The 57,671-nt window shown below is 41.1% G+C and carries 53 protein-coding genes (2 of these 53 only partly in view); 52 read left to right on the forward strand and 1 reads right to left on the reverse strand.

What is annotated here, in order from left to right; translation table 11 throughout:
• Positions 1-1,131: the 5' portion of an MATE family efflux transporter gene (locus PGQ33_RS06975; RefSeq protein WP_270205514.1), read on the reverse strand. 228 nt of this gene lie to the left of the window's left edge; 1,131 of the gene's 1,359 nt are visible here — the first part of the coding sequence; its start codon is at positions 1,129-1,131; the stop codon falls past the left edge of the window.
• Positions 1,132-1,307: 176 nt separating this feature from the next.
• Here PGQ33_RS06975 and PGQ33_RS06980 point away from each other — a divergent pair, with 176 nt between their 5' ends.
• The 52 genes from PGQ33_RS06980 to PGQ33_RS07235 all read left to right on the forward strand — a co-directional run.
• Entirely contained in the window at positions 1,308-2,045 is a 738-nt protein-coding gene (locus PGQ33_RS06980) for a peptidylprolyl isomerase (protein WP_270205515.1), read from the forward strand.
• Positions 2,046-2,271: 226 nt separating this feature from the next.
• The gene (locus PGQ33_RS06985) at positions 2,272-3,111 is read left to right on the forward strand and encodes a C39 family peptidase (protein WP_118198570.1); all 840 of its coding nucleotides are present in this window, start codon (positions 2,272-2,274) and stop codon (positions 3,109-3,111) included.
• Positions 3,112-3,343: 232 nt separating this feature from the next.
• The gene (locus tag PGQ33_RS06990; RefSeq protein WP_195250478.1) at positions 3,344-4,252 is read left to right on the forward strand and encodes a trans-4-hydroxy-L-proline dehydratase activase; all 909 of its coding nucleotides are present in this window, start codon (positions 3,344-3,346) and stop codon (positions 4,250-4,252) included.
• A gap of 4 nt (positions 4,253-4,256) precedes the next feature.
• Entirely contained in the window at positions 4,257-6,629 is a 2,373-nt protein-coding gene (hypD, locus tag PGQ33_RS06995) for a trans-4-hydroxy-L-proline dehydratase (RefSeq protein WP_117835654.1), read from the forward strand.
• A 217-nt stretch (positions 6,630-6,846) separates the two neighbouring features.
• On the forward strand, positions 6,847-8,088 hold the full coding sequence (locus tag PGQ33_RS07000) for a M20 family metallo-hydrolase (protein ID WP_270205516.1): 1,242 nt from the start codon (positions 6,847-6,849) through the stop codon (positions 8,086-8,088).
• Between the two features lie 193 nt (positions 8,089-8,281).
• Complete coding sequence (locus PGQ33_RS07005; RefSeq protein WP_243187846.1) at positions 8,282-8,485, forward strand: hypothetical protein; 204 nt, start codon at positions 8,282-8,284, stop codon at positions 8,483-8,485.
• 33 nt (positions 8,486-8,518) lie between these two features.
• Positions 8,519-8,935 carry a Fur family transcriptional regulator gene (locus tag PGQ33_RS07010; RefSeq protein ID WP_270205517.1) on the forward strand — a complete coding sequence of 139 codons (417 nt, stop codon included), beginning with the start codon at positions 8,519-8,521 and terminating at the stop codon, positions 8,933-8,935.
• Positions 8,936-8,977: 42 nt separating this feature from the next.
• Entirely contained in the window at positions 8,978-9,277 is a 300-nt protein-coding gene (locus tag PGQ33_RS07015) for a hypothetical protein (protein ID WP_270205518.1), read from the forward strand.
• A gap of 95 nt (positions 9,278-9,372) precedes the next feature.
• The gene (locus tag PGQ33_RS07020) at positions 9,373-10,365 is read left to right on the forward strand and encodes a metal ABC transporter substrate-binding protein (protein ID WP_270205519.1); all 993 of its coding nucleotides are present in this window, start codon (positions 9,373-9,375) and stop codon (positions 10,363-10,365) included.
• A gap of 8 nt (positions 10,366-10,373) precedes the next feature.
• On the forward strand, positions 10,374-11,084 hold the full coding sequence (locus tag PGQ33_RS07025; RefSeq protein WP_270205520.1) for a metal ABC transporter ATP-binding protein: 711 nt from the start codon (positions 10,374-10,376) through the stop codon (positions 11,082-11,084).
• Positions 11,081-11,920, forward strand: a complete 840-nt coding sequence (locus PGQ33_RS07030; RefSeq protein WP_117556992.1) for a metal ABC transporter permease — start codon at positions 11,081-11,083, stop codon at positions 11,918-11,920. The genes PGQ33_RS07025 and PGQ33_RS07030 overlap by 4 nt, the downstream gene beginning before the upstream one ends.
• A gap of 1 nt (position 11,921) precedes the next feature.
• Positions 11,922-12,497, forward strand: coding sequence for a hypothetical protein (locus PGQ33_RS07035; protein WP_270205521.1), 576 nt, complete (start codon positions 11,922-11,924; stop codon positions 12,495-12,497).
• Between the two features lie 54 nt (positions 12,498-12,551).
• Entirely contained in the window at positions 12,552-13,634 is a 1,083-nt protein-coding gene (locus tag PGQ33_RS07040; protein WP_270205522.1) for a YibE/F family protein, read from the forward strand.
• Positions 13,628-14,398 (forward strand): YibE/F family protein, encoded by a 771-nt coding sequence (locus PGQ33_RS07045; protein ID WP_270205523.1) that lies wholly within the window; start codon positions 13,628-13,630, stop codon positions 14,396-14,398. The genes PGQ33_RS07040 and PGQ33_RS07045 overlap by 7 nt, the downstream gene beginning before the upstream one ends.
• Positions 14,399-14,523: 125 nt before the next feature.
• Positions 14,524-14,991 (forward strand): MarR family winged helix-turn-helix transcriptional regulator, encoded by a 468-nt coding sequence (locus PGQ33_RS07050; protein ID WP_022220303.1) that lies wholly within the window; start codon positions 14,524-14,526, stop codon positions 14,989-14,991.
• Positions 14,988-16,739, forward strand: coding sequence for an ABC transporter ATP-binding protein (locus PGQ33_RS07055; RefSeq protein WP_117835661.1), 1,752 nt, complete (start codon positions 14,988-14,990; stop codon positions 16,737-16,739). Before PGQ33_RS07050 ends, PGQ33_RS07055 begins: the two co-directional genes overlap by 4 nt.
• Positions 16,739-18,634: an ABC transporter ATP-binding protein gene (locus PGQ33_RS07060; RefSeq protein ID WP_270205524.1), complete on the forward strand. Its 1,896-nt coding sequence runs from the start codon at positions 16,739-16,741 to the stop codon at positions 18,632-18,634. The genes PGQ33_RS07055 and PGQ33_RS07060 overlap by 1 nt, the downstream gene beginning before the upstream one ends.
• 310 nt (positions 18,635-18,944) lie before the next feature.
• Positions 18,945-19,820 carry a YitT family protein gene (locus PGQ33_RS07065; RefSeq protein ID WP_117835665.1) on the forward strand — a complete coding sequence of 292 codons (876 nt, stop codon included), beginning with the start codon at positions 18,945-18,947 and terminating at the stop codon, positions 19,818-19,820.
• An 80-nt stretch (positions 19,821-19,900) separates the two neighbouring features.
• Complete coding sequence (locus tag PGQ33_RS07070) at positions 19,901-20,164, forward strand: type II toxin-antitoxin system prevent-host-death family antitoxin (protein ID WP_117835667.1); 264 nt, start codon at positions 19,901-19,903, stop codon at positions 20,162-20,164.
• A gap of 13 nt (positions 20,165-20,177) precedes the next feature.
• Entirely contained in the window at positions 20,178-20,459 is a 282-nt protein-coding gene (locus PGQ33_RS07075) for a type II toxin-antitoxin system RelE/ParE family toxin (RefSeq protein ID WP_243000045.1), read from the forward strand.
• 233 nt (positions 20,460-20,692) lie between these two features.
• Positions 20,693-21,112, forward strand: coding sequence for a winged helix-turn-helix domain-containing protein (locus tag PGQ33_RS07080; protein WP_117824309.1), 420 nt, complete (start codon positions 20,693-20,695; stop codon positions 21,110-21,112).
• Positions 21,113-21,448: 336 nt separating this feature from the next.
• Positions 21,449-21,577, forward strand: coding sequence for a hypothetical protein (locus tag PGQ33_RS07085; RefSeq protein WP_270205525.1), 129 nt, complete (start codon positions 21,449-21,451; stop codon positions 21,575-21,577).
• Positions 21,574-21,879, forward strand: coding sequence for a RhuM family protein (rhuM, locus tag PGQ33_RS07090; protein ID WP_270205526.1), 306 nt, complete (start codon positions 21,574-21,576; stop codon positions 21,877-21,879). Before PGQ33_RS07085 ends, rhuM (PGQ33_RS07090) begins: the two co-directional genes overlap by 4 nt.
• Positions 21,880-21,889: 10 nt before the next feature.
• Positions 21,890-22,141, forward strand: a complete 252-nt coding sequence (gene rhuM, locus PGQ33_RS07095; protein ID WP_243006461.1) for a RhuM family protein — start codon at positions 21,890-21,892, stop codon at positions 22,139-22,141.
• Between the two features lie 55 nt (positions 22,142-22,196).
• Positions 22,197-23,600 (forward strand): hypothetical protein, encoded by a 1,404-nt coding sequence (locus PGQ33_RS07100; protein ID WP_270205527.1) that lies wholly within the window; start codon positions 22,197-22,199, stop codon positions 23,598-23,600.
• Positions 23,601-23,640: 40 nt separating this feature from the next.
• Positions 23,641-25,626 (forward strand): excinuclease ABC subunit UvrB, encoded by a 1,986-nt coding sequence (gene uvrB / locus PGQ33_RS07105; protein WP_270205528.1) that lies wholly within the window; start codon positions 23,641-23,643, stop codon positions 25,624-25,626.
• A 27-nt stretch (positions 25,627-25,653) separates the two neighbouring features.
• Positions 25,654-28,494 (forward strand): excinuclease ABC subunit UvrA, encoded by a 2,841-nt coding sequence (uvrA, locus tag PGQ33_RS07110; RefSeq protein WP_270205529.1) that lies wholly within the window; start codon positions 25,654-25,656, stop codon positions 28,492-28,494.
• 96 nt (positions 28,495-28,590) lie between these two features.
• The gene (locus tag PGQ33_RS07115) at positions 28,591-29,580 is read left to right on the forward strand and encodes a rod shape-determining protein (protein WP_055157310.1); all 990 of its coding nucleotides are present in this window, start codon (positions 28,591-28,593) and stop codon (positions 29,578-29,580) included.
• Positions 29,581-29,641: 61 nt separating this feature from the next.
• Positions 29,642-31,864 carry an SF1B family DNA helicase RecD2 gene (gene recD2, locus PGQ33_RS07120; RefSeq protein WP_270205530.1) on the forward strand — a complete coding sequence of 741 codons (2,223 nt, stop codon included), beginning with the start codon at positions 29,642-29,644 and terminating at the stop codon, positions 31,862-31,864.
• 38 nt (positions 31,865-31,902) lie between these two features.
• Entirely contained in the window at positions 31,903-32,643 is a 741-nt protein-coding gene (locus tag PGQ33_RS07125) for a ComF family protein (RefSeq protein WP_117823981.1), read from the forward strand.
• 54 nt (positions 32,644-32,697) lie between these two features.
• Positions 32,698-33,093 carry a hypothetical protein gene (locus PGQ33_RS07130; protein ID WP_055157315.1) on the forward strand — a complete coding sequence of 132 codons (396 nt, stop codon included), beginning with the start codon at positions 32,698-32,700 and terminating at the stop codon, positions 33,091-33,093.
• On the forward strand, positions 33,093-34,259 hold the full coding sequence (locus PGQ33_RS07135) for a hypothetical protein (protein WP_270205531.1): 1,167 nt from the start codon (positions 33,093-33,095) through the stop codon (positions 34,257-34,259). The genes PGQ33_RS07130 and PGQ33_RS07135 overlap by 1 nt, the downstream gene beginning before the upstream one ends.
• 55 nt (positions 34,260-34,314) lie before the next feature.
• The gene (cdaA, locus tag PGQ33_RS07140; protein WP_175305997.1) at positions 34,315-35,202 is read left to right on the forward strand and encodes a diadenylate cyclase CdaA; all 888 of its coding nucleotides are present in this window, start codon (positions 34,315-34,317) and stop codon (positions 35,200-35,202) included.
• Positions 35,203-35,260: 58 nt separating this feature from the next.
• Positions 35,261-36,460, forward strand: coding sequence for a CdaR family protein (locus tag PGQ33_RS07145; RefSeq protein WP_270205532.1), 1,200 nt, complete (start codon positions 35,261-35,263; stop codon positions 36,458-36,460).
• Positions 36,450-36,713: an HPr family phosphocarrier protein gene (locus tag PGQ33_RS07150; protein ID WP_270205533.1), complete on the forward strand. Its 264-nt coding sequence runs from the start codon at positions 36,450-36,452 to the stop codon at positions 36,711-36,713. The genes PGQ33_RS07145 and PGQ33_RS07150 overlap by 11 nt, the downstream gene beginning before the upstream one ends.
• Before the next feature lie 7 nt (positions 36,714-36,720).
• The gene (locus tag PGQ33_RS07155; RefSeq protein ID WP_270205534.1) at positions 36,721-37,902 is read left to right on the forward strand and encodes a MerR family transcriptional regulator; all 1,182 of its coding nucleotides are present in this window, start codon (positions 36,721-36,723) and stop codon (positions 37,900-37,902) included.
• A gap of 537 nt (positions 37,903-38,439) precedes the next feature.
• A complete protein-coding gene (gene rfbA / locus PGQ33_RS07160; RefSeq protein WP_055156554.1) occupies positions 38,440-39,336 on the forward strand; it encodes a glucose-1-phosphate thymidylyltransferase RfbA in 897 nt (298 codons plus the stop codon).
• Between the two features lie 19 nt (positions 39,337-39,355).
• Positions 39,356-40,375: a dTDP-glucose 4,6-dehydratase gene (gene rfbB / locus PGQ33_RS07165; RefSeq protein ID WP_055156571.1), complete on the forward strand. Its 1,020-nt coding sequence runs from the start codon at positions 39,356-39,358 to the stop codon at positions 40,373-40,375.
• A gap of 22 nt (positions 40,376-40,397) precedes the next feature.
• A complete protein-coding gene (gene rfbD / locus PGQ33_RS07170; RefSeq protein WP_117556372.1) occupies positions 40,398-41,339 on the forward strand; it encodes a dTDP-4-dehydrorhamnose reductase in 942 nt (313 codons plus the stop codon).
• Positions 41,340-41,355: 16 nt separating this feature from the next.
• On the forward strand, positions 41,356-41,967 hold the full coding sequence (rfbC, locus tag PGQ33_RS07175) for a dTDP-4-dehydrorhamnose 3,5-epimerase (RefSeq protein WP_270205535.1): 612 nt from the start codon (positions 41,356-41,358) through the stop codon (positions 41,965-41,967).
• Between the two features lie 154 nt (positions 41,968-42,121).
• Positions 42,122-43,033: a nucleotidyltransferase family protein gene (locus PGQ33_RS07180; RefSeq protein ID WP_117556370.1), complete on the forward strand. Its 912-nt coding sequence runs from the start codon at positions 42,122-42,124 to the stop codon at positions 43,031-43,033.
• Positions 43,034-43,051: 18 nt separating this feature from the next.
• The gene (locus PGQ33_RS07185) at positions 43,052-43,996 is read left to right on the forward strand and encodes a glycosyltransferase family 2 protein (RefSeq protein ID WP_117556368.1); all 945 of its coding nucleotides are present in this window, start codon (positions 43,052-43,054) and stop codon (positions 43,994-43,996) included.
• Between the two features lie 7 nt (positions 43,997-44,003).
• Complete coding sequence (locus PGQ33_RS07190; RefSeq protein WP_270205536.1) at positions 44,004-44,420, forward strand: GtrA family protein; 417 nt, start codon at positions 44,004-44,006, stop codon at positions 44,418-44,420.
• Positions 44,421-44,425: 5 nt separating this feature from the next.
• On the forward strand, positions 44,426-45,220 hold the full coding sequence (locus tag PGQ33_RS07195; protein ID WP_055156542.1) for a glycosyltransferase: 795 nt from the start codon (positions 44,426-44,428) through the stop codon (positions 45,218-45,220).
• A gap of 32 nt (positions 45,221-45,252) precedes the next feature.
• Positions 45,253-47,598 (forward strand): GH25 family lysozyme, encoded by a 2,346-nt coding sequence (locus tag PGQ33_RS07200; RefSeq protein ID WP_270205537.1) that lies wholly within the window; start codon positions 45,253-45,255, stop codon positions 47,596-47,598.
• Positions 47,599-47,757: 159 nt separating this feature from the next.
• Positions 47,758-51,093: a glucosaminidase domain-containing protein gene (locus tag PGQ33_RS07205; protein WP_270205538.1), complete on the forward strand. Its 3,336-nt coding sequence runs from the start codon at positions 47,758-47,760 to the stop codon at positions 51,091-51,093.
• 138 nt (positions 51,094-51,231) lie between these two features.
• Entirely contained in the window at positions 51,232-52,809 is a 1,578-nt protein-coding gene (locus PGQ33_RS07210; RefSeq protein WP_270205539.1) for a hypothetical protein, read from the forward strand.
• Between the two features lie 66 nt (positions 52,810-52,875).
• Entirely contained in the window at positions 52,876-54,831 is a 1,956-nt protein-coding gene (locus PGQ33_RS07215) for a polysaccharide biosynthesis protein (RefSeq protein WP_270205540.1), read from the forward strand.
• A 172-nt stretch (positions 54,832-55,003) separates the two neighbouring features.
• Positions 55,004-56,008, forward strand: a complete 1,005-nt coding sequence (locus PGQ33_RS07220; protein WP_270205541.1) for a glycosyltransferase family 2 protein — start codon at positions 55,004-55,006, stop codon at positions 56,006-56,008.
• Between the two features lie 14 nt (positions 56,009-56,022).
• Positions 56,023-56,811 (forward strand): ABC transporter permease, encoded by a 789-nt coding sequence (locus tag PGQ33_RS07225; RefSeq protein ID WP_270205542.1) that lies wholly within the window; start codon positions 56,023-56,025, stop codon positions 56,809-56,811.
• Between the two features lie 11 nt (positions 56,812-56,822).
• Positions 56,823-57,563, forward strand: coding sequence for an ABC transporter ATP-binding protein (locus PGQ33_RS07230; protein WP_022220078.1), 741 nt, complete (start codon positions 56,823-56,825; stop codon positions 57,561-57,563).
• Positions 57,564-57,575: 12 nt separating this feature from the next.
• Positions 57,576-57,671, forward strand: the 5' portion of a protein-coding gene (locus PGQ33_RS07235) for a glycosyltransferase (RefSeq protein ID WP_022220077.1). The gene runs 1,710 nt beyond the window's last position; the window shows 96 of its 1,806 coding nt (coding positions 1-96); the start codon lies at positions 57,576-57,578; its stop codon lies off the right edge, out of view.

Genomic DNA, 57,671 nt, shown 5'->3' on the forward strand with positions numbered 1-57,671 from the left:
TTCAATAAATACATAAATAGTGTAGCACGGTGCCATAAAACGCAGCATATCAATACCGATATTGATTACATTTTGATCTGTCGTAAAAATTGAGAACAGTGGGCGGCAGAAGATGGCTAAAAACAGTACGATCCCTCCGCACACAGCCACTGCCATGGCAAGGCAGATACGTACACTTTTGAAAATACGGTCTTTTTTTCCTGCTCCGTAATTCTGACCGGCAAAGGTTGTGATCGCAATTCCGAATGCTCCGTTGACTGTCCAGAAAAGCGCATCCAGTTTACCAAAAGAAGCCCATGCAGCGGCAGTATCGGTTCCGAAACCATTGATCGCTGCCTGAATAATGATATTGGTAATACTGTACATAAATGCCTGCAGTGCACTTGGAATACCGATGCGGAATTCCATACGCAGCTTCAAAAGGTCTATGTGCAGTTTGCTCAGATAAAGCTTGCAGTCATCATATTTTTTCATCAGTGCATTGGTAACAAGGATTGCACTTACTGCCTGTGAAATAATGGTCGCGATAGCGGCTCCGACAATTCCCATATCAAATACGATTACCAGTACCAGATCGAGGATGATGTTTAGAAAACAACAGACGATCAGGTAATATAGTGGTCTGCGAGAATCACCGATGGAGCGCATGATGGCTGAGCCTATATTAAAGATCAAGGTACCGGAAATACCTAAAAAGTAAATCCGCAGATAAAGAATAGAATCTGCAAGTGTATCTGCAGGCGTATCGATGAGCTTCAAAAGAAATGGTGTTAAGGCCCATCCGAGTATTGTAAATACAATACTGAGAATAACGGAAAAAGCATAGGCGGTATGCAGACTCTTTTGCAGATTCCGCTCATCCTTTGCACCATAAAACTGGGAAACAATTACAGATGCACCGCTTGCAAGTCCCGTAAAACATCCGATGATCAGATTGGAAAGAACGGCAGAAGATCCCCCGACTGCGGCAAGTGCGCCCTTTCCGACAAAACGACCGACGATGACAGCATCTACGGTGTTATAAAGCTGTTGAAACAAAGTTCCAACTACAATAGGAAAGAAAAAAATCAATAATTGCTTCCAGATAACTCCTTCGGTAATCTGATTGGTTTTTGTACTTTCGTTTGACATGTTAATAACCTCCAATGAAAAAACTAAAAAAACATACCTAAACGAAGTATAACATGAAGTCGGAAGAAAAGATATCAGATGAAGAGAAGTTTCATAGAAATAAAACCAACTTTGACTAACACCGTATGAAATGGTACAATTGAAACACTACGAGAAAAAAGGAGTACAAAGGAATTATGGAAAAAACAGTTGAAGCAGTAATCTGCGGACATGAAATTACATCAGCAGAGGTAGATGCATTTATCGCAAGCCTTCCGAGAGAACAGCAGGTATACGCATCCCATCCGGATTTCCGCAAACAGTGTGTCGATCAGCTGATCGCAGTTTATGCACTTGCAAAATATGGTGAAGAAGAAAAATTAGACGAGACAGAAAAGTTCAAAGCAATTCTGGAAAATGCAAGAAAAGATATCCTTGCACAAATGGCGATCGGCAAGATTTTTGAGAAAATCACAATTTCAGATGAAGAGATCAGAGAATATTTTGAAGCAAACAAAGCAAGATTTGCAAAAGGAGCATCTGTTCATGCAAAACATATTCTGGTTGATTCCGAAGAAAAATGTAACGAACTTCTTGAATCCATCGTAAGTGGAGGAAAAGCATTTGAGGATGTTGCAAAAGAATCTTCTACCTGCCCGTCAGGAGCAAACGGTGGAGACCTTGGCGAATTTGGAAAAGGACAGATGGTCAAAGAATTCGAGGATGCCGCATTTGCAGCAGAGATCGGACACGTGGTTGGACCGGTCAAGACACAGTTCGGATACCATCTGATCAAAGTGGAAGATAAGAAAGAAGCCGAAGATGCGAAGCTTGATGATGTAAAAGAGCAGATTAAGAGTGAGATCATGCAGAAAAAGCAGCAGAAGGCTTATACCGCGAAGGTGGAAGAACTGAAGAAGAAATATATGGCATAGTATTTGCCAGGATTTCATTCGATTGATAAAAAACAGCAGGACAGATTAATTTTTATCGGATCTGCACCCATTGCGCAGGCAATCCTTCTATCTGGAATCACTTGTGCTGCCAACTCTCATTTATGAAATATTTGTGAAAACTCCCCCGCAGATTTGACGAAACACGAAAAAAGTTGTAGTATATATGACGGAATTGTTACAGAAGTGTTAAGAAACGGAGGTACGAATGCAGATTCGCAGTGCAGCAAAATGGATCGCAGCGGCAGCAGGGATACTGGTTGGCGCCGTTATCGTAGGATTTACATTAAAAGATACTACATATATAGAAGCAAAATTAGAACAGATCAAAGGAGCAAGACAGTCTGTTACAGCAGTGGAGAAAACGACAGCAAAGACGCAGAAGATAAAAAATGCGGAAATGGTGAAAAAGACACCCCTTCCGGAGAGTAGCAGTATTTCTGATTTTGCATTTACAGGACAGATGCCGGAGCTTCCTACCGGATGTGAGATCACATCTCTTACAATGGCTTTGAATTATTATGGATATTCTGCAGATAAGATGGCAATGGCACTCAAATATTTACCGACAGTTGGATGGACCAACACTTATTACGGAGACAATGAAACTTTATATGGAAATGATATTTACAATTATTTTATAGGAAATCCACAGTCAGAGACGGATGGATTAAGCTGCGGAGCGGGAGCAATCGTGACGGCAGCAGATGGCTATCTTGCAGATAATGGAAATGCAATGAAAGCAGAGGACGAGACAGGATCAGAGCCGGAACAGCTGTATCGTTTTGTAAGTGAAGGAACCCCCGTGGTTGTATGGGGAACAATTGGTATGGAAGAACGTCAGATAATGGAAAGCTGGAATACGGAAGATGGAAGAGAAGCCAGCTGGGCGATGAACGATCATTGTGTTGTACTGATCGGATACAGTGCAGACAGTGTGACTGTTGCAGACCCGATCGAAGGGATTGTGAGCTATGACAGAGCACAGTTTGAATCGGCTTTTCGTTCCAGAGGTAATCAGTGTGTGATTTTGAAGAATGTACAATAGAGAAGTGAGAGGTACTTTGCAGATAAAAACAGTCTGTGAAGTATCTCTTCTTTTATATATATGTGATGAGCTGAGTGCAGAGTTTCGTCTACTTAAGGAAAGAAGATCAGGATTGTAAAAATATTTGAGAAGAAGTTTGCCAAAGGATTGACAATTTTTTGTTTTTTTGGTATCTTTAGACTATGGTACAAACGTTAGTCTAAAGAGAAAAATGACAAGAAGGAGAGCTACCATGAATTTAGTAACGAATATTCAGAAGTATTCGATCCATGACGGAGATGGAATCCGTACTACTGTATTTTTTAAAGGATGTCCATTAAAGTGCGAGTGGTGTCACAACCCTGAGACACAGCGTTTTGAGAGAGAGCTTCAGTGTGATAAAGAAAAGTGCGTCGGATGTGGAACCTGTGCGAAGGTCTGTCCGAACGGTGCCATCACTATGGTAGATGGAAAGCCGGAGCTTGACAAAGAGAAATGCCAGCTTTGCGGAAAATGTGATAATTTCTGTCCGCAAGGCATTCGGGAGATTGTCGGGCAGGAGTATCCGGTAAAGGAACTGGTAAAAGAGCTGATGAAAGACCGGATGTTTTATGAACAGTCCGGCGGTGGAGTCACACTTTCCGGCGGGGAAGTGATGGTGATGTCAACGGATTATATTTTACAGATCGCGAAAGCACTTAAAAAAGAAGAAATTTCGCTTACCATTGACACCTGCGGATATGTTTCGTATGATAAATTTGAAGCAATTTTACCGTATGTAGATACGTTTTTATATGACGTAAAAGTGATGGATCCGGAATTACATAAAAAGTATATCGGAGTTGACAATAAGCTGATCCTGGATAACCTGGTGAAGCTTTCGGATGCAGGGGCAAGGATTTACATCCGAATCCCGACGATCAAAGAAGTGAACGGCAATGTGCAGAACATGGAAGATACCATTCATTTTCTGAAGAAACACGGCATTCATCCGGCACAGGTTAATCTGCTACCTTACCATAACACAGGAAGCAGTAAATATCCGAAGCTGGGTATGGAATACAAGGGAACTGATTTACATGCACCGGAAAAAGAAGAGATGGAAAGTTTTGTAAAGCTTTTTCAGGATGCAGGGTATACCAACACAAAAATAGGAGGATAAGAAAATGGCAAGAGGCATGAATGAAAGAATTCAGAAGCTGAGAGAACTGAGTGTTACAACACCGGTTCACATTGATCTCGAAAGAGCAAGAATCGAGACAGATTTTTACAGAAAAAATGATGGGAAATATTCGATTCCGGTTATGAGAGCCATGGTATTAAAAGAATATTTTTCAAAGAAGACACTTTATCTGGGAGACGGTGAGCTGATCGTTGGTGAAAAAGGAAAAGATCCACAGGCTTCTCCTACATTCCCGGAACTTTGCTGCCACAGCAAAGAAGATATGGTAGTTATGAGTGAACGTGACCTCGTATCTTTCCATACAACAGAAGAAGATCGTGAGATCCAGGAGAAGGAAATCATTCCTTACTGGTCAGGACGAAGCATGAGAGAGAAGATCCTTGCAGCTATGACTCCGGAATGGAATGACTGCTATTCAGCAGGTATGTTCACAGAGTTTATGGAGCAGAGAGGACCTGGACATACATGCGGTGGTGAACAGAACTTTAAAGTTGGATATCTGGAATACAAAGAAAAGATCAAAAAGACTATGGATGCGCTGGATTTCATGAATGATCCGGAAGCTACCGATAAAATGGAAGAACTCAAAGCGATGGATATTGCATGTGATGCGGTTATCATTCTTGGAGAAAGATATCACAAGCTTGCCCTTGAAATGGCAGAAAAAGAAGCAGATCCTACACGTAAGAAAGAATTAGAGCAGATCGCAGCCAACCTGGAAGTTGTTCCGGCTCACAAACCGCAGACCTTCTGGCAGGCAATCCAGTTATACTGGTTTACACATCTTGCGGTTACAACAGAACTGAACCCATGGGATGCATTCAGTCCGGGACGTCTGGATCAGCATCTGATTTCTTATTATGAAGCAGATACAGAAGCAGGAATCCTTGATGACGAGAAAGCAAAAGAACTGCTTGAATGCTTATGGATCAAATTCTACAACCAGCCGGCACCGGTTAAGGTTGGTATTACCTTAAAAGAAAGTGCTACTTATGTAGACTTTGCGAATATCAATACAGGTGGAGTTACACCAGATGGTAAAGACGGTGTAAACGCAGTCAGCTACCTGATCCTTGACTGTATGGATGAGATGAAGCTTGTACAGCCGAACTCTAATGTAACCATCAGCAAGAAAACACCGGCACGTTTCCTTAAGAGAGCATGCGAGATCTCAAGAAAAGGATGGGGACAGCCAGCATTCTACAATACAGAAGCCCAGATCATGGAACTTGTCAATGCAGGTAAATCTCTGGAAGATGCCCGTCGTGGTGGATCTTCAGGTTGTGTAGAGACAGGTGCATGGGGAAGTGAAGCATATATCCTGACCGGTTATATGAATATTCCGAAGATCTTCCAGCTGACTCTTTACAATGGATATGATGCAATGTCAGGAAAACAGCTTGGACTGAAGCTTGGATATGCAAAAGACTTCAAGACATTTGATGAGCTCTGGGATGCATTTAAGAAACAGATGAAGCATTTCATCGATATCAAGATCCGTGGAAACAACGTAATCGAGAGATTATATGCAGAAAATATGCCGGCACCGTGTCTTTCCGTTGTAACAAACGACTGCATCAGTAATGCAAAAGATTACAATGCAGGTGGAGCAAGATACAACACGAACTACATTCAGGGTGTTGGTATTGGAACCGTTACAGACTGTATTGCAGCTGTTAAATACAATGTATTTGACAAGAAGAACTTCACAATGGAAGAACTGATCGAAGCAATGGATCACAACTTTGAAGGATACGATGCAATCTACCGTATGGTTCATGACAAGACACCAAAATATGGTAACGATGATGACTACGCAGATGATCTGATGCAGGACGTATTTTATCTGTATCATGACCTGATCACAGGACGTCCGACTATGAGAGGCGGAAAGTACGGAGTCGATATGCTTCCTACAACCTGCCATGTTTACTTCGGAGATGTGATCGGAGCAACAGCTAACGGACGTAAAGCACATATCCCGGTTTCAGAAGGTATTTCACCGGAGAAATCCGCAGATGTGAACGGACCGACAGCAGTTATCAAATCATGTGCTAAGATGGATCATCTTGCTACAGCAGGAACACTTCTGAATCAGAAGTTCACACCGGACGTCGTAGCAGGAGAGAAAGGTCTTGACAATATGGCAAGTCTGATCCGCAGCTACTTTGCAATGGATGGACATCATGTACAGTTCAACGTTATCGACAGAAAGACTCTGCAGGAAGCGCAGAAGCATCCGGAAGATTACAGAGATTTGATCGTGCGTGTTGCAGGATACAGTGATTTCTTCCGTAACTTAAGCAAACCGCTTCAGGATGAGATCATCAACCGTACAGAGCAGTCATTCGAATAGAAAATAACCAGAGAAATTGAAAAAGGTTAAATAAAGGAAGAAGCAGGAGCGCCGCAATGCAGAGAGTAATCTGTGTGCGGTGCTTCTGTTATTTTTTGAACCGGGAAGAAAAATTTTGGTAAGAATATCGTGGATTCTGAGAGCTATTTGATGTACTATCAAGATAGAAAAGAGAGTGGGAGCAGAATGAAAATTACAGTAGGAAGGAGTAATGGATATGCAGATCAAGCAGGAGCGATTAAAGGAAAGGATAGAGCGGATCAATGAGATGAGCCGGGATGAGACAGGCGGTTATACACGTCTGGCGTTCGGCGAAAAAGAGACGAAAGCGCGGATGATGGCAAAAGAGATGATGCTGGAAGCAGGACTGGAGGTAGAAATCGATGCAGCTGGAAATCTTATGGGACGCCTGTATCCGGATAACTGGAATGAAAAGGAGCTGCATGGTGTGATCGCAACAGGTTCCCACATCGATACGGTACGAAATGGAGGAAAATTTGACGGATTACTCGGAAGCATAGCAGGGATTGAAGTGGCACAGTGCCTGAAAGAAAATCATGTAAAATTAAAAAGCCCGTTTGAAGTAATTCTTTTTACAGATGAAGAAGGTGCCAGATTTAATGCAGGTATGGTCGGAAGTAAGGTAATTGCCGGTCTTGGAATGGAACGACCGCTTAGTGAATATACAGACAATGAGGGCATCAGTGAAGAGGCGGCAATGCAAAAGTGCGGATATCATCCGGAAAAACTGGAAGAGGCAGTGCACGCAGATAAATATGAAAAATTTGTTGAACTTCATATTGAACAGGGAATTGTGCTGGAACAGGAAAGCAGGCAGATAGGGATTGTAACCGGGATCAAAGGTCCATACTGGATTGAAGGAAGCTTTGAGGGGGAAGCAAATCATGCAGGCGGCACACCGATGAATATGCGGAAAGATGCAATGACGGCTGCTGCAAATTATATTGCAGAAGTAGAAAAAATAGCATCCCGTCTGGGAGATATGTTTGTGGCAACAGTAGGAACACTCAAAGTACATCCGGGTGGAATCAATACGATTCCGGGAAGAGTAGACTATACGATCGACATCAGAGATACAGATATGGAGCGCAGGGCACAGGGAATCCGGGAAATAAAAGAAGCGGCAGTGAAAATTTCGGACAGATTTCATGTAGAGAGTACCCAGAAGTGTTTGAAAGATGCAAAGGCAGAGATGATGAATGAAGCAATCGTAGACACAATTGAAGATGTGTGCAAAAAGCGGGGATATACATATATGCGTATGCCAAGTGGTCCGTTTCATGATACCTTATCGATGGCACATATCTGCGATGTGGGAATGATTTTCGTGCCAAGTATCGGAGGCGTAAGTCATTCACCATATGAAGATACGGCATGGGAAGACATATTTGCAGGAGCGCAGGTGCTGGCAGATACTATGGAAAATCTTGTCGGTTAAGCTATCTGATCAGAGAAGCGAATCCGGAGGATAAAAGAAGCCAGCTCCTTTATGCAACAAAACGCTTAATGATGATGGAATCGGCATAGACTTAGAAATCAAAGATTTGGTTGCCTGCTCTGATGCTGTTAAGTATAAGAACATCAATAAGAGTCAGAAAGTAAAATCCAAGTACGAAGGGGGGAAGGACACATTGTCGTATGCAGAGTCAGGTGGTGGACAAGGCAGCAAAGGTGCACGGAACAACCAGGGTGGTCAGAAGAAAAAGAAGATAACAGAAAGAAAAATTTCCCGTATAGACGAAAGTTTATGTGGGAAATTTTATTGTAAAATGAAAAACAAAAATGAAAAACATTTTCAAATTCCATTGACATACAAAAATAATGTGATAAAATGAAAACGATTTCCAAATTGAAGGGAGAAGGTCAGTATGACAAAAGCACCATATAAAACAAAACAAATGACTGAGATTCTTACCTTTCTGAAATCGGTACAGGGAAGACATGTTACTGTGAATGAAATCTGTGATTTTTTCAGGGAAAAAGGGATTTCCGTCGGAACTACGACCATTTACCGCCAGCTTGAGAAGATGGTGAAAGAGGGACTGGTTGCAAAATATGTGATAGACGGTTCGAGCAGTGCCTGTTTTGAATATATCGGAGATCATGGGGAAGAACATGAAAACTGCTATCATTGTAAATGTGAGAAATGTGGAAAGCTGATCCATTTACAGTGCAATGAGGTAGAAATCTTAAAACAGCATATGCAGCAGCATCATGATTTTCAGATGGATCCGCATCGTACCGTGTTTTACGGAATCTGCGGTGAATGCAGTAAGAAAGAATAGATAAAATTTATTAACAGATGAAATCTGGGAAAGGAGAAGGAGATGGATACAGGAAAGAAAAAAAGTATGGCAGCGGTTATATGTATTTTTCTTATATTTGTAACCTTTGCTTCTCTTTTTTTTGTTGCCAGAGAGGAAAATCATAACTGTACGGGAAAGGACTGCCCAATCTGTGCCTGCGTTCATCAGGCAAAGCAGGTCCTTCGGAATCTGGGAACAACACCTGCAGTAGGATTTTTCGCCAGTCCGGTGATCTTTATCGCAGAAACTGTTGCTTTACCGGGGCTCTGGATCATTTTGTCCATTTCGTTAGTTCATCAAAAGGTAAGATTAAATGATTGAATAAAACTTTTTATAAAGCAGAAAGGGTATGAAAAGTCATACCTTTCCTTTGGTGTACCATTTTTTAATAAGTGTAGATAATGGAGGTTTTATTCATGAAAAAGTATATAGCAATTCTACTGGTCGCTGCGATGGCGACTCTGGGCATTTCTGCCTGCCGGAAGGAAAATTCCAATAAAGAAACAAAAGTTCAGAAAGATTCTGATATTAAAGTTGTGACAACCATTTTCCCGGAATATGACTGGGTACGTCAGATTGCGGGAGAAGAAGCGGATCAGATGGATATCACCATGCTTCTTGACAATGGTGTGGATCTGCACAGTTATCAGCCGACTGCAGAGGACATCATGAAAGTATCGGATTGTGATCTGTTCGTATATGTCGGCGGCGAATCGGATGCATGGGTGGATGATGCGTTAAAACAGGCGAAGAATAAAGATATGCAGGTGGTCAATCTGCTCGATGTACTTGGAAACAATGCGAAAGAGGAAGAAGTGATCGAAGGAATGGAGCCTGAAGAAGAGAAAGAAGGCGGAGAGGAAGAAGAACCGGAATATGATGAGCATGTATGGCTGTCTGTAAAAAATGCAGAAGTGCTGAGTAAGGCAATTGCAGACGCGCTGGAAAAAGCAGATCCGGATCATAAGGATATTTATCAGGAGAATGCATCTGCATACAGTGAAAAGCTGAAAGACCTGGATGCTAAGTACCAGGAAGTTGTTGATGGCGCGTCACAGAAAACACTGCTGTTTGGTGATCGTTTTCCATTCCGTTATCTGGTAGATGATTATGGATTAAACTATTATGCTGCATTTGTCGGATGCTCGGCAGAAAGTGAAGCAAGCTTTGATACAATTTCATTCCTGGCGAATAAAGTAGATGAGTTGGGACTAAAGGATATCATGGCGATTGAAAATTCCAATCAGAAAATTGCAAAGACGATCATTGAGAACACCAAAGAGAAAAATCAGAAGATCCTGACACTGGATACTATGCAGTCTACAACATCGGATGATGTGAAGAATGGCACAACCTACCTGTCAGTGATGGAAAAGAATCTTGAAGTATTAAAAGAAGCTTTGCAGTAGGAGGGAATATGGCACAAATTATATGTCGGGATCTGGCAATCGGATATGAAGGAAAAACAGTCGTGCAGAATATAAACCTTTCGGTAAAGAAAGGGGATTATCTGTGTGTGATCGGGGAAAATGGGGCTGGGAAATCTACTTTTATGAAGACTTTACTGGGACTTTTACCACCGGTGAGCGGGAAAATAGAATTCTATGATGGACTGAAGAAGAATGAAATCGGATATTTGCCACAGCAGACAGAGGTGCAAAAAGATTTTCCGGCATCCGTGAGAGAAATTGTTCTCTCCGGATGTCAGAATCACCTTGGCTTCTGGCCGTTTTACCGTACAAAAGAGAAAAAATACGCAGAAGAGATGATGAAAAAACTGCAGATCACTCATCTGTCAAAACGTTGCTACAGAGAATTGTCCGGAGGGCAACAGCAGAGAGTTCTGCTTGCAAGAGCACTTTGTGCGACCAGGAAAATTCTGCTTCTGGATGAACCGGTTTCCGGGCTGGATCCACAAATGACAGAAGAAATGTATCGGTTAATTGAGAAGATCAACCGGGAAGACAAGATAACGATCATTATGATATCACATGATATCCGTGGGGCAATGGAATATGCAAGTCATATCCTGCAGATTGGTCAGGAAGTTATTTTTGAATCGAAAGAAAATTATCTGCGAGCGCATACAAAGAGAAGAACTCTGGAAAATACAGGAGGGAAAAAATGATAGAAAAGCTGATATTTTATATGGGATATCCTTTTGTGCGGTATGCATTGATCGTTGGCGTACTGATCGCACTTTGTTCCTCCTTGCTTGGAGTGACACTGGTATTGAAAAGATTTTCGTTTATCGGAGACGGCTTATCCCATGTTGCATTTGGAGCGATGGCGGTGGCATCGGTTTTAAATATTACAAACAATATGCTGTTTATCCTTCCGGTAACGGTCGTATGTGCGATTTTATTATTACGGACAGGACAAAATACAAAAATAAAAGGAGATGCGGCGATTGCAATGATCTCAGTTGGAGCACTTGCAATCGGTTATCTGCTTATGAATGTATTTGCGACAGGTCCTAATCTTTCAGGAGATGTATGTACTACATTATTTGGATCTACTTCTATTTTGACATTGAAGATTGAACAGGTGTGGCTGTGTGTGGTATTGTCGGTTGTGGTTGTTGTGTTATTTATCGTATTTTATCATAAAATTTTCTGCGTAACCTTTGATGAAACGTTCGCAAAGGCAACAGGCATCCGGGCAGACCGTTATAATTTGCTGATCGCCGTGATCACAGCGCTGATCATCGTACTTGCAATGAACCTGGTAGGCTCGTTACTGATCTCGGCACTGGTCATCTTTCCAGCACTATCCGCGATGCGTATCTTTAAAACATTTTTCAGTGTAACGGTATGTTCGGTTGTATTATCTGTGTGCTGTGCGATCAGTGGGATGCTTTTGTCAATCCTGGCAGGAACACCGGTTGGTTCAACGATCGTGGCAGCCGATATTGTGGCCTTTTTGATCTGCTGCATGATCGAAAAAATCGCGGGAGGGAAATAAAGTGAAAAAATTACAGAAATGGCTGATATTGTTTGTGGGAATTCTTTTGATAACCGGATGCAGAGATAATGCAAGCAGCAACAAGAAAGTGAATAACGGGAAATCTGTTAATGATGTATTAGAGAAACAGACAAAAGCGGAAGAACAGAAGGAACAGACAGAGGAAAAGGACAAGAAAAAAGAAAGTACAGACACTTCAGAAAATACGGAGACAGAAGATGTAGATTATGATCTTACAGAAATGAACAGTGATATGGTTTACGCGACAGTTTACCAGATGATGATGGAACCGGAGCAGTATGAAGGAAAAACAATCCGGATCGACGGGAATTATTATATAAGTAAGGATGAAGCGACAGGGAATACCTATCATTTTTGCGTGATCAAAGATGCGCTGGCGTGCTGCGCGCAGGGACTGGAATTTGTCCGGAAAAATGAGGAAGAATTGTCGGATGAAGATTATCCGGAACAGGAAACAGAAATTATCGTTCAGGGAACGTTCGAGACATATAAAGAACCAAATGATGAGACTTTGTATTGCAGGATCACAGATGCGGATATGCAGATAAAAGAATAAGAAGAGAAAAGATGAATCATGAAGGAATACGGGAAAAAGATTAGCAGATATTTGATGAAAAACCAAAAAGGAAGATTTTATTGTGTGGCAGGTGTGTTGTATCTGCTGGCAATTTTGTTTGTCATGAATGATGCCTGGCTGTATCAGACACCGATCGTGAAAGTGACAAAAGTGGTGACAATTGTAGAAGGGAAAAGCAAAAGTACACGTGGAACAGAAGAAACGAAATATAAGCAGAGTCTTTATGGTAAGATCCTAAACGGAGAAGACAAAGGAAAAGAAGTCCGGATTGCCAATGAATACACAACAACAGAAATGGCTGACCAAAAATACCATAAAGGTGACCGGGTGTTTTATAAAGGATCATCGATCATTGGAGTAAAGCGGGATACGATGCTAGTTGTTATGCTTGGCTTCCTTGCACTTCTGCTCCTTGGGATTGCCGGACGGCAGGGCGGTTTGACGATCATAACAGCAATGATGAATATCCTGATTTTTGTGATCGGTTTCTGGACGGCGGATGACACATCGGAAATTCTAAGTGTATGTAGCAGACTGATCCTTTTTTTTGCAGTGGTAACGCTTGTTGGATTAAATGGAATCCACAGGAAAACTTTTGCCGCACTATTGACAACACTATGTGTCCTGCTTATGATCATGGGGATATTTGATCTTGTTATGCAGCATATGGAAGAACTGGATTATTCGACGATGGAATATCTGGGCAGTATTGATAATCCGGATGAAATTTTCCATGCAGAGATCCTGTTGTCAGGACTCGGTGCCATCATGGATGTGGCGGTTGCCATATCGGTGGCTTTAAGCGAGATTGTTGAGCAGAAACCGGAAGTAAAATTTGTGGAACTTTTCCGTTCGGGCAGAGAGATCGGATATGACATTATGGGAACAATGATCAATGTGCTGTTGTTTGTGTTTGGCTGCGGTCTGATCCCTACATGTTTGATCCGGATGAACAATGAGGTGCGTTTTGTTACCATTGTAAAATTGCATATTCCATGTGAATTATGCCGTTTCTTTGTAGAAAGTATCGGAATTGTACTGGCGATCCCAGTGTCTATTTTCATAACAGCAGTTATGATGAAACTATCTGTGAAAAAGAGGGAAAAAAGATGTTGATCATATTGGGACTGATTCTAATGATAGTAATAGTGCTTGTTGGAGGGGACAGAGGCGCCATGTCTCTGATCGCTCTGGCTGGAAATATTTTGTGCCTGAGTCTTGCAATCTGGCTTTATGCCGTCGGAGCACCCGTGTTTTTGGTTACTGCCGGTGCAGGAATTTTAATTTCCTGTATCACTTTGTTTTATCAAAATGGGACGAATATTAAAACCTGGAGTGCATTTCTTGCGGTTGCAATTACAATGTGTGTGTTATTTGCATTTATTTATCTGGTCGTATGGAAAAGTGGGGCGGGAGGCTTGAATGAGATCCAGGCAGCCGGAGAAGATGTTTTCTATTATAATATGAACCTGGATATCAGTATGCCCAAGGTTGCAACAGCCGTAATTGTACTCAGCACGTTAGGAGCTGTGATCGATATGGCACTGACAGTAACAACTTCCGTATATGAGGTGAAATGTCATAAACCGGATATCAAAATGAACAAACTGGTTCAAAGTGGAATGAAGATTGGAAAAGATGTGATCGGAACAACGGTTAATACGTTATTGTTTGCATATCTGGGAGAATCGCTGTTGTTATTCGCGTATTTGAGAATGCAGAATTACTCCATTGAGCTGTTGCTCAACTCCAAAATTCTTTTTCAGAACTGTATTTCCATGATTTTTGGAGCAATCTCCTGCACAATGATAATGCCGGTTTCAGCGGTTTTGGTCGCAAAAAACTGTGAGCTTTTTGATTGGATGGAAAATAGTAAATAGCAGGTTGACAGCAGGGAAATATCTGTGATAAACTTGTTTAAGATTAAACTGTTTACGAATGAACAATTTATTCGTGAACAGTTTTCTTTTTTTGAAGAAGCAAAAAGTGGAAGGAGGAAAGTCATTTGTGTGAAGGATGTGAAGAGCGAATCCACGTAGGACATCAGGTGCACCGGATAGACCGTTCGATTTCAAAACTGCTGGAAATGCGTGTAAAAGAAGAAGGACTGGATGAGATTGCCCTGATGCATGGCTGGATCTTACGCTATCTATATGAACATCAGGATAAGGAAATTTATCAGAAAGATATAGAAAAGTATTTTGGTATCTGCCGTTCAGCGGTAACAAATATTATCCAGACTCTGGAGAAAAAAGGGTACATTTGCCGTGCATCGGTTGCAAATGATGCGCGTCTGAAAAAAGTAATGCTGACAGAAAAAGGACGGGAAAACCATGAAAAACTGGGAGAAATTTTTCAGAAAATGGATGCGCAGTTGGAAGAAGGCATTACAGAAGAAGAATTACATGCATTTATGCATGTGATCGATAAAGTTTATTACAATATGGAAAAAATGAAAGGAGAGAATTCATGATTCGGACTTTATTAAAAGAAGTAAAAGAATATAAAGCGGCATCGATCGCAACACCGTTTTTTATGATTCTGGAAGTATTGTTTGAGACATTGATTCCATTTCTGATGGCATCTATTATCGATAAGGGTGTCAATACCGGAGATATTCACCATATTTACAAAGTTGGTGGAATTATGATCGTGGCTGCATTTTGTGGCCTGCTTGCCGGAATGGCAGGAGGACGATACGGAGCAAAGGCTTCGACCGGGTTCGCGAAGAATTTGAGAAATAAGATGTTCGATCAGATCCAGACCTATTCGTTTGCAAATATTGATCATTTCAGTACAGCAGGTCTGGTTACACGTCTGACAACAGATGTGACCAATGTGCAGAATGCGTACCAGATGATGCTGCGTATGATGATGAGAGCACCGGCAAGTATGATCTGTGCAATGGTGATGGCATTTATGATCAATGCCAGACTGGCAAGTATTTACCTTGTGGCAGTTGTGATCCTGGGAGTGATTCTCTTCTTTATCATTCGTCATGCAACGGCTTATTTCCAGCAGGCATTTCCAAAATATGATGCTTTAAATGCATCCGTTCAGGAAAATGTATCTGCGATCCGTGTAGTAAAAGCATATGTAAGAGAAGAACAGGAAACAAGTAAATTTCAGTATGCAAGTAAGAATATTTACGATATTTTTGTAAGAGCAGAGAAAAATGTTATATGGAACTCACCGATCATGATGTTCACTGTTTATACCTGCATCATCCTGATCAGCTGGTTTGGTGCAAAGATGATCGTAGTGAAATCGTTGACAACAGGAGAGTTGATGAGTCTTCTTGCATACTGTATGAACATTCTGATGAGTCTGATGATGCTGTCTATGGTATTTGTCATGATTTCCATGAGTATGGCAAGTATGCGGCGTATAGCAGAAGTACTGGGTGAAACCAGCGATATCCATAATCCGGAACATCCGCTTTATGAAGTGGAAGATGGAAGTATTTCATTTAAGAATGTAGATTTTGCTTACAAAAAAGACAGTGCAGAGAAAGTCCTGAAGAATATCAATCTGGACATCCATTCCGGTGAGACGATTGGCATTATTGGAGGAACCGGAAGTGCGAAGACGAGTCTGGTGAATCTGATCAGTCGTCTGTATGACGTGACAGGCGGAGAAATCCTGGTTGGCGGAAAGAATGTTAAGGATTATGATCTGGAAGTACTGAGAAACCAGGTATCTGTTGTATTGCAGAAAAATGTACTGTTTACCGGAAGTATTCTGGATAACCTGCGCTGGGGAAACAAAGAGGCGACCGACGAAGAATGTATGGAAGCATGTCGGCTTGCATGTGCAGATGAATTCATTGAGCGTTTCCCGGATAAATATAATACCCACATTGAGCAGGGAGGAAATAACGTATCCGGTGGTCAGAAGCAGAGACTGTGTATTGCAAGAGCACTGCTTAAGAAACCGAAGATCCTGATCCTGGATGACAGTACCAGTGCGGTAGATACTGCTACAGATGCGAAGATCCGCCGTGCATTCCGTGAAGAAATCCCGGATACAACAAAGCTGATCATTGCACAGCGTGTATCCAGTGTGCAGGATGCAGACCGTATCATCGTTATGGATGAAGGGCAGGTTCATGGATTTGGTACACACGAAGAATTGCTGAAGACCGATGAAATTTACCGCGAAGTATACGAATCGCAGACTCAGGGCGGAGGAGATTTTGATGAAAACGGAGGTGAAGCATAATGCCAAGACCGATGGGAAGACCACAGAATAAAGTGAAATATCCGGGGAAACTTTTGATGCGTCTGATAAACTACATTTTCCGTGATTATAAAGTTCATTGTATTGCAGTATTTATCCTTATATTTGTAGGAGTTATCGCAAATGTGCAGGGAACGATGTTTACAAGAGATCTGATCGACAAATATATTACACCGTTCTTGCTGTCTGACGGTACACCGAACTTTTCACCGCTTGCACATGCAATTGAAAGGGTTGCGGTATTTTACGGAATCGGAATCGTTGCGACTTACGCATATAACCGTATCATGATCAATGTGACACAGGGAATGATGATGAATATGCGTAATGAGCTGTTTGAACATATGGAAAAGCTGCCAATCAAATATTTTGATACCCATGCACATGGTGATATCATGTCAATTTACACGAACGATATCGATACCCTGCGGCAGATGGTCAGCCAGAGTATTCCGCAGATCATCAACAGCGGATTTACGATCATCAGTGTATTTGTCAGTATGTTGATCTTAAATATTCCACTTACGGTTGTGACGATGATCATGGTTGCAATTATGATATTTGGTACCAAGAAAGCCGCCGGACAGAGTGGGAAATATTTCCTGGAACAGCAGAAAAATCTTGGAAAAGTCAATGGTTATATTGAAGAAATGATGAATGGGCAGAAGGTTGTCAAGGTCTTCTGCCATGAGGAAGAAAGTAAGGCAGAATTTAAAGAGCTGAATGAGGCACTTTTTGTAAGCGCAGACCGTGCGAATACCTATGCAAACTACCTCGGACCTTTGAATGCGCAGATCGGAAATATCAGTTATGTAGTCTGTGCGATTGTCGGAGGTGCCCTTGCGCTGAATGGTGTGGGAGGATTTACACTGGGTGCACTGGCAAGCTTTCTGACATTCAATAAAAGCTTTAGTATGCCGATCAACCAGGTCAGCCAGCAGATGAATGCTATTGTAATGGCACTTGCAGGAGCAGAGCGTATCTTTACCCTTCTGGATGAGAAAGTGGAAGTAGATGACGGGTATGTGACTCTGGTCAATGTGAAAAAAGAAAATGGAAAACTTATAGAATGTAAGGAACATACCCGATGCTGGGCATGGAAGCATACACATCAGGCAGATGGTTCGGTAGATTATATTGAGCTTAAGGGAAATGTAGTATTTGATGGTGTGGATTTCGGGTACAATAATGATAAGATCGTGCTTCATGATGTGAAATTGTATGCAGAGCCAGGACAGAAAATTGCCTTTGTAGGTTCGACAGGAGCAGGAAAAACAACCATTACAAATCTGATCAACCGGTTTTATGATATTCAGGATGGAAAAATCCGCTACGATGGAATTAATATAAACAAGATTCGGAAAGCGGATCTGCGACGTTCCCTTGGAATTGTACTGCAGGATACACATCTGTTCACAGGAACGGTAAAAGAAAATATCCGTTTTGGAAAACTGGATGCAACAGATGAAGAAATCTTTGCAGCAGCAGAATTGGCAAATGCAGATGGATTTATCCGCAGACTTCCGGAAGGATATGATACGGTCATCACCGGGGATGGGGCAAACTTAAGCCAGGGACAGAGACAGCTTCTTGCAATTGCCAGAGCAGCAGTTGCAGATCCGCCGGTACTGATCCTGGATGAGGCTACAAGCTCTATTGATACGCGTACTGAACGTATTATTCAGGAAAGCATGGACAGACTGATGCATGGACGTACTACGTTTGTGATCGCACACCGTCTGTCTACGGTTCGGAATTCCGACTGTATCATGGTTCTGGAACAGGGACGCATTATCGAAAGAGGTACCCATGACCAACTGATTTCAGAAAAGGGAAAATATTATCAGTTGTACACCGGGAATGCAATTGCTGAATAAGATTCAAAAGACAGGATGTTACTGTTCACAGTACCTGTGACCAGCAACGCATCTCGCCATTTTAAATCGCCTTTGGCGATGGGCGAGATGCCGTTCAAGATAAAACGTGCATCCTCCGTGCCAATCAGCGTAGTGATTGACACGGGAGTGAACAGTAACAACAGGATTCAACAAAATTTACATAAATTAAAAAATACTATCAATTTTTTTGTGCATACGCTATACTTGTATATATAGCACTGCAAGTCCTTCCGAGCAGAGAAGTAAAATAGCAGTTCTATAAAAATGTCATGATAGGGTAGGTTTGGGAATGAAAAAACAAATCAATTGCAAAGAAGTTGCATGGGAACTATTTACACTTACCGCTGCAGTGGCAATTATCGCTGCAGCGGTTTATTTCTTTCTGGTGCCGAGCCATGCATCGGTCAGCAGTATTTCCGGTCTTGGAATTATTCTTACGAATTTTATACCTTTACCGCTTTCAGTGATCACGATGGCCCTGAATGTTGTTCTTTTGATCATCGGATTCATAACATGTGGACGGGAATTTGGTACGAAAACCGTGTATACCAGTATCTTACTGCCGGTATTTATCGGCATTTTTGAACGGATTTTCCCGAATATCGGTTCCCTGACAAAAACCCAGGAACTGGATGTCCTCTGTTATGTTCTGGTAGTCAGTGTAGGACTCAGTATTCTCTTTAATATGAATGCTTCTTCCGGCGGACTTGATATTGTGGCTAAGATCATGAATAAATATCTGCACATCGAATTGGGGAAAGCCATGTCTTTAGCCGGTATGTGTGTGGCGCTTTCGGCAGCACTTGTATATGATAAGAAGACGGTGGTTTTAAGCGTTCTTGGTACTTATTTTAATGGGATGGTGGTAGACCATTTTATCTTCGGGCAGAATCTGAAACGAAGAGTATGTATTATTACAAAGTATGAAGAAGAACTTCGGAATTTTATTCTGCATGAGCTTCATAGTGGAGCGACCATTTATGATGCCATCGGAGCGTACAATTTAGATAAAAGACACGAGATCATTACGATCGTAGATAAAAATGAGTATCAGAAACTCATGAATTACATCAATAATCTTGATCCGAAGGCTTTCATCACAGTGTACACGGTGGCAGACATGAGATATCAGCAGAAGGTTTTGGAAAATGAAGAAAGAAGTTAGTGATCTACTCCATCAGGTTTGCAAATTGATAAATGTACAATATTCTGTTATAATAATGTACAAAGAAAGGAGGAGTTACAATACCAGTAATAAAACCAATTACAGATTTAAGAAATACAAATGAAATATCTGAAATATGTCACAAACAACAGCAACCAGTATTTATTACAAAAAATGGTTATGGAGATTTAGTAGTTATGAGTATGGAAACTTATGAAGAATTACTCAGCACAAATCAGATTGATAAGGCAATTTTTGAAGCAGAACGGGAAGTCGCAGAAGGTGCAGAGTTATTAGATGCATGTGAGGCATTGGGAGAACTCAGGAGGAAACATTTGGGATAAATATACCGTAAAAATGTTTCCACAGGAATATAGAGATATTGATAAGATATACGAGCAGGCACTTCTTGTTAGTAATTATGCTGATAATGCAATTGCACTGGCAGAAAAACTTGAAAAAGCAATTTTAAGTTTGGAAGAACAGCCATATCGAGGGGCAGAAAGAAAATATGGATTTTATGCTTTTAAAGAATATAGGCAGTTGACTGTAGAAAACTATATTATCATTTATGAAGTGTTTGAAAATGAAAAAGTTGTTGCAGTGGTAACTGTAAAATATGGAAAAAGTGAGTTTTAGAATCAAGAAATCTCACTGAAATATAAAAGGTACTAAAAAACGTCACAATTTGTGGCGTTTTTTTAGTGCAGGAAAAAGGAGACCAAGAGTGTCAGAAATCAGATTTTCATCAAAGGAAAGAAGCTGATATCTTATTTGAAAAAAGAGAAGAACCGTTTAATATTTATGAATATTGCAAAAAGTAGTAATTTTTTCTGTTAAAAAAATGAAGTAATATAAGAAAAGGGATACAAATGAAAAAAGTATTGATTGCTGCGGATGAGGTAGATAAGTGGAGTCGGCTTTGTGAAGGGTTACAAAATGAGTGGGAATGTACGACCGTTAATCTGGATGCATTTGAAAAATTCCATACCATAGCGGTCTATGACGCAGTATTGATAAGAGAAAAGCAGAAGATTATACAAAAGGGAAAACTTCTGATTGACTGGTGTTATCATACGGTTTACTGGAGAGAGCATGAGCTTGCAACCCTAAATGAGCGAGAAAAGGCATTCCTGTATCTGCTGGCAGAGTCCTCCAAACAGGTAGTTACCCATGAGATTATCATTGAACAGTTATGGAAAGAACCGTATGAAGACGACTCTGCCAACATGATCTGGTGTTTTGTACACAGACTTGACTTGATTATAGAAGAATATTTCCACGCAGCATGATGAAAAATAGAATAGTAGTGATAGAAAAAAGTACAAAATAAGAATCGAACATTTGTGCTTTTTTCTTGCCTTCATCTATATACTTTCAAAAAAATGTCTGATATAATAGGGACTGTTACAAGAACAAACAGTAAAAATATGACAGAATCGGAGCCTGGTATCATCAGGTATTTCCAGGTGCTGTTTTATCCGCAAAAATGAATTTTGTGACTTTTATTCGTAACGAAACAAAAATGACCTCTATTCGAGACAAAAATAGGCATTTCGTTACGAATCTGATTACGAATTTTTGGCTGATAGTGATCGTACTAAAAGTCACAAATGGAGGGATTTATCATGAATGCAGAAAAAGGACATTCGCAATCCGCTGACAATAGTCAGCTGCTTACTCATAAAAGCAGCCCGCAGGGCGGACATGCTTTTAAATTAAAAGCCCCATATAAGCCAATATTTCCTTGTATTTGAAAAATATTTATAAGGAAGAAGAGTTAGATGAAAATCGAACTACCGAGTTTTTCTCGGTAGTTCAAAATGAGGGACAGCGTAACGTTAAAAGAAAAGTAAAATGTTATAATTTAGCTGCAATTATAGCTGTTGGATATCGAGTGAATTCTAAGAAAGTTACACGCTTTCGGCAGTGGGCTACTAAAACATTAAAAGAATATATTACAAAAGGGTTTGTATTGAATGATGATATGCTTAAAAACGGCAGACCTTTTGGAAAAGACTATTTTGATGAATTACTTGAACGCATCGCGATTGAATAGACTTGTGACAATGTTTATTGATTATGCAGAATTAATGGCTGAAGATGAGATATTAATGAGCATGCAAGACTGGGTTGATCAAACGAATCAGTTTTTATTGAATAATAGGCGAAAGGTACTGAATGGAAAAGGGAAAATTTCTCATGATGTTGCTATGCAAAAAGCTGAGAAGGAATATGAAGTATTTAGAGTTAAACAGGATAGAGAATATGTTTCTGAATTTGATCGGGAAGTAGAGAAATATCTTAAAGGAAATGATTAAGAAAGTTATTTGTAACAATTTATAAATTAGGAATATGTAGTGGGAGGAAAAATTTATGAAAATGAATTTTAAAGGATTAGTTGACTTGCACACATTACCCAAAACGACTCCGTTATTACCTTTATATGAGGCTATTATAAATTCTATACAAAGTATTGAAGATGCTCAAATATCGAATGGGAAAATAGAAATTATAGTTGAACGTGATAAACAAATGAATTTATTTAATCAGTGGGAAACGGATATAGAAAATATTATTATTGTTGACAATGGGATAGGCTTCGATGATGAAAATTATAATTCTTTTGATACTTATGCTAGTGAATATAAGATTCAAAAGGGTTGTAAAGGTGTTGGGAGAATGTTGTGGTTAAAAGCGTTTTGCAGTGTCAGTATAGAAAGTATATTTGTCGAAGAGGATAAGAAAAAATGCAGAACGTTTTTATTTGATGCAAATCATGCAGTTCATGATATGAAGGTTAAGGAATTAAGTTCGGATGTTTTACAAACTACTAAAGTACGATTAAATGGGTTAAGAGAACAATACAAAGGGAATTGTCCAAAAAAATTAGATACTATAGCGAAAAATATATTAAATCATTGTTTTACATATTATGTATTGGGAAAAGCGCCTAAAATAATAGTAAGTGATGAACGAGATATAATAGATATTGATGAATTATATAAAGAAAATATTGGAGATAATATAAAAATTGATGATATAGATATCAAAGGAACTACTTTTAAAATAATACATTCTAAGAATTATATGAATTCTAAAGATAATCATACAATGAACTTTTGTGCCAATCATTGGGTTGTACAACCTATCTCTTTGACAAAAATAATGGGGAATATCAGTGTAAAATTGAAAGATGAAAAGGGGGAATTTATATATAATGGATATATAATAGATTATTTGCAACATAATTTGTGGATAATAGATGAAAAATTGGCATATCATCATTACCTTGCATCTGATATGAAAATAAAAAAGATGGAAGAAGTTGAAAATAATAGTGGAAAAGAGCCAGATTTAATAATTTTTGATTCGCCGTTTGCATTTACTGACGAAGAGGAGCAACCATATAGAAATATAACGATAATTGAGTTTAAACGACCGGGCAGAGAACACTATAATGATGCTGAAAATCCAATTAGGCAAATTAAAGAATATATGGATGATATAGTAGAGGGAAAAGTGAAGACGAAAGATGGTGAATTTCTGAATGGAACAGAAAATATTCGATTTTTTTGTTATATTATATGTGATGTGGATTTAAGTATAAAGAAGCTGGCTAAACTAGAGGACTTGAAAGTAACTCCAGATAATATGGGTTTTTATAAGTATATTGATTCTTATAAAGCGTATTTAGAAATTATTCCGTATAATAAATTGATACAAGATTCGAAAAAAAGAAATAGAATATTATTTGATAAACTTTTTAACCAAAGTTAGTAATTATGTAAATTTAGGAAGATTATTCAGGAGAAATCATATGGATCATTTTGAATTAGTATCAGAATATAAACCAACAGGAGACCAGCCACAGGCAATCAAAGAACTAGTCGAAGGTTTTAAAGAAGGCAATCAGTGTCAGACATTGCTTGGCGTCACCGGATCTGGTAAGACATTTACCATGGCGAATGTCATCCAACAATTGAATAAACCAACGCTGATTATAGCACACAATAAGACACTGGCTGCGCAGCTTTATGGGGAATTTAAAGAGTTCTTTCCAAATAACGCAGTAGAATATTTTGTCTCCTACTACGACTACTACCAGCCGGAAGCTTATGTTCCGTCATCCGACACTTACATTGCCAAGGACTCTGCCATCAACGATGAGATCGACAAGCTCCGCCACTCTGCGACAGCAGCGCTTTCTGAGCGGAATGATGTTATCATTGTGGCAAGTGTGTCCTGCATTTACGGACTGGGTTCGCCGATTGATTACAAGGAGATGGTGATTTCACTTAGACCGGGCATGATCAAAGACAGGGATGAAGTTCTGAAGAAGTTGGTTGAGATCCAGTATGACCGCAATGATATGGATTTCAAGCGTGGAACGTTCCGGGTGCGAGGAGATGTGGTTGAGATTTTCCCAGCGTATTCGGAAAAAATTGCATACAGAGTTGAATTTTTCGGTGATGAGATAGACAGAATAACAGAGATTGATACATTGACCGGTGAAGTGTTGAATGTGATCGGGCATGTGGCAATTTTCCCGGCATCTCATTATGTAGTGTCCAAGGAGAATATGGAGCGTGCCATCGGGGAAATTGAAAAAGAACTGGAGCAGCAGATCCGTTATTTTAAAGGGGAAGATAAGCTTCTGGAAGCACAGCGTATTTCTGAGAGAACGAATTTTGATATAGAAATGATGCGAGAGACAGGATTTTGTTCCGGAATTGAAAACTATTCGAGGCATCTGACCGGGCAGAAAGCAGGGGAGCCGCCATGTACATTGATTGACTATTTTCCGGATGATTTTCTGATCATGATCGACGAGTCGCATAAGACGATTCCACAGATTGGAGCCATGTATCACGGCGATCAGTCGAGAAAGACAACATTGGTAGATTATGGATTCCGTCTGCCATCGGCAAAGGATAACAGACCGCTCAGCTTTGGGGAATTTGAAAGTAAGATTGACCAGGTACTGTTTGTATCGGCGACACCGGGAGAGTACGAGGAGTCTCATGAACTGCTGCGGGCAGAGCAGGTAATCCGACCGACAGGTCTTCTGGATCCGGAAGTAGAAGTGCGTCCGATCGAAGGACAGATTGATGATCTGATCAGTGAGGTAAATAAAGAAACAGCGAAGAAGAATAAGGTACTGATCACAACGCTGACAAAGCGTATGGCGGAAGATCTGACCGATTATATGCGGGAGCTTGGCATTCGTGTGAAATATTTACATTCGGATATTGATACTCTGGAAAGGACAGAGATCATCCGGGATATGCGTTTGGATGTATTTGATGTACTGGTTGGAATTAACCTGCTTCGAGAAGGTCTGGATATTCCGGAGATCACACTGGTAGCGATTCTGGATGCGGACAAAGAAGGTTTTCTGCGTTCGGAAACTTCACTGATCCAGACCATTGGTCGTGCGGCGAGAAATGCAGAGGGGCATGTTATCATGTATGCGGATAACATGACGGATTCGATGCGGATGGCGATTGATGAGACGATGCGCCGTCGTGAGATTCAGATGAAATACAATGAAGAACATGGAATCACGCCACAGACGATCAAGAAGTCGGTGCGTGATCTGATCAGTATTTCAAAGAAGGTTGCAGCAGAAGAGATGAAGCTGGAAAAAGATCCGGAATCCATGAGTGTGGCAGAGCTGGAGAAGCTGGTCAAGAAGCTGGAAAAGCAGATGAAGAAAGCGGCAGCAGAGCTGAATTTCGAGGCGGCAGCAGAGCTGCGGGATAAGCTGATCGAGCTGAAAAAGCATTTGAATGAGATGGAGTAAAGCGAAGAGATAGAAGAGGAAGAACAGATGGCAGAAGAAAAGAAAGAACTGATAAAGATCAGAGGTGCGAACGAGCACAATCTGAAGAATCTTGATGTAGATATTCCGAGAAACAAACTGGTAGTACTGACCGGTCTCAGTGGTTCCGGCAAATCATCCCTTGCATTTGATACAATTTATGCAGAGGGACAAAGACGATATATGGAATCTCTGTCTTCTTACGCAAGACAGTTCCTTGGGCAGATGGAGAAACCGAATGTAGAAAGTATTGAAGGGCTTTCACCGGCGATTTCCATCGACCAGAAGTCTACGAACCGCAATCCGAGATCCACAGTCGGAACCGTGACGGAGATTTACGATTATTTTCGACTGCTGTATGCAAGAATCGGGATTCCGCATTGTCCGAAGTGTGGAAGAGAGATCAAGAAGCAGACGGCAGATGAGATGACCGATCAGATCATGGCACTTCCGGAAGGAACAAAGATCCAGCTGATGGCACCGGTTGTGCGGGGGAGAAAGGGAACCCATGTCAAGCTTCTGGACAGAGCAAAGAAAAGCGGTTATGTCCGTGTAAGGATTGACGGAAATATGTATGAGCTTTCCGAAGGAATCACATTGGACAAGAATATCAAACATAATATTGAGATTGTTGTAGACCGTCTGGTTGTCAGGCCGGGGATTGAAAAAAGACTTGCAGATTCCATAGAAAGTGTATTAAGTCTTGCGGAGGGGCTTCTGGTCGTGGATGTGATCGGAGGGGAACCGTTGAATTTCAGTCAGAATTTTGCCTGCCCGGACTGCGGAATCAGTATTGATGAGATCGAGCCGAGAAGCTTTTCATTTAACAATCCATTTGGTGCCTGCCCGGTATGTTTCGGACTCGGATATAAAATGGAGTTTGATGAAGACCTGATGATTCCCGACAAATCACTCAGCATCAATAAAGGAGCAATCGTGGTGGCAGGATGGCAGTCCTGTACCGATAAGAGCAGTTTTACTCACGCGATTCTGGAAGCGCTCTGCAAGGAATATCATTTTGACCTGGATACGCCGTTTGAACAGTATCCGAAGGAAATCCAGGATATTTTACTGCGTGGGACTAATGGAAAAGAAGTCAAGGTCTATTATAAAGGACAACGCGGGGAAGGGATCTATGACGTTGCATTTGATGGACTGATCCGAAATGTGGAGCGAAGATACCGTGAGACAGGATCGGAGACTATGAAAGCGGAATATGAGAGTTTTATGCAGATCACACCTTGCCGAGAATGTGGCGGACAGCGACTGAAAAAGGGCGCGCTTGCGGTAACGGTCGGAGATAAAAATATTTCAGAAGTAACAGCAATGTCGATTGAACGGCTTCAGCGGTTTATCAGCAGTCTGGAATTGTCAAAAACGCAGCAAATGATCGGTGGACAGATATTAAAAGAGATCAAAGCGCGCCTGCAGTTCCTTCTGGATGTAGGTCTGGAATATCTGACACTTGCCCGTGCAACAGGAACTCTTTCCGGTGGAGAAGCACAGAGAATCCGGCTTGCGACGCAGATCGGTTCCGGTCTTGTGGGGGTGGCTTATATTCTGGATGAGCCAAGTATCGGCCTGCACCAGAGAGATAATGACAAACTTCTCGCAACACTCAAGCATCTCCGTGATCTCGGAAATACACTGATTGTAGTTGAGCATGATGAAGATACCATGCTTGCGGCAGATCAGGTAATCGACATCGGACCGGGAGCCGGAGAACACGGTGGAGAGCTGGTTGCCCAGGGAACGGCACAGGAGATCATGAAAGTAGAACGGTCGATCACAGGTGCATATTTAAGCGGAAAGATCAAGATTCCGGTTCCGGTAACCCGCGCAGTTCCGACCGGCTGGATCAAAGTTGTAGGTGCAGCAGAGAACAACCTGAAAAATATTGACGTGAAGTTCCCACTTGGTGTGATGACCTGTGTAACCGGCGTATCAGGTTCCGGTAAGAGTTCATTGGTGAATGAAATCCTTTACAAGAGTATGGCGAAAAAGCTAAACCGTGCCCGTGTGATTCCTGGAAAGCATAAGCGGATTGAAGGACTGGAAATGCTGGACAAAGTGATCGACATTGACCAGTCTCCAATCGGAAGGACGCCAAGATCCAATCCGGCGACATATACCGGAGTATTCGACCTGATCCGGGATCTGTTTGCGGCAACCGCGGATGCGAAGGCAAAAGGCTATAAAAAAGGAAGATTCAGCTTTAACGTCAAGGGCGGACGCTGTGAAGCGTGTAGCGGAGATGGAATCATCAAGATCGAGATGCATTTCCTTCCGGATGTATATGTGCCGTGTGAGGTATGCGGCGGAAAACGCTACAACCGTGAGACGCTGGAGGTAAAATATAAAGGAAAAAGCATTTATGATGTTCTGAATATGACGGTAGAAGAGGCGCTTCATTTCTTTGAAAATGTACCGAGTATCCGTAGAAAAATGGAGACACTTTACGATGTAGGACTTTCTTATATTCGTCTTGGCCAGCCGTCTACAACCCTTTCCGGCGGTGAAGCACAGCGGATCAAGCTTGCAACTGAACTGAGCCGGAGAAGCACTGGGAAGACAGTGTACATTCTGGACGAACCGACAACCGGACTTCATTTTGCAGATGTGCACAAGTTGACGGAAATCCTGCGCAGACTCGCGGCAGATGGCAATACGGTTATAGTGATCGAACATAACCTGGATGTGATCAAGACAGCAGATTATATTATCGATATCGGACCGGAAGGCGGTGACAAGGGGGGCACAGTTGTTGCGTGCGGTACACCGGAAGAAGTGGCAGAAAACCCGAATTCATATACAGGAAAATACATCAAAATGATGCTGGACAGAAAATGATACAGAAATCTTAAAAAATCCTGAACTTGAAAAAAAGACTTTCTATTTATTAAAGATTTGATTATAATAAGGTGAGTATGTGAAAGGGGAATCGTGATGTCAATAGATTTAGGAATTGATTTAGGAACAGCAAGTATCCTCGTTTATGTGAAAGGAAAGGGAGTTGTACTGAAAGAACCTTCAGTCGTTGCCTTTGACAGAGATACCAATATGATAAAAGCAATCGGTGAAGAAGCAAGGCTGATGCTTGGAAGGACACCGGGGAACATTGTTGCGGTAAGACCTCTCAGACAGGGCGTTATTTCCGATTACATTGTCACAGAAAAAATGATCAAATATTTTGTTCAGAAAGCACTGGGGAAGCGTACATTTAAGAAGCCGAATATCAGTATCTGTGTGCCAAGCGGTGTTACAGAGGTTGAAAAAAAGGCGGTAGAAGAGGCTGCTTTTGCAGCCGGTGCGCGGGAAGTACATTTGATTGAGGAACCGGTTGCAGCGGCAATCGGAGCCGGAATAGATATTTCAAAACCATGCGGCAACATGATCGTGGATATCGGTGGTGGTACATCCGACATTGCGGTGATTTCCCTTGGAGGAACTGTTGTGAATACATCATTAAAAGTTGCAGGTGATGATTTTGATGAAGCAATCGTCCGTTATGTCCGGAAAAAGCACAATCTGCTGATCGGAGACAGGACAGCAGAAGATATCAAGATCAAGATCGGAACGACATATCCTCTTGTAGAAGATGAATCAATGGAAGTAAGGGGACGAAACCTGGTAACAGGATTGCCAAAGACGGTCACGGTAACGGCTTCTGAGACCGAAGAAGCACTGCATGAGACTACAAGTCAGATCGTCGAAGCGGTCATTGGGGTTCTGGAGAGAACACCGCCGGAACTTTCCGCGGATATTCTGGATCGTGGAATTGTACTGACAGGTGGAGGTGCGCTGCTTCGCGGGCTGGAAGAACTGATCGAAGAAAGGACAGGCATCAATACGATGACAGCGGAAGATCCGATGAAGGTTGTTGCAATCGGTACCGGTCAGTATGTGGAGTTTATGAACGGAAAAAAAGATTTCTAGTGATAAGCACATGAGAAGGCTGTTTCTGTAGAGAGACAGCCTTTTTAAAAAGGAAAAAAGTATGGAAACAGTAAAAGGTTACGTAGAACACATTGTATTTCGCAATGAAGACAATGGATATACCGTATTTAATTTGAATAATGATGATGGCGATCTGACCTGTGTCGGAAACTTTAACTATTTATCAGAGGGAGAGCTGGTTGAGGTGAACGGAGAATATGTGGTTCACAGTGTATATGGAACACAGCTCCGAGTGCTGAGTTATGAGATCAAAGCACCGGAAGATCTGCTTTCGATTGAACGCTATCTGGGATCAGGGGCGATCAAAGGGGTTGGTGCATCTCTTGCCGGCAGGATTGTGAAAAAATTCAGGGAAGACACCTTCCGGATCATCGAAGAAGAACCAGAAAGACTTGCGGAGGTGCGTGGGATCAGCGAACGTATGGCAAGAGAGATCGCTGTACAGGTAGAAGAGAAAAAAGATATGCGGAAGGCAATGATCTATCTTCAGAAATTTGGGATTTCGACGACACTTGCAGCAAAGATTTATCAGTTTTACGGTCCGAAGACCTATCAGGTACTGGAAGGAAATCCATACCAGCTTGCAGATCAGATTCAGGGGATCGGATTTAAGATCGCTGATGAAATCGCAACGAAGATCGGCATTCATTCAGACTCGGATTTCCGTATCCGGAGTGGTATTTTTTATACCTTACAGCAGAGTGTTGCCGAAGGGCATGTCTATCTGACAAAGGACGTGTTGCTTCGTCGGGCATCTGCACTTCTGGAAGTGGAGATTAAGGATATTGAGAAATACCTGATGGATCTGTCGATGGAAAAGAAGATCGTACTCAAAGAATCTGAAGAAGGTCTGCGGGTATACGTGTCCCACTTCTATTATCTGGAACTCAATACCGCGAAAATGCTGCATGATCTGAATCTGGAATATGAAGAAGCCAATGTAGTGATCGAAAAAAAGATCCATCAGATTGAAAAAGAAGCCGAAATGCAGCTTGATGAGAAGCAGGAAAATGCGGTCATGGCGGCTGTGCGGAATGGAATTATGATTCTCACAGGAGGTCCTGGAACCGGAAAAACGACGACGATCAATGCCATGATCGAATATTTTCACAGTGAGAATATGGAAATTATGCTGGCAGCACCAACCGGGCGTGCCGCAAAAAGAATGACAGAGGCAACCGGATGGGAAGCGCAGACGATCCACCGGCTTCTGGAGGTGAACGGTAATCCGGAGGAGGATGAGAACCCGAGCCGGAACGGATTTGCAAGAAATGCAGACAATCCACTGGAAACCGACGTGATCATCATCGATGAGATGTCTATGGTAGACCTGCCTCTGATGAATGCACTTCTTACCGCAATTGTACCGGGGACAAGGCTGATCCTGGTAGGGGACTGTAACCAGCTTCCATCAGTAGGCCCGGGAAGTATTTTGAAGGATCTCATCGCATCGGAATGTTTTCCGGTTGTCATGCTGACCCGGATTTTCCGACAGGCACAGGAGAGTGATATTGTGGTAAATGCACATAAGATCAACCGGGGAGAACCGGTCCTTTTGGATAATAAGAGCCGGGATTTCTTCTTCTTGAAAAGACAGGATCCGAATGTGATCATCAGTGTTCTGCTGACACTGATCCAGAAGAAACTTCCCAAATATGTCAATGCAAAACCATATGATATCCAGGTACTCACACCGATGCGGAAAGGACTGCTGGGAGTGGAAAGGCTGAATAGTATTTTGCAGGAGTATTTGAATCCACCGGAGCCGGGAAAAGCGGAAAAAGAATATGGCGATCACAAATTCCGCGTGGGCGACAAGGTGATGCAGATCAAGAATAACTATCAGCTTGAATGGGAGATCACAACCAAGTATGGACTGACGGTGGATAAAGGGATGGGGATTTTTAATGGCGATATGGGAATTGTTACCGAGATCAATACATATACTGAAACACTGGAAGTTGAATACGATGAAAAGAGAAAAGTAAAGTATCCGTTTGAATTGCTGGAAGAACTGGAGCTTGCCTATGCGATCACCATTCACAAGTCGCAGGGAAGCGAATATCCGGCGGTTGTCATCCCTCTTCTGAGCGGACCGAGACAGCTGTTTCACAGGAATCTTCTTTACACGGCAATCACAAGAGCCAGAAAATGTGTGACAATTGTCGGAAATGACCAGACCTTCCAGGAGATGATCCGGAATACCAATGAACACAACCGGAATACCAGTCTGGCAGAACGGATCCGGGAGTTCTGCGGATAGTTATACAGAAAATGTAGAAAATCAAATCCGAAAAGCGGATGGAAAACTTAAAAAAGGTCAAAGAAACAATTCTGGAACTAATTTATCCCTCAAAATGTCCGTTTTGTGGAGAAATTGTAAGTGCAGGAAAGAAACATTCTACGGAACACAATGGAATCTGCAAGGCGTGTCGTGAAAAACTTCCTTATATTGGTGAAGTAAGATGCATGTGCTGTGGAAAGCCTTTGACAGATCCGGCTGAAGAATATTGCTATGACTGTACCAGGCAGAAGCATCTTTTTGTTGATGGCAGAAGTCTCTGGGTGCATAAAGATGCAGTGGAAAATGCAGTTTATGCAATGAAATATCAGAACCGGAGGATTTACGGACAAACGTTCGGAAAAGAAATGGCAGAGCATTTTCTTTCTTATCTATGGGAAAGAAAGATCACCTTGATCGTGCCGGTTCCGCTGCATTCCCGGCGAAAAAGAAAGCGGGGATTTAATCAGGCAGAAATTGTAGCAAAGGTATTATCAGAAAATACCGGAATTGCCATGGATGCAGGTGCTGTTAAGAGAATTAAGGCGACTAGTCCTCAGAAAGAGCTGGGCGATAAAGGGAGAAAACGAAATATCAGGGGAGCATTTGCAGTGCAGAAAAATGTAAAAGGAGAAAATATCGTTTTGATCGACGACATTTATACGACAGGAAGTACCTTAGACGAGGCGGCGAGAGTGCTGAAAAAGGCAGGAGCCGAAAATGTATACTTTTTGACGGTAAGTATTGGACAAGGAATCTGATATTTGTTATACTGAAAGTAATGCATATACGAATAAAACGTATGAGGTGACAAAATGTTAAATGAAAGCAAAGTTAAGCTGATGACAAGGATGGCGATGTACGAAAGCAAACAGGGAGAGGAAGATTTTAAGATCAGTTCTTATTATAAGAAAGATTACCGGAGCTTTCACACCATTGCTACGATCATATGGGTCACGGTCGGTTATGCTGTTGCAGTGGGAATCGGAGTTATTGCTTTTCTGGATGAACTGATGGGAAATCTGAATATGCAGTTTCTTGTGATGCTTGCGGCAGCTGTGATAATTGGATATCTGGTACTTGTTATTTTTTATGGAATCGTTGCTTCCCATTTTTACGGAACCAAACATGAAAAAGCAAGAAAGCGTGTGAAACAATTCAATCACGATCTTACAAGACTGAACAGAATGTATGAAAGGGAGAAACGATAATGAATGATCTGATAGTATGGAGAGATAAATTACAGGAATTATACGCGATGAAATCAATCTATATTGATAAAGCTGTGCAGTTTGTTCTGGCACTGGTCACATTTCTTATGATCAACCAGAATATTGGACTGATGAAAGCGGTGGCGACACCGGTTGTAGCGGTGGCACTGGCAGTAATCTGCACCTTTCTTCCACCGGTTGTAACGGCGTATGTGGCGGCAGGACTTGTAATTGTGCATCTGTTCAAACTGTCTATAGGAGTGGCAGCGGCAGCGGCACTGATCTTTGTGGTAATGTTTATCTTTTACTGCAGATTTACTCCGAAAAAGGCACTTCTTCTGCTGGTCACACCGGTAGCATTTATGCTTCATGTTCCGTATGTGGTGCCGGTTGCCTGTGCGCTTGTACTTGGACCGATTTCAGCAGTACCGATTGTATTTGGAACGATCATTTACTATATGATCGAATGTGTGAGAACTTCGGCAACAGCAATCACCAGTGCAGATGGAATTACCAAGCAGATTTCGCTGTTTGTGAAGACGGTATTCCAGGATAAGACTCTGTGGATCACTGTGATCGCATTTATTATCTCTATTTTTGTGGTGTATACAGTGCGCCGGCTTTCGGTAGATCATGCGTGGAAAATCGCAGCAGCATCCGGTGCGGTTGTGAATATTGTTGTAATTGTGATCGGAGATATTGTATTCGATATACATACCTCTTATAATATGCTGATCATTGGAAATATTGCAGCAGTCGTGATTGGTTTTATCATGGAATTTTTCCTGTTCTCGGTGGATTATTCCAGAACAGAACGTCTTCAGTTTGAGGATGATGAATATTACTATTATGTAAAAGCCATCCCTAAGATTTCGGTGACAGCTCCGGAGAAGACGGTCAAACATATCAATGAGCGGAAAGAAACAGGTGAGATTGCGGGAACAGAGCCGGAGAGAAGACAGAGGTCGAAGAGTGGGCAGACGGAAAAACCGGCAGTACGCAAAACAAAAACGGTTTCTAAGGTAAAACGGCCAAAGAGTCCGGCAGTTCAGCGACCGACAAGAGTTGGGGGCAATACAGATGAAATCCTTCTTGCACAGAGCCTGAAGGAAGAACTGGATATTCAGAGCATTGTGGAAAATGAACTGAATAGCGATAACAAATAGGGAAATATTATAAAAAACAGGGGTATAAATAACGGATAGAAAAGGGGGTACACTGTTGAACACAGTATTAACACAGGTTTTAAAAAGATTTGTATCAGAATCGTGGTACTTCCCGCAGATCCGGGTAGTAGATGCTGTTGAGATACTGATTATTACATTTTTATTCTATCAGATTATTCTCTGGATAAAGAATACAAAAGCCTGGATGCTGCTGAGGGGGATTCTGGTTGTTGCATTGTTTATTCTGGTGGCTGCAGTTTTTAAAATGTATACGATTTTGTGGATTGCACAGAATTCACTTCCGGTCATGGCAACCGCAGTCGTGATCATTTTCCAGCCTGAGCTCAGAAGAGCATTGGAAAAACTGGGGGAAAAACAATTTGTTCCCAATATGGTAGCACTGGATAAAAGAGGAAAAGATAATGTACGTTTCAGCCAGAAAACGATTGATGGAATCGTAGAAGCATCCTTTGCGATGGGAGCAGTGAAGACAGGAGCACTTATCGTCGTAGAGCAGGCAATCATGCTGACAGAATACGAGAGCACCGGAATCGCGCTGGACTGTATTGTATCACCGCAGGTATTGATCAATATTTTTGAACACAACACACCACTTCATGATGGCGCGATCATTGTCCGTGGAGACAGGATCGTATCAGCGACCTGCTATCTTCCATTGTCAGACAATATGGGAATCAGTAAGGAGCTGGGGACCAGACATCGTGCAGCAGTCGGAATGAGTGAGGTGAGTGATGCTCTGATCGTCACCGTATCAGAAGAGACCGGGTATGTATCTGTAGCGATGGGCGGACAGCTTGTGCGCAATGTTACACCGGAATATCTGAAAAAACGTCTGGAATCTATCAGTAAGAAGAGTATGGAGATCGGACGTTTGAAAAAAATATGGAAAGGATGGAGATCGCATGAAAAGGGCGTTGACTAAAAACTGGGGTCTTAAGTTGTTGGCATTTGTATTCTCTGTCCTTTTATGGATAATTGTTATGAATATTGAAGATCCGGTGGACGAACGGACATTTTCCGGAATCCAGGTGACAGTGACACATCCGGAAATCGTAACAAATCCGGGCAATACATATCAGATTCTGGATGACAGCAGGACGATATCCGTAACAGTAAAGGCAAAACGTTCTATTTTAAATAAAATTAAAACTGATGATATCAGAGCAACAGCGGATATGAAGAATCTGGATGTCAGAACCAGATCCCTGATCCCGATCGATATATCGATCCCTTCTTATGCAGGAAGGTTTGAGGCGACTGCCAATCCGATCAATCTGCGAGTAAGCATTGAACTTGGAAAATCAGAGACTTTCCCGATCACTGCAACCAGTTCGGGAACACCGAGAGACGGATATCAGGTGGGTGAGCTGAAAGCAAATCCGGAGAAGATTAAGATCAGCGGACCAGAATCAGTAATCGATTCAATCGACAAGGTGGTAGCACTTGTCGATGTTTCAGGACAGTCTAAAGATGAGGAAAAAGAAGCAGAGCTGATTCTTTATGATAACAATGGAAAGATCGTAGATTCGACACAGATTGAAAATAACCTGGGAGATGAAGGACTGAAAGTTCAGATAACTATGCTTCAGACAAAGAGTATTCCGGTAGAATTTGATACTTCGATGATTGGCACTGCCAGCGGATATCATTTCAGTGGGATCACGATCCAGCCGGAAAGTATTCAGATCGTAGGTACAGAAGAGCAGCTTGCAATGGTGGATTCTATTGAGATTCCGGCAGAAGAGCTGGCAGAAGATGGTCTGGACCAGACAATAGAAAAGACAGTAGATATCGCCAATTATCTTCCGTACTGGGCAAAGACAGACCAGGACAGCGCAGGAGGCGTACCGATCGTTATAAAGATCCAGGTAGAGAAATTCGGAACTAAGACAGTTGAATTCCCATACAATTCCATTGCGCTGCTGAATGCACCAAAGGATTACAAGGTGTCATATGCAGAACAGGGCGATCTGGAAATTGTTGTGCGTGGTTCTAAAGAGGATCTGGATGATTTTACTCTTGAAAAAGGAAGCGTGTCAATCAATCTGAACGATTGCAAGACAGCGGGAACCTATAATGTTCCGATCCAGGTTACACTTCCTGACGGAATTGAACTTGAAGATACGATCAATGTACAGATCACATTGACAAAGAGCAGTGGAGGAGAAAATGATCAGTAAAAAGGTAACGATCAAAAATCCGACGGGATTGCATTTGAGACCGGCAGGACTTTTCTGCAAGATGGCACTGGAATATGAAAGTAAGATCACTTTTCATTACCGGGATACGGAAGGAAACGCGAAAAGTGTTCTGAGCGTACTTGGTGCATGCATTAAGTCCGGAGATACGATTGAGATCGTGTGTGAGGGAAAAGATGAAGAGAAGGCACTTGACGCTATGGTAGAATTAGTGGAAAGTGGGATTGGAGAGTAAGAGATAAATGAAAAAAGAGGGATTTTATTCATCGGGAGAATTTGCCCGTATGGCACATGTCACCGTGCGTACCATCAGATATTATGACAGCCATGATATATTAAAACCGTCTTTTGTAAATGAATCAGGAGCTCGTTTTTATACAGATGAGGATTTCACAAGACTTCAGCAGATACTTCTGCTGAAGTTTTTGGGTTTTTCGCTGAATGATATCAAAAATATGACTATCGGAGATATGGATTATCATTTTTTGTCAGATTCGCTGGAAGTACAATTAAAACTGGTTCGTGATAAGATCGAACAATTGCAGCTGGTTGAAAAGGCAATTGAAGATACTTCCGGTGAGATCAGAGAGTATCATACGGTAAACTGGAACAAAATGCTGGAACTGATTCATCTTACAGGAATGGAAAATGCGGTAAAGAAGCAGTATCAAAATGCCACCAATATTGCTTCCCGAATCCGCCTGCACCGATTATATTCGGTAAATAAAGAGGGATGGTTCCCCTGGATCTATCGAAATCTTGAATTGAAAAATGGACTGAAGGTTTTAGAAATCGGTTGTGGAAACGGAATGCTCTGGAAAGAGAATATACAGAAAATACCAGACAGCATCAGCATAACACTTTCTGACCTGTCCGAGGGTATGTTAAGAGATGCCAGAAGAAACATCGGTCAAAAGGATAAGAGATTCGAATTTGAAATCCTAGATGCAGAAAAGATTCCCTTTGTGGCAGAAACCTTTGATCTGGTGATCGCCAATCATATGCTGTTTTATTGTGAAGATCTGAGTCAGACCTGCAGGGAAGTGGCAAGAGTATTAAAGAAATCCGGAAGATTCATATGCAGTACCTATGGAAAAAAACATATGAAAGAAGTAAGTGAGCTGGCAAAAGGATTTGACAATCGGATTGTACTGTCAGCTGACAATCTGTATGAGAAATTTGGGAAAGAAAACGGAAAAGAAATCTTGAAACCATATTTTCATGAAATTTCGTGGCAGGAATATAAAGATAAGCTGGAAATTCAGGATGCAGAACCGTTGATCGCATATATCCTTTCCTGCCATGGCAATCAGAATCAATACATCTTGAGCAGATACCAGGAGTTCAGAGATTATGTAAAACAAAAAGCTGGCAAAGGATACGATGTGACAAAAGAAGCAGGCATTTTTGTCTGCAGGAAATAAACAGTGCAAAAATGTCTGCTTCTATCTTGAGAACAGGATAAATAATATTAAATCCGGTCAAGAGGCTAGACTTCTGAAATCAGGATCTCCAAAGAAAGTATGGAATGTGAAATCAGAGAATCTGCCTTGATCAGAGAATCTGAATTCCAGGTTTCATAGTAAATTTCTTTGGTGTTTCAATATATGCTTTTCCTTTAATGTCATATCTTTGCACCGATTCAATTAGGAAAGAATGTTAAGAAGATCTTCCAGTCACAAATACATCCATATTATCTTTACGAAGGTAGTCATTCAGAACAGCTTCAAAATAAAAATCTTTGTGAATCTCCATCTTAAAACCTCCTTGCGAAAGATTTTTGCAACATGTTGCATTTTTCTATTCTACAATTATATTATATGTGTTAATCTAGATCCTTAAATATATCATAAAAAAAGACTTGAAGGTAACGTAACGTCATCTTTTATAATAGTAATTGTAAATAATAGAACTAAATTGCTGCATACAGACAAGATCGTGTACAGAGAGGAGAATTTTAGATGAAAGGAATCATTCTTGCTGGTGGATCAGGAACAAGACTTTATCCATTAACCATGGTAACATCGAAACAGCTACTTCCGATTTATGACAAACCAATGATTTATTATCCAATGTCAGTGCTTATGAATGCGGGGATTAGAGATATTCTGATTATTTCGACACCTGCAGATACACCGAGATTTCAGGATCTGTTAGGAGATGGACACCAGTTTGGCGTAAATCTTCAGTATGCTGTACAGCCAAGTCCGGATGGACTGGCACAGGCATTTATCATAGGAGCAGACTTTATTGGTGATGAGCCGGTGGCAATGGTTTTAGGAGATAATATTTTTGCCGGACATGGCTTGAAGAAGAGATTAAAAGCCGCAGTAGAAAATGCAGAAACAGGAAAAGGGGCAACCGTTTTCGGATATTATGTAGATGATCCGGAACGTTTTGGAATTGTAGAGTTTGATAAGAATGGAAAAGCTGTCTCTATTGAAGAGAAGCCGGAACATCCAAAGAGTAATTATTGTGTAACAGGTCTTTATTTTTACGATAACCGTGTTGTTGAATACGCAAAGAACTTAAAACCAAGTGCAAGAGGAGAACTGGAAATCACAGATCTGAACCGCATTTATCTGGAAGATAACAGCTTGAATGTGGAACTTCTTGGACAGGGATTTACCTGGCTTGACACAGGAACCCATGAATCACTGGTAGATGCAACGAATTTTGTAAAGACAGTAGAGCAGCATCAGCATAGAAAAATCGCGTGTCTCGAGGAAATCGCATATCTGAACGGATGGATTTCAAAGGAAGAAGTTCTCGAGGTTTATGAAGTTTTAAAGAAAAATCAGTATGGACAGTACCTGAAAGATGTATTAGATGGAAAATATCAGGAACATTTGTATTAAGAAAGATGAGGAAATAAGAATGACGATAATTGTAACCGGAGGAGCCGGATTTATAGGAAGTAACTTTGTATTTCATATGCTGGAAAAATATCCTGACTACCGAATTGTATGTGTAGATAAGCTGACATATGCAGGAAACTTATCCACTTTGGCACCGGTCATGGATAATCCGAACTTCCGTTTCTGTAAGATTGATATCTGCGACAGAGAGGCAATTTATCAATTGTTTGAAGAAGAACATCCGGACATGGTTGTAAACTTCGCAGCAGAATCCCATGTAGACCGTTCCATCGAGAATCCGGAAGTATTCCTGGATACCAATATCAAGGGAACTGCTGTTATGATGGACGCCTGCCGTAAATATGGAATCCAGAGATATCATCAGGTAAGTACAGATGAAGTATATGGTGATCTTCCGCTGGACAGACCGGACCTTTTCTTTACAGAAGAAACACCGATCCACACAAGCTCTCCGTACAGCAGTTCCAAGGCAGGAGCAGACCTTCTGGTTCTTGCTTATCACAGAACCTATGGACTTCCTGTAACCATCAGCCGTTGCTCCAACAACTATGGCCCATATCATTTCCCGGAAAAACTGATTCCGCTGATGATCGCCAATGCATTAGCTGATAAGCCGCTTCCGGTTTATGGAGAAGGCTTAAATGTACGTGACTGGTTATATGTTGAGGATCATTGCCGTGCCATAGACCTTATTATTCATAAAGGACGTGTCGGAGAAGTGTACAATGTCGGCGGACATAATGAAATGAAGAATATCGACATCGTAAAGATCATCTGCAAAGAACTTGGAAAACCGGAAAGTCTGATCACACATGTAACCGACCGTAAAGGACATGATATGCGTTACGCCATCGATCCAACTAAGATCCACAATGAACTTGGATGGCTTCCGGAAACCAAATTTGAAGATGGAATCAAAAAGACCATTCAGTGGTACTTAGATAACAAGGAATGGTGGGAGACAATCATTTCCGGCGAATATCAGAATTACTATGAAAAAATGTATGGCAACAGATAAGAATAGTAGGAGCGATAGTCGAATGAAAGTATTTGTAACAGGTGTGGCAGGTCAGCTTGGCCATGATGTCATGAATGAATTGAAAAAAAGAGGCTATGAGGGCATCGGTTCCGATCTTGCACCGGAATATGCAGGAGTGCAGGACGGAAGTGCTGTTACCACAATGCCATATGTTCCTTTAGATATTACAGATAAAGAAGCAGTAGAAAAAGTTCTCACAGAATGCAGACCGGATGTTGTGATCCACTGTGCTGCATGGACTGCGGTAGATCTTGCAGAAGATGAGGATAAGATGGCAAAGGTTCGTGCTATCAATGCCGGAGGGACAGAAAATATTGCAAAGGTTTGCAAAAAGCTTGACTGCAAGATGGTTTACATTTCCACAGACTATGTATTTGACGGACAGGGAACAGAACCATGGCAGCCGGATTGCACTGCTTATAAGCCCCTGAATGTTTACGGACAGACAAAGCTGGAAGGTGAGCAGGCGGTCAGCAGCAATCTTGAACGCTACTTTATCGTTCGTATTGCATGGGTATTTGGAGTAAATGGAAAGAACTTCATTAAGACGATGCTGAATGTAGCAAAAACACATGATACGTTGAAAGTTGTAAATGACCAGATCGGTACCCCGACATATACCTATGATTTGGCACGTTTGCTGGTGGATATGATCGAAACCGACAAATATGGTTATTATCATGCGACAAACGAAGGCGGCTATATCAGCTGGTATGATTTTACTAAGGAAATATTCCGACAGGCCGTAGAGATGGGAAGAACAGAATATGCCGAGGATGCTGTGAAAGTGCTTCCGGTTACAACGGAAGAATACGGAGTTTCCAAGGCAAAACGACCGTTTAACAGCAGATTAGATAAGAAGAAGCTGGTGGAAAATGGTTTTACACCTCTCCCGACATGGCAGGATGCTTTGAAGAGATATTTGAAAGAAATTGAGTTCTAGGTAAGGAGCGGAAAAAATGGGACAGATTAAAGTAGAAAAAAATGCAGGTGGAATCGAAGGACTTTGCGTGATCGAACCAACCGTACACGGTGATGCGCGCGGATATTTTATGGAGACCTACAATCAGAAAGATATGGAAGAAGCAGGACTTACAATGACCTTTGTACAGGATAATCAGTCTTCTTCTACCAAAGGAGTACTCAGAGGTCTGCATTTTCAGAAACAGTTTCCTCAGGGAAAACTGGTTCGTGTTGTAAAAGGAAGCGTTTTTGATGTCGCTGTGGACTTGAGAAGTGGATCCGAAACCTATGGGAAATGGTTTGGAGTAGAACTGACAGAAGAAAATAAAAAACAGTTCTATATTCCGGAAGGATTCGCTCACGGATTCCTGGTGTTATCTGACCTGGCAGAATTCTGCTACAAGTGTACAGATTTTTATCATCCGGGAGATGAAGGCGGACTTGCATGGAATGATCCGGAAATCGGCATCGAATGGCCGGAGCTGACGGGAGAATATCATGGTACAGCAAGCGGCGAAGGTTATACATTGACAGATGGAACCAAACTGAATTTAAGTGAAAAAGATGTATTATGGAAAGGTTTGAAAGATACCTTCCGATTTGAATAACAGGAATACTTATCCTCGGCACGAGTTGTGCCGGGGATTTTCATTTTATGAGAAAAATCTTAAAAAAAAGGAAAAATGTTTTAATTGAACCTTGTATGTGTTATAATCAGAGGTAAATGTTAAAATTTTGCTATATACAAATGGAGGAATTATTATGAATAAAGCTACATTAGTTGTTATGGCAGCTGGGATTGGAAGCAGATTTGGCGGTGGCATTAAGCAGTTAGAGCCGGTAGGACCAAAGGGCGAGATCATTATGGACTATTCCATTTATGATGCAATACAGGCAGGTTTTGATAAAGTTGTTTTCGTTATCAGAAAAGACTTGGAGGAAGATTTCCGTAGAATTATCGGAGACCGTATCGAGAAAAAAATCAAAGTCGAGTATGCTTTCCAGGAGGTGGATGATATACCGGCAGAATATAAAGAAAAGTTTGCCGGAAGAACGAAACCTTGGGGAACCGGTCAGGCCATTTTATGCTGTAAGGATGTAGTAAAAGAACCATTCCTTGTAATAAATGCGGATGATTATTATGGAAAAGAAGCTTATGCAGAAGCTTTTCGTGAACTGACAAAGGAAGAAGAGAAGTCAGACAAGATGCAGATCAGCATGGTAGGCTTTGTTCTTAAGAATACATTGAGTGAGAATGGCGGTGTGACACGAGGAGTCTGCAAGGTGGATGAGAACCAGATGCTGACCAAGATCGTGGAAACCTCCAATATCGTGAAAACAGAAACAGGTGCCGCAGTTTTAGCTGATGGAAAGGAAGAAATCATTAATGCGGATACTCCGGTTTCTATGAATATGTGGGGACTTACACCAGAATTTTTTGGTATTTTAGAGAGTGGTTTTGCTGAATTCCTTGACAAACAAGAAGCAGGCAATCTGAAAGGAGAATATCTGCTTCCGACCATTATCGGAGATCTTCTGGAAAAAGATCAGGTTTCGGTAAAAGTGTTAAAATCCCATGACAAGTGGTTTGGGGTTACCTATAAAGAAGACAAAGACCTTGTCGTAAGAGAAGTAAAAGCTCTGATAGAAAAAGGGCTATATCCAGAGAATTAAGGAAGAGGAAAAGAATAAATGGGTGATGTATTATATATAGTAGTTCCTTGCTACAACGAAGAAGCGGTTCTTCCGGAAACGCAAAAAGAACTGAGCAATAAGCTGGAAACAATGATTACAGCTGGTGCTGTTTCCGAAAAGAGCAGAATTATTTTTGTAGACGACGGATCAAAAGACAAAACATGGGAACTCATCGAAAAATATCACAGTGAGAATCCGAGAATTGGCGGTGTCAAGCTGGCACACAACAGAGGTCATCAGTTCGCAGTTCTGGCCGGTCTTATGACAGTAAAAGATCTGTGTGATATGGCGATTACCATGGATGCGGATCTACAGGATGACATCGATGTAGTAGACAAATTTGTTGAAAAATACAAAGAAGGCTGTGAAGTTGTATATGGAGTCAGAAATTCCCGTGCAACGGATACGTTCTTCAAAAAAACGACTGCAGAAGGATTTTACAAGATCATGCAGGCGATGGGAGTAGACATCGTATTTAACCATGCAGACTATCGACTGATGAGTAAAACCGTATTAGATGCCTTATCTGAATATAAAGAAGTAAATCTGTTTCTGCGTGGAATCGTTCCACTGATCGGGTACAAAAGCGATACCGTAGAATATGCAAGAAAAGAACGTTTTGCCGGAGAATCCAAATATCCGCTGAAAAAAATGCTTGCCTTTGCTATTGATGGAATTACTTCATTCAGTATTAAACCAATCCGTCTGATCACAACTCTCGGTGTAGGAGCCTTATGCGCCAGTGCGCTGATGATCATCTGGTTTATTATCGGAGCAGTCAGAGGAAACACAGTTTCGGGCTGGGCAACCATCGTTATTTCCATCTGGCTTTTTGGAGGACTCATCTTATTAGGTCTTGGCGTTGTCGGAGAGTATATTGGAAAGATTTATATGGAAGCAAAAGGAAGACCACGCTTCAGAGTAGAAAAATTCTTAGGGTAGAAGTAGAATGCAGAAATTAAAAGAATTATGGGATAAAATCGGAGTCCAGTTTATTAAATTTGGCATGGTAGGAGTAAGTAATACAGTTGTTTCACTGGCAACTTATTATTTGTTTACATTTTTTGGTGTGTATTATCTCATCGCGAATGCACTTGGATTTGTGACAGGAACGCTGAATGCATATTATTGGAACAGCAAATTCGTATTTAAAGAAGAAGCAAAAGAGAGTGGCAATAAAAAAGAATCCTTGGTAAAAACCTATATTTCTTATGGATTCAGCTTCATCCTCAGTACTCTTTTACTTTATTTACAGGTTAACATCCTGGGAATATCACAGGCTGTGGCACCGATTATCAATATTATGATCACAACGCCGATTAATTTTTTGATGAATAAATTTTGGACATTTGCTAAGAAGGGATAAATGGAATGGAATATCAAAATACAGATCACACATTTGCAGTGTGTGCATACAAGGAATCGCCGTATCTGGAAAGCTGCATCAAATCGCTTGTAAACCAGAAGGTAAAAAGTAATATTATCGTTTGTACGTCGACACCTTGTGAGTTTATCGAGAATATGGCAAAAAAATATGACCTTCCCTATTATGTAAGGGAAGGAAAGAGCGATATTTGTGATGACTGGAATTTTTCTGTTGCATGTACAAAAACGAATTATGTGACAGTTGCGCATCAGGATGATGTGTATAATGAACATTATGTGGAAGAACTTTTGAAACATATTCCGGATGAAAAGATGTCGATCTTTATCGCAGATTATCTGCCTCTGAAAGGCGGAAAAGTCGGAAAGCGAGATATAAACAGTAAGCTCCGGAAGTTTTTGAGACAGCCTATGAGATGTAAAAAACTTGCTGCCTCAAAGTGGTGGAGAAGAAGGATTCTATCTCTGGGGAACAGCATCTGCTGTCCGGGAGTTACCTATAATAAAAGTGTGGTAGGACTTCCAATCTTTACTTCCAAGATGAAGTTCTGTATTGACTGGGATACTTTTTTGAAATGTGCAGAGATTAAAAATTCACATTTTGCTTATTGTGATACACCTATCATTTATTATCGAATTCATGACGGGGCAACAAGCAAGGAATTTATCGTCGATCACAGAAGAATCAAAGAAGATACCGATATGTTTAATAAATTCTGGCCTTCTTTTTTAACAAAGATCATTATGGTTTTTTACAAAAAGGCTTATGATACTTACAATTAGGAACAGACAGTTTAGAATGGCGGAGTAAGTAAATGAAAATAAATAGAATATTTGCAGTGCTGATGGCAGTAATTTTTATAGGAAGTCAGCCAATGGCAGTTCTGGCAGAAGATGTGCCAAATGAAACAGAAAATGTATCAAACGAAACAGCAGAGCTGCTAAATGAATCGGAAGATGTAGCAAATGAAACAGAGAATGTATCAGATGAAGCAGAAACTGTTTCAGACGAAACAGCAGAGAGTGCAGGACTGAGGGATCAGAGCGGATTTGTGGAGAACAGTTTCCGATATTCCAACGGACAGCCGATCCAAAAGAGGTCAGCCAGTGCATATGCCATCAGTGATACATCGAATGCCTATAAAAAAATCAATGGCGTTTGCTATAATTCACAGGGAGAACCGGTTGAGGGGGCAATCGGAAAGGTCATCGACGTGAGTGAACACAACCAAGATATTGACTGGGAAAAAGTAAAGAACTCAGATGTCGATTTTGCAATTCTCCGTGTTGGATATGGAAATGATGTTTCTTATCAAGATGATAAAAAATGGCAGTATAACGTATCTGAGTGTACAAGATTAGGAATTCCTTTCGGAGTTTATATCTATTCTTACGCTGAGAATACAACGGAAGCCGAAAGTGAAGCGGATCACGTACTGCGACTGATCAAGGGATACAATCTGGCATATCCGGTGTATTATGATCTGGAGGATAACAGCCAGGTCAGCCTTGGAAATGACACGATCCAGAAGTTTGCTGAAACCTTTTGCAATAAGATCAGCAATGCAGGATATCAGGTAGGTGTGTATGCGAATCTGAATTGGTGGAACAATTACCTGACAGGCAGTGTCTATAACAACTGGCATCGCTGGGTGGCACAGTATAATTATCAATGTGATTATAACGGGAATTATGATATGTGGCAGTGCACCAGCAAGGCACAGGTGGATGGAATCAGTACAGATGTGGATGTCAGCTTTTACTATGGCGATCTGTTAAGTGATGCAGATGTGAATACACCGGTTGTAGAAGTAGGTGATACCGACCTTATCAGCTATTGTGCAAATATTCAAAATGTTGGCTGGACAGACTGGAAGAAAAACGGGCATGCCCTTGGAACAATCGGAAAGAGCCTGCGTCTGGAGGCACTGAAAATCCAGACAAACAGCGAAAATCTGGGAGTAAGTTATACCGGACTTGTGGCTGGGTATGGATGGACTGATGAAGTTCAAACCGGCGCAATGCTTGGCACAGAAGGCCAGAGCAGAGCTCTGGAGGCTATTAAACTTAATCTGACCGGAGATGATGCAGAGAATTACAATATTTATTACCGGGTACATAGCAGTAATTTTGGCTGGCTTGGCTGGGCGAAAAATGGAGAGAAAGCCGGAACAGAAGAGTATGGCTATGCAATAGAGGCAGTACAGATTGCTGTTTTGCCAAAGGGAAGCGCTGCTCCTGGAGAAACGGCAGATGCGTATCGTTTTAACGAAGAGTGGAATAAGCCGTCAGTTAAATATACCGCCCATGTGCAAAATGTAGGTTGGCAGCCGACTTGCTGCAATCAGGAAACAGCAGGAACGATCGGGAAAAACCAGCGTCTGGAAGCTTTGCAAATAAGTTTGTCTGGTCGTGGATTTTCAGGAGACATTCATTATAGTACCCATGTGGAAGATATTGGATGGCAATCAGAAGTTTCAAATGGAGAAACGGCAGGGACAACCGGACAGAATAAGAGGATTGAAGCAATAAAAATCTGGCTGACCGGTGAGATAGAAAAGGAATATAATGTGTATTACCGCGTCCATGTCCAGAACTTTGGCTGGCTTGACTGGGCGAAGAATGGAGAAATTGCAGGAACGGTTAACTATGGTTATCGGATGGAAGCAATAAAGATTGCTCTGGTTCGTAAAGACGGAGAAGGACTGACACCGGTAGGAACTTCCTCAAAAACCTTTGATACCCAGGCTGTTTACAGTGCCCATGTTCAAAATATAGGCTGGCAGGATGAGGTCTATAATGGAGAGACGATCGGAACCGTTGGTCAGGGACTCCGCATGGAGGCTTTGAAACTGGATTTATATAAGCCATTGTATTCGGGAGACGTTACCTATAGCGCCCATGTTCAGAATATTGGCTGGCAGGACTGGAAAAAAGATGGCGAGATATCCGGTACAGTCGGAGAAAAACTCCAAATGGAAGCGGTTAAGATAAAACTGACCGGTGAGATGGCGGATCATTACGATATTTATTATCGTGCACAGGTTGAAGAACTTGGCTGGCTGGAGTGGGTAAAAGATGGAAAAGAAGCCGGGACTACAGGCAAGGGATACAGACTGGAATCCTTGGAGATTAAACTTGTGCCGAAGACAGAAGGATAAAAAGAAGCATAAGGAATAGAAGAGACGCTGAAGTGATTTGCCATGAACTTCAGCGTTTCTCTGCCTTGAAAGTTATAAAAATGTTGCTACTCTAAGAATGTGGGTGCTATACTAAGACTGAAACAGTGGGGGATCTGATGAATAAGTAAGGAGAATACTATGGGAAAGAAAGCAAAGCAAATGGCTGCACTTTTTATGGCAGGTGCTGTGATAACAGGAATGACAGAGATGCCGCTTCGTGTATATGCCGAAGAAGAACCTCAGAAAGTCGAAGAAAAGCTGATAGAAACAGACGAATATGGAAACGTGTATGAAATAGAACCGGAAATAGGATTAGTTGAAGAAGACAAAAGTATTCGAATGGCAAGATCTTCTTCTGCCCAAATCGTCAATTTTAATACAAAAGGTGCTGTGGTTACAGAATACACAGAAGCAGAAACCGGCGCCCAGGGATATACCTGCGGTGCGTACGGTGCGGACGCTGCTTATCTTGGAACCAGCGATGGAAAAGTGCGGTTTATGCTTTCAGGCGTGATCGGAGAAATCGATCCGGATGAAGTACAGGTCGTAGATATTTCCCAGGTTGAATCCCTTAGTTGTTATCAGGTCTCATCCGGAAGACTCTATCATAATATCGTTGGAAACGTAACGAATAATGATTATAATGCCTGTCTGGACAATGGACCGGCACCAGAGTATCTTGCAGAGGGCACCGATTATTATAGTTATGACGGACATTATTTTTACACCTACGATAATTTTGAAAATATGCTGGAAGATTATCAAAACGGTGACCGTTCACATTCTGTGAATCCGTCTGCTCCATATTATAATTATTTTCAGTATCTGCCGCTTCGCAGTCAGAGCAATTATAGTGCAGATGAATTGAATTCTATCATCAATGCAAAGACTGATTCGGACTCTAAAATGTGGGATACCGGTGCACAGTTTGTGAAAAATCAGGATACATACGGTGTAAATGCCCTGATGATGGCAGGAACAGCAGCCCTTGAGAGTGGATGGGGAAAGAGCAGTATTGCAAAGGAAAAGAATAATCTTTTCGGTTTAAATGCTGTAGATACCTCTCCTGGAGAGAGTGCCAATAGTTACAAGGATGTCTCTACCTGTCTCAAGGATTTTGCGGAAACTTATATGTCGAAGCAATATTTAAGACCGGGATGTGGAACCTATAAAGGAGCCTATCTGGGTAATAAAGGAAGTGGAATTAACGTCCACTATGCATCCGATCCGTTTTGGGGTGAGAAGATCGCCAATTTGATGTGGAGCCTCGACAGGACAAATGGATCAAAAGATTATGGAAAATATTCCATTGGAATAAAGGATCTGATAAACAGTGAACATACCACACTGAATGTCAGAAAAGAAAGCAATACTTCTTCTGATGTGCTGTATAAGACAGCTGCTCAGTCACAGTATGCATTTTTACTTTTGGATAATGGTGAAGCAGCGAATGGATTTTACCGGGTTCAGAGCGATGGTGTCCTTACAGAGGGAAGAAACGGAGTAGACAGCAGTACCGGTAACTATAATTTTCAGGATATGTATGGATATGCCAGTGCAGATTACATTTCACTTATTCAGAAAGGAAACGGATCTTCTTCAAATGTGAAGCCGCCTGAAAATAACAAGCCGGATACAGGGGAAGAGGTAGAGCCGGTAGCAGTACCGGATGAAGTGAAGGATGCTTTATCTGTTTCGGCACACGTAACAAATCTTGGATGGTTAGATGAAACTGGAAATGGTGAAAAGGCAGGTACTGTAGGCCTTGGATACGCAATGCAGGCCATGAAAATGCAGATATCAGGAATTGATGGTCTGGGTATCGAATATCGTGCCCATGTGGCGGATGATGGTTGGCAGGATTATGTTGCAGACGGTGAACAGGCAGGAACAACCGGGCAGAGCAAAGCAATACAGGCAGTTCAGATTCGTCTGACAGGCGAAAAGAAAGACGAATACCAGATCTTATATCGTGCCCATGTGGCAAATGATGGATGGCAGAATTATGTCACAACAGATGAGATTGCAGGAACAACCGGAGAATCGAAGGATTTACAGGCAATCCAGATCGTATTGCTGAAAAAAGAAAAGGATGTAGATGTTGAGAATAAAGACCTCCTTTCTTACAGTACTTCTGTGCAGGATCTTGGCTGGACCGGTCAGGTGAAAAATGGAGAACAAAGTGGTACAGTAGGTTTGTCAAAAGCAATCCAAAGTATAAAGATTAATGCCAATCTTGCAGACCTTAATGTGGAATATTCAACTTATGTGCCAAATGCAGGCTGGCAGGAATATTCTGCAGATGGAAAGGAATCGACAGCAAATGACAATCCAAAAAGAATCGAAGCTATTAAAATCAGATTAAAAGGAACGCAGGCAGAGAATTACGATATTTACTATCGTGTTTATACAAGCAATTATGGCTGGCTTGGCTGGGCAAAGAATGATGAGGAGTCAGGAACTAAAGGTTATGACTGCCAGGCAGAAGCCATCCAGATCGTTGCAGGCAAAAAGGGAATGGATGCTCCCGGAAGTACAGAAAATGCATTTGTAGAGAAGGATCCGACCGTTTCTTATACTGCATATGTCAATGGTGAAGGATGGATGAGTCCGGTTGAAAATGGAGAAACCAGCGGTACAACAGGAAAGTCCTTGGCTTTAGGTGGAATCAAAGTTAATTTGCGTGATAAAGGCTACGCAGGAACCATTCTATATATGTCACATATACAGGATATTGGCTGGGACAGCTGGAAAGAAGAAGGTGAAGTAAGCGGCACCGCAAATGGCCAGAAGAGGCTAGAAGCTGTAAAAATCAGACTGACAGAAGAAATGGAAGAAAGATATGATATCTATTACCGTGTCCATGCGCAGAATTTCGGCTGGATGGGATGGGCCAAGAATGGAGAGTCTGCCGGAACCGAAGGCTATGGTTACCGTGTAGAAGCCATTCAGATTAAAATTGTAAAAAAAGGTGCACAGGCTCCGGGAACAACGGAACAGTGCTTCAGCAAAAAATGGACCTCCATCGTCTATTCTGCTCATGTACAGGATATTGGCTGGCAGAATAATGTAAAAGACGGGGCTCTTGCCGGAACTACCGGGGAAAGTAAACGAGTAGAAGCAATCAAAATATCCCTGTCAGGTCAAAAAGCAGAGGGAAGTGTGGAATATAGTGCCCATGTACAGGATATCGGCTGGCAGAAGTCTGTAAAAGACGGAGCCCTTGCCGGAACCACTGGAAAAGGAAAACGAGTAGAAGCGATCAAGATTAATCTTACCGGAACGCTTTCTGAATCATGTGATGTGTATTACCGTGTCCACGCACAGGATTATGGCTGGCTCGGATGGACAAAAAATGGTAATCCTGCAGGTACAGAAGGACTTTCAAAAAGAATAGAAGCAATCGAGATCAAAGTTGTTACAAAGGGAGATACTGCTCCGGAAATGGGCAAAGAAGCATTTGTCAAAAAATAAAAATACAGGCATCAATGGAAAGGTAGGAATATGAAAAAGTTTTTGAGAGATAAGAGCAGTCATATTATATTCATATGTGTTCTGCTTATACAGATCATTTTTATGATTTTTTATTGTGATATGAAAAAAGGATATTTTGTGGATGAGTTATGGTCCTATGGACTTTCTAACAGTTATTACCACGCACAGATCTGGGAAGATGGAGCATTAGATAATTCGGAAATCAGTCCGGATATGTTTAAGGAATATATGACAGTCAATGAGGGAGAAGCCTTCAAATTTGGATCTGTTATCTATAATCAGACCCATGATTCCCATCCACCTCTTTTTTATATGGTTTTGCATGCAATCAGTTCATGCTTTCCGGGACAATTCAGTAAATGGTTTGGTCTCATTCCTAACTTGTTGTATTATGCAGTAACAATTATATTTTTGTATAAAATAGGGAAATTAATCAAAAAAGATAAATATTTTGCTTTCTTTCCGGTTTTGTTTTTTGGATTTAGTATTGCAGCGGTAAATATGGTGACATATATTCGAATGTATATGTTATTAACCATGTGGTGTACCATTTTCGCATATGAACATTTGGAAATGATGGCATCAAGAAAAATCAAAATGAAAAATTTGATCAGTATTTTGCTTGCTACTTTTGGCGGTGTATTTACACATTACTATTTTGTGATTTTTGCATTTCCTATGGTGATCTTTCAGATGATCTGGATGATCATGCGAAAAGACTTTAAAATGACCGGAAAATATGTAGTGAGCGGAGGCGTTGGCGGAGTTTGTGCTGTTGCGTTATACCCTGCAATTCTTAAGAATCTGACGGGTACAGGAGTGAGCCATAGCCAGAAAACACTTCAGAATATGCATAATTTTTCAGATTGGACGTCACGAATCAGAAAATTCTGGGTTATAGTCAGTGAAGAGATGTTCGGCGGTGTCTTCATGCTGCTTCTGATTGTCTGCTGCCTTGGAATTCTTGCATATCTTATCACACAGGTTTTGTGGGAAATGAAGCTGCAATATCATGCAGATCACTATGAAATTGCAGTGAATAATAAAGAACACACAAAAACTGTTTATGTAAAAGTAAAAAGAGAAACATATTTGATCTGTGATATAATACTTACTTGTGCTTTTGTATTTGTTATTTCAGCAAAAATCTCGCCATGGCAGGTGAACAGGTATATCATGAATTTATTTCCTTTTCTGTCTCTGCTGTTTTGCTACCTGCTTTATTTTATCTATAAGTTATGGATAAAAAGTAAAGCAAAGATTCAGATTGCAATGGTTATTTCAATGATGCTGATAGGAGGCTTGACGTATTATGTAAATGATCCTTGTTATTTATATCCGGAAGGAGAAAATAATATTGCAATCAGTAAAGAATATGCAGATACAACATGCTTGTATGTTTATACAACGTCTTATATAATGATTAACGAAGGGTTAGAATTACAGAATTACCAACGTTTATATCAAATGTATTACAAAGATCTGGATATAAAAGTACCGGACGTTTCAATAGAAAATTCCAAATTAGTTGTATATTTGGATCGAATACTTGATAAAAAATATGATGATCTCGGTGAAAAGGTAACCATGGATCCTGAAAAATGCTTAGAAAAGATACAGAAATTAACCGGACTTAAAAATTCAAAGGAATTGTATCAGGATGAAAAGGCATATGTATATGAGTTATATAACTAAGCGGAGATTGGTTAGAGAACGGTAATATTTTGTGACAGTATTATGTTGTACAAATGGAGGTCGCTTATGAAAAAAACATGGGGATTGCAAAATTCCAGAAGTCGGATGATCGCACTGTTTATTGTAGATATCTTAAGTGTGATCCTGGATTCGTATCTGGCAATTATTTTGCGTTTTAAATTGGATAATATCTGGGTACCGGCAGAGTATATGTACAGTGTCGAGAGCTATATGGTCATCAATGTTATCACAACAGTAGTCATTTTTTTAGTACTTAATCTGTATAACAGGGTATGGTCTTATGCCAGCATGAATGAGATGCTTGCCATTCTTGGTGCAACAATGCTGTCAACGGTCTTTCAGGCTTTCGGTTTCAGTTTGTTGTATCTGCAGGTTCCGAGAAGTTATTATTTCTTCTATTTTATTTTGTTAAGTATCACAACGATCATCACTCGATTTTCTTATCGCATTTTGCATACCATGGAAAATGGATTGAAGAAATCAACCAGGCATAGCCGTAACACCATTGTGATCGGTGCCGGCGAAGCCGGAAATATGATCATCAAAGAATTAAAAAGCAGTAAATACCTGAATCAGAAGGTTGTCTGCGTGATTGATGATAATCCTTCCAAAAAAGGAAAATACATTCATGGAATCCGCATTGTCGGAGGAAGAGATAAGATTCAGGAAGCAGCAAAGAAGTATGATGCAGAAGAAATTATCCTTGCAATTCCTTCGGCAGGAACAAAAAATACCAGAGATATCTTAAGAATCTGTAATCTTACAGATTGTAAACTTAAGATATTACCGGGAATGTATCAGCTGATCAATGACGATGTAGGAGTGTCAAACCTGCGGGAAGTATCCATCGAAGACCTTCTCGGAAGAGATACTATTGAAATTGATATGGAAAGCGTTGGGCAGTATGTGAGAAATAAAAGAGTATTGGTTACGGGAGGCGGCGGCTCCATCGGAAGTGAATTATGCCGTCAGATCGCTTCCCACAATCCAAAGCTTCTTATCATTTTTGATATCTATGAGAACAATGCCTATGACATTCAGCAGGAGCTGGTTCGTAAGTATCCAAATCTGAAGTTGGAAGTACTGATAGGTTCTGTTCGAAATACAAGTCGAATTGAAAGCGTCATGGAGCATTATCGACCGGATGTTGTTTTTCATGCGGCAGCCCATAAACACGTGCCACTTATGGAAGACAGCCCGAATGAAGCCATTAAAAACAATGTGTTTGGTACTTATAAGACAGCAAGAGCTGCGGACAAGTACGGGGTAAAGAAATTTGTACTGATCTCTACGGATAAAGCAGTAAACCCTACCAATATCATGGGTGCATCGAAACGTATGTGTGAAATGATCGTACAGACCTTCAGCAAATATTCCAGAACAGAATACGTGATCGTACGATTCGGGAATGTGTTGGGAAGTAATGGAAGCGTTATTCCGCTGTTTAAAAAACAGATGGAGGCAGGAGGTCCTGTGACAGTTACGCATCCGGATATTATCCGTTATTTTATGACGATACCGGAAGCAGTTTCACTGGTACTTCAGGCGGGAGCTTATGCCCATGGCGGAGAAATCTTTGTGCTGGATATGGGAGAGCCTGTGAAGATTGCTGATCTGGCAAAGAATCTGATCCGACTTTCCGGATATACACTTGGTGTGAATATGGAGATCAAGTATACCGGTCTTAGACCGGGGGAAAAGCTGTATGAGGAATTGCTGACAAAAGAAGAGGGACTACAGAAAACAGCGAACAACCTGATTTTTATCGGCAAACCTCTTGAGTTCGATGAAGTACATTTCCTCAGCCAGCTGCGAGAGCTGGAAAAGGCAGCAATGGAAGAAAGTCCGGATATTAAAGAAAAAGTTGCAGATATGATTTCTACTTATCATATCAGACCGGAAGATAAAAAAAGAGACAGTGAGGCTTTTCAGAAACTGGTCAGTTTAGGGAGGATCAGTCATGAAGGACCCATTGTAGATGAAAAACACAGTGGTATATAAAGTGGGCAGATTTGACAAAGATGCGAGTATTTGATATAATCTTTCCATCTAAAGAAAAGTGTAGTATAATATTCTAGTAATCAGAATAAAAGTTGGTGATTCAGATAGAACTAAATATCTGTAAAACCAACTTTTTTTGAGAAAAATAGTATTAAATCAGGTTAGGAGAACAATGGACGAGAAAATATTAACAGTAACTGTCCCAAGTTACAATGTGCAGGCATATCTGGAAGACTGTCTGGAATCCTTTGTGAATTCTGAAGTCATGGATGATATTGAAGTTTTGATCGTGAATGATGGTTCCAGCGATGATACTGCAACAATTGCGGAAAGATATGTTTCAAAGTATGAAAATACGTTCCGGTTGATCAATAAAGAAAACGGCGGACATGGTTCCACCATCAACACGGGAGCTCGTGAGGCAAGAGGAAAATATTTTAAAGTTGTTGATGGAGATGACTGGGTAGACACCAGAAGCTTCATCCGACTGGTGAAACTTTTAAAAGAAATTGATGCTGATATCGTTGCATCGAATTATACCTGGATCAACCATACGACACGGCTGCCGGAAAAGAGGCAGGAATATCCGTTTGAAAAAATCGAGTATAACAAGCTCTACCAGTTTGAGAAGATTGTTGGTAAGACCATCATAGATATGCATGCCACGACTGTGAAGACGGAGCTTTTCAGGAAAGCAAATGAACAGATTGATGAACACACTTTTTATGTAGATGTAGAGTTTATTGCATTTCCGATTCCTTACGTGAAGACAGTATATTTTATGGAAGACCCTGTTTACCAATATCGTCTGGGACTTCCGGGACAAAGTATGTCCATTGAAAAGATGCAGAAGAATCTGAAGAATCATCTGCGGGTTCTTATGCGGCTCAATCAGTACTGCAAAAAAGTCGAGAAGACGGCTCCAAAGGCAAATCTGGAGTATATCAGGGAATTGACAGCAACAATCCTTACCAGTCAGATGAAAATTTATATCAGCTTTCCTCTGAAGAATGGTATGCGAAAAGAAGCAATGAAATTAGATGCATATTTTTATCATAAGAACAGAGAAGTGTATGACAGAGTAAAGAATCCGGCAGTGTTGTTTTTACGGAAAACAAGATATGCTGCATTCCCGTTAGCTGTACTTGCATTTAAAGGCCGAAGAGATTCATATTAAATTGGAGAAGAATAATGAGCGTAACAAGAGATAGGATAAATACATTTTTTAGATATAAAGATTTATTAAGAGAACTGGTAGTCAGAGACGTGAAATTAAAATACAGAAGAAGTTTTCTGGGATATGTGTGGAGTATTTTGAATCCGCTGCTGATCATGCTTGTAATGACACTGGTATTTTCCCAAATGTTCCAGCGCGGAATCGAAAACTTTCCGGTTTACCTGCTGACAGGTCAGGCATTATTTGATTTTATGAATAATGCAACCCATATGTCTATGTATTCTGTGTTGGATAATGGAGCTTTGATCAAGAAAATATATGTACCTAAATATATTTTTACCTTATCAAAAGTAACAAGTTCCCTGATCGACCTTATTTTCTCAATGGGAGCATTGATTCTGGTCATGCTGATCACCAGAGCACCGTTTTCACCATATATCCTGCTTTTTCCATTGGTAGTGATTCCGCTGTATATCTTTGTATGCGGATTGGGCTTTTTCCTTTCTGCTGCGAATGTTTTCTTTCGAGATATTCAGTATATCTACAATGCCATCACAGTAGCATGGATGTATGTAACCCCAATGTTTTACCCGATCGAGCTGCTTCCGGACTGGCTCAGAAAGCTGGTAGAATACTGTAATCCAATGTTTTATTATATCCAGTTCTTCAGAGATCTTGTTTTATACAGACATTTTACAACTCCAAGAATCTTTATTGGTTGCTGGGTAATGGCTTTTATCATGCTGTCAATTGGACTTGGTGTATTTAAGAAAACACAGGATAGCTTCATTTTATATATCTAGGAGAAGGGCGAATGAACGAAGAATATATTGTTGATGTTGATAACCTGACGATTCGGTTCAACATGGCATCTGAAAAGGTAGATAACCTGAAAGAATATGTGATCAAACTGATCAAACACGAATTGATGTTCCAGGAATTTCTTGCGTTAAAAGATGTCAATTTAAAAGTAAAAAGAGGAGAGGCATGGGGACTGATCGGAACAAACGGATCCGGAAAGTCAACGCTTTTAAAAGCCTGCTGTGGAATTTTAAAACCATACAAAGGTTCAGTTACTACAAAAGGGACCATTGCACCGTTGATTGAATTGGGTGCCGGGTTTGATATGAATATGACGGCTAGAGAAAATGTGTTTTTGAATGGAACTGTACTTGGACATTCAAGAAAATTTATGGAAGAGCATTTTGATGAAATTATTGAATTCGCAGAATTGCAGGATTTCTTGGATGTTCCGATTAAGAATTTTTCCTCTGGTATGCAGGCAAGACTTGGATTTGCAATAGCTACCATGGTGAGACCGGATATTCTCGTGGTTGATGAAATCTTATCCGTTGGTGATTACCAGTTCCAGCAGAAATGTTATGAGAGAATGGGGCAGATGTTGAGTGGAGGAACAACTCTGTTATATGTTTCTCATGATATAAATTCTGTCAGACAGTTATGTGATCATGCTATTTGGATTGACAAAGGAAATGTTCGAATGAGTGGTCTGGTAGAAGAAGTAACAACTGAATATATGCATATGAATCAGTAAGTGGTGAAAAGCATGATATTACAAAAAATTGTATGGAATCAACAGTCTGTTGAGGAACCAGAATTATACTATAAATTAAAAAACGGAATTAAGTCAGAGAGTGGAATA

Source organism: Coprococcus sp. AM100_B19A (assembly GCF_027662015.1).
In the GTDB taxonomy this organism is placed as follows: domain Bacteria; phylum Bacillota; class Clostridia; order Lachnospirales; family Lachnospiraceae; genus Allocoprococcus; species Allocoprococcus comes.

Coding starts and splice junctions, on each gene's coding strand:
- PGQ33_RS06980 (WP_270205515.1), top strand. CDS start 1,308: ATGGAAAAAACAGTTGAAGCAGTAATCTGCGGACATGAAATTACATCA.
- PGQ33_RS06985 (WP_118198570.1), top strand. CDS start 2,272: ATGCAGATTCGCAGTGCAGCAAAATGGATCGCAGCGGCAGCAGGGATA.
- PGQ33_RS06990 (WP_195250478.1), top strand. CDS start 3,344: ATGAATTTAGTAACGAATATTCAGAAGTATTCGATCCATGACGGAGAT.
- hypD (WP_117835654.1), top strand. CDS start 4,257: ATGGCAAGAGGCATGAATGAAAGAATTCAGAAGCTGAGAGAACTGAGT.
- PGQ33_RS07000 (WP_270205516.1), top strand. CDS start 6,847: ATGCAGATCAAGCAGGAGCGATTAAAGGAAAGGATAGAGCGGATCAAT.
- PGQ33_RS07010 (WP_270205517.1), top strand. CDS start 8,519: ATGACAAAAGCACCATATAAAACAAAACAAATGACTGAGATTCTTACC.
- PGQ33_RS07015 (WP_270205518.1), top strand. CDS start 8,978: ATGGATACAGGAAAGAAAAAAAGTATGGCAGCGGTTATATGTATTTTT.
- PGQ33_RS07020 (WP_270205519.1), top strand. CDS start 9,373: ATGAAAAAGTATATAGCAATTCTACTGGTCGCTGCGATGGCGACTCTG.
- PGQ33_RS07025 (WP_270205520.1), top strand. CDS start 10,374: ATGGCACAAATTATATGTCGGGATCTGGCAATCGGATATGAAGGAAAA.
- PGQ33_RS07030 (WP_117556992.1), top strand. CDS start 11,081: ATGATAGAAAAGCTGATATTTTATATGGGATATCCTTTTGTGCGGTAT.
- PGQ33_RS07040 (WP_270205522.1), top strand. CDS start 12,552: ATGAAAAACCAAAAAGGAAGATTTTATTGTGTGGCAGGTGTGTTGTAT.
- PGQ33_RS07045 (WP_270205523.1), top strand. CDS start 13,628: ATGTTGATCATATTGGGACTGATTCTAATGATAGTAATAGTGCTTGTT.
- PGQ33_RS07055 (WP_117835661.1), top strand. CDS start 14,988: ATGATTCGGACTTTATTAAAAGAAGTAAAAGAATATAAAGCGGCATCG.
- PGQ33_RS07060 (WP_270205524.1), top strand. CDS start 16,739: ATGCCAAGACCGATGGGAAGACCACAGAATAAAGTGAAATATCCGGGG.
- PGQ33_RS07065 (WP_117835665.1), top strand. CDS start 18,945: ATGAAAAAACAAATCAATTGCAAAGAAGTTGCATGGGAACTATTTACA.
- PGQ33_RS07075 (WP_243000045.1), top strand. CDS start 20,178: ATGTTTCCACAGGAATATAGAGATATTGATAAGATATACGAGCAGGCA.
- PGQ33_RS07080 (WP_117824309.1), top strand. CDS start 20,693: ATGAAAAAAGTATTGATTGCTGCGGATGAGGTAGATAAGTGGAGTCGG.
- PGQ33_RS07085 (WP_270205525.1), top strand. CDS start 21,449: ATGAATGCAGAAAAAGGACATTCGCAATCCGCTGACAATAGTCAGCTG.
- rhuM (WP_243006461.1), top strand. CDS start 21,890: ATGTTTATTGATTATGCAGAATTAATGGCTGAAGATGAGATATTAATG.
- PGQ33_RS07100 (WP_270205527.1), top strand. CDS start 22,197: ATGAAAATGAATTTTAAAGGATTAGTTGACTTGCACACATTACCCAAA.
- uvrB (WP_270205528.1), top strand. CDS start 23,641: ATGGATCATTTTGAATTAGTATCAGAATATAAACCAACAGGAGACCAG.
- uvrA (WP_270205529.1), top strand. CDS start 25,654: ATGGCAGAAGAAAAGAAAGAACTGATAAAGATCAGAGGTGCGAACGAG.
- PGQ33_RS07115 (WP_055157310.1), top strand. CDS start 28,591: ATGTCAATAGATTTAGGAATTGATTTAGGAACAGCAAGTATCCTCGTT.
- recD2 (WP_270205530.1), top strand. CDS start 29,642: ATGGAAACAGTAAAAGGTTACGTAGAACACATTGTATTTCGCAATGAA.
- PGQ33_RS07125 (WP_117823981.1), top strand. CDS start 31,903: ATGGAAAACTTAAAAAAGGTCAAAGAAACAATTCTGGAACTAATTTAT.
- PGQ33_RS07130 (WP_055157315.1), top strand. CDS start 32,698: ATGTTAAATGAAAGCAAAGTTAAGCTGATGACAAGGATGGCGATGTAC.
- PGQ33_RS07135 (WP_270205531.1), top strand. CDS start 33,093: ATGAATGATCTGATAGTATGGAGAGATAAATTACAGGAATTATACGCG.
- PGQ33_RS07145 (WP_270205532.1), top strand. CDS start 35,261: ATGAATATTGAAGATCCGGTGGACGAACGGACATTTTCCGGAATCCAG.
- PGQ33_RS07150 (WP_270205533.1), top strand. CDS start 36,450: ATGATCAGTAAAAAGGTAACGATCAAAAATCCGACGGGATTGCATTTG.
- PGQ33_RS07155 (WP_270205534.1), top strand. CDS start 36,721: ATGAAAAAAGAGGGATTTTATTCATCGGGAGAATTTGCCCGTATGGCA.
- rfbA (WP_055156554.1), top strand. CDS start 38,440: ATGAAAGGAATCATTCTTGCTGGTGGATCAGGAACAAGACTTTATCCA.
- rfbB (WP_055156571.1), top strand. CDS start 39,356: ATGACGATAATTGTAACCGGAGGAGCCGGATTTATAGGAAGTAACTTT.
- rfbD (WP_117556372.1), top strand. CDS start 40,398: ATGAAAGTATTTGTAACAGGTGTGGCAGGTCAGCTTGGCCATGATGTC.
- rfbC (WP_270205535.1), top strand. CDS start 41,356: ATGGGACAGATTAAAGTAGAAAAAAATGCAGGTGGAATCGAAGGACTT.
- PGQ33_RS07180 (WP_117556370.1), top strand. CDS start 42,122: ATGAATAAAGCTACATTAGTTGTTATGGCAGCTGGGATTGGAAGCAGA.
- PGQ33_RS07185 (WP_117556368.1), top strand. CDS start 43,052: ATGGGTGATGTATTATATATAGTAGTTCCTTGCTACAACGAAGAAGCG.
- PGQ33_RS07190 (WP_270205536.1), top strand. CDS start 44,004: ATGCAGAAATTAAAAGAATTATGGGATAAAATCGGAGTCCAGTTTATT.
- PGQ33_RS07195 (WP_055156542.1), top strand. CDS start 44,426: ATGGAATATCAAAATACAGATCACACATTTGCAGTGTGTGCATACAAG.
- PGQ33_RS07200 (WP_270205537.1), top strand. CDS start 45,253: ATGAAAATAAATAGAATATTTGCAGTGCTGATGGCAGTAATTTTTATA.
- PGQ33_RS07205 (WP_270205538.1), top strand. CDS start 47,758: ATGGGAAAGAAAGCAAAGCAAATGGCTGCACTTTTTATGGCAGGTGCT.
- PGQ33_RS07215 (WP_270205540.1), top strand. CDS start 52,876: ATGAAAAAAACATGGGGATTGCAAAATTCCAGAAGTCGGATGATCGCA.
- PGQ33_RS07220 (WP_270205541.1), top strand. CDS start 55,004: ATGGACGAGAAAATATTAACAGTAACTGTCCCAAGTTACAATGTGCAG.
- PGQ33_RS07225 (WP_270205542.1), top strand. CDS start 56,023: ATGAGCGTAACAAGAGATAGGATAAATACATTTTTTAGATATAAAGAT.
- PGQ33_RS07230 (WP_022220078.1), top strand. CDS start 56,823: ATGAACGAAGAATATATTGTTGATGTTGATAACCTGACGATTCGGTTC.